At 42.5% G+C, this 49,571-nt stretch carries 50 protein-coding genes; 28 read left to right on the top strand and 22 right to left on the bottom strand.

What is annotated here, in order from left to right:
• Positions 1 to 215: 215 nt before the first annotated feature.
• The 3 genes from EXG77_RS16005 to EXG77_RS15995 form a co-directional block, all read right to left on the bottom strand.
• Positions 216 to 587: a DUF5388 domain-containing protein gene (locus tag EXG77_RS16005; protein ID WP_035399453.1), complete on the bottom strand. Its 372-nt coding sequence runs from the start codon at positions 585 to 587 to the stop codon at positions 216 to 218.
• Between the two features lie 3 nt (positions 588 to 590).
• Positions 591 to 1,445: a ParA family protein gene (locus tag EXG77_RS16000; RefSeq protein WP_052017242.1), complete on the bottom strand. Its 855-nt coding sequence runs from the start codon at positions 1,443 to 1,445 to the stop codon at positions 591 to 593.
• A 133-nt stretch (positions 1,446 to 1,578) separates the two neighbouring features.
• A complete protein-coding gene (locus EXG77_RS15995; protein ID WP_035399451.1) occupies positions 1,579 to 1,965 on the bottom strand; it encodes a hypothetical protein in 387 nt (128 codons plus the stop codon).
• Positions 1,966 to 2,252: 287 nt separating this feature from the next.
• On the opposite strand from EXG77_RS15995, the gene EXG77_RS15990 reads away from it, so the two are divergent.
• From EXG77_RS15990 to EXG77_RS15920, 15 genes are all read left to right on the top strand, one after another.
• Positions 2,253 to 2,741 carry a helix-turn-helix transcriptional regulator gene (locus EXG77_RS15990; protein ID WP_052017241.1) on the top strand — a complete coding sequence of 163 codons (489 nt, stop codon included), beginning with the start codon at positions 2,253 to 2,255 and terminating at the stop codon, positions 2,739 to 2,741.
• A 350-nt stretch (positions 2,742 to 3,091) separates the two neighbouring features.
• Positions 3,092 to 3,280 (top strand): hypothetical protein, encoded by a 189-nt coding sequence (locus tag EXG77_RS15985; protein ID WP_035399449.1) that lies wholly within the window; start codon positions 3,092 to 3,094, stop codon positions 3,278 to 3,280.
• A 14-nt stretch (positions 3,281 to 3,294) separates the two neighbouring features.
• Positions 3,295 to 3,519: a hypothetical protein gene (locus EXG77_RS15980; RefSeq protein WP_052017240.1), complete on the top strand. Its 225-nt coding sequence runs from the start codon at positions 3,295 to 3,297 to the stop codon at positions 3,517 to 3,519.
• Between the two features lie 92 nt (positions 3,520 to 3,611).
• Positions 3,612 to 4,703: a hypothetical protein gene (locus EXG77_RS15975; protein WP_035399444.1), complete on the top strand. Its 1,092-nt coding sequence runs from the start codon at positions 3,612 to 3,614 to the stop codon at positions 4,701 to 4,703.
• 124 nt (positions 4,704 to 4,827) lie between these two features.
• Positions 4,828 to 7,095 carry a VirD4-like conjugal transfer protein, CD1115 family gene (locus EXG77_RS15970; RefSeq protein ID WP_203229922.1) on the top strand — a complete coding sequence of 756 codons (2,268 nt, stop codon included), beginning with the start codon at positions 4,828 to 4,830 and terminating at the stop codon, positions 7,093 to 7,095.
• Between the two features lie 12 nt (positions 7,096 to 7,107).
• Positions 7,108 to 7,359, top strand: coding sequence for a hypothetical protein (locus EXG77_RS15965; RefSeq protein WP_035399442.1), 252 nt, complete (start codon positions 7,108 to 7,110; stop codon positions 7,357 to 7,359).
• 19 nt (positions 7,360 to 7,378) lie between these two features.
• A complete protein-coding gene (locus tag EXG77_RS15960) occupies positions 7,379 to 7,795 on the top strand; it encodes a hypothetical protein (RefSeq protein WP_035399440.1) in 417 nt (138 codons plus the stop codon).
• A 26-nt stretch (positions 7,796 to 7,821) separates the two neighbouring features.
• Positions 7,822 to 9,726: a pLS20_p028 family conjugation system transmembrane protein gene (locus EXG77_RS15955; protein WP_052017238.1), complete on the top strand. Its 1,905-nt coding sequence runs from the start codon at positions 7,822 to 7,824 to the stop codon at positions 9,724 to 9,726.
• 4 nt (positions 9,727 to 9,730) lie between these two features.
• Positions 9,731 to 10,042, top strand: a complete 312-nt coding sequence (locus EXG77_RS15950; protein ID WP_035399438.1) for a DUF5592 family protein — start codon at positions 9,731 to 9,733, stop codon at positions 10,040 to 10,042.
• Between the two features lie 4 nt (positions 10,043 to 10,046).
• Positions 10,047 to 10,682: a hypothetical protein gene (locus tag EXG77_RS15945; RefSeq protein WP_052017237.1), complete on the top strand. Its 636-nt coding sequence runs from the start codon at positions 10,047 to 10,049 to the stop codon at positions 10,680 to 10,682.
• Between the two features lie 7 nt (positions 10,683 to 10,689).
• Positions 10,690 to 12,633: a VirB4 family type IV secretion system protein gene (locus EXG77_RS15940; RefSeq protein ID WP_035399436.1), complete on the top strand. Its 1,944-nt coding sequence runs from the start codon at positions 10,690 to 10,692 to the stop codon at positions 12,631 to 12,633.
• Entirely contained in the window at positions 12,633 to 13,748 is a 1,116-nt protein-coding gene (locus tag EXG77_RS15935) for a lysozyme family protein (RefSeq protein ID WP_052017236.1), read from the top strand. The genes EXG77_RS15940 and EXG77_RS15935 overlap by 1 nt, the downstream gene beginning before the upstream one ends.
• A gap of 70 nt (positions 13,749 to 13,818) precedes the next feature.
• Positions 13,819 to 14,856, top strand: coding sequence for a serine hydrolase domain-containing protein (locus EXG77_RS15930; RefSeq protein ID WP_035399464.1), 1,038 nt, complete (start codon positions 13,819 to 13,821; stop codon positions 14,854 to 14,856).
• 80 nt (positions 14,857 to 14,936) lie between these two features.
• Positions 14,937 to 15,512: a hypothetical protein gene (locus tag EXG77_RS15925; protein ID WP_035399434.1), complete on the top strand. Its 576-nt coding sequence runs from the start codon at positions 14,937 to 14,939 to the stop codon at positions 15,510 to 15,512.
• Positions 15,513 to 16,352, top strand: a complete 840-nt coding sequence (locus EXG77_RS15920) for a hypothetical protein (protein WP_035399432.1) — start codon at positions 15,513 to 15,515, stop codon at positions 16,350 to 16,352. It abuts the gene before it with no gap.
• A gap of 221 nt (positions 16,353 to 16,573) precedes the next feature.
• On the opposite strand, the gene EXG77_RS16370 is transcribed toward EXG77_RS15920, so the two are convergent.
• The gene (locus tag EXG77_RS16370) at positions 16,574 to 16,720 is read right to left on the bottom strand and encodes a hypothetical protein (RefSeq protein ID WP_158581865.1); all 147 of its coding nucleotides are present in this window, start codon (positions 16,718 to 16,720) and stop codon (positions 16,574 to 16,576) included.
• A gap of 137 nt (positions 16,721 to 16,857) precedes the next feature.
• Between EXG77_RS16370 and EXG77_RS15915 the strand changes: the two genes are divergently transcribed.
• The 5 genes from EXG77_RS15915 to EXG77_RS15895 are packed head-to-tail and all read left to right on the top strand — an operon-like array spanning position 16,858 to position 20,473.
• Positions 16,858 to 17,109: a hypothetical protein gene (locus tag EXG77_RS15915; RefSeq protein ID WP_035399430.1), complete on the top strand. Its 252-nt coding sequence runs from the start codon at positions 16,858 to 16,860 to the stop codon at positions 17,107 to 17,109.
• Positions 17,102 to 18,262, top strand: a complete 1,161-nt coding sequence (mobP2, locus tag EXG77_RS15910) for a MobP2 family relaxase (protein ID WP_035399428.1) — start codon at positions 17,102 to 17,104, stop codon at positions 18,260 to 18,262. Before EXG77_RS15915 ends, mobP2 begins: the two co-directional genes overlap by 8 nt.
• An 11-nt stretch (positions 18,263 to 18,273) precedes the next feature.
• Positions 18,274 to 18,729 carry a hypothetical protein gene (locus EXG77_RS15905; protein ID WP_035399425.1) on the top strand — a complete coding sequence of 152 codons (456 nt, stop codon included), beginning with the start codon at positions 18,274 to 18,276 and terminating at the stop codon, positions 18,727 to 18,729.
• Positions 18,726 to 19,004: a hypothetical protein gene (locus tag EXG77_RS15900; protein ID WP_035399423.1), complete on the top strand. Its 279-nt coding sequence runs from the start codon at positions 18,726 to 18,728 to the stop codon at positions 19,002 to 19,004. The genes EXG77_RS15905 and EXG77_RS15900 overlap by 4 nt, the downstream gene beginning before the upstream one ends.
• A gap of 5 nt (positions 19,005 to 19,009) precedes the next feature.
• On the top strand, positions 19,010 to 20,473 hold the full coding sequence (locus EXG77_RS15895; protein WP_052017234.1) for an ArdC-like ssDNA-binding domain-containing protein: 1,464 nt from the start codon (positions 19,010 to 19,012) through the stop codon (positions 20,471 to 20,473).
• A 291-nt stretch (positions 20,474 to 20,764) separates the two neighbouring features.
• Here the strand turns inward: EXG77_RS15895 and EXG77_RS15890 are convergent, their stop codons facing one another.
• From EXG77_RS15890 to EXG77_RS15845, 10 genes are all read right to left on the bottom strand, one after another.
• Positions 20,765 to 21,979, bottom strand: coding sequence for a hypothetical protein (locus EXG77_RS15890; RefSeq protein ID WP_035399421.1), 1,215 nt, complete (start codon positions 21,977 to 21,979; stop codon positions 20,765 to 20,767).
• A 255-nt stretch (positions 21,980 to 22,234) separates the two neighbouring features.
• A complete protein-coding gene (locus tag EXG77_RS15885; protein ID WP_035399419.1) occupies positions 22,235 to 22,459 on the bottom strand; it encodes a DUF3006 domain-containing protein in 225 nt (74 codons plus the stop codon).
• Positions 22,456 to 23,301 carry a ComEC/Rec2 family competence protein gene (locus tag EXG77_RS15880; RefSeq protein ID WP_035399417.1) on the bottom strand — a complete coding sequence of 282 codons (846 nt, stop codon included), beginning with the start codon at positions 23,299 to 23,301 and terminating at the stop codon, positions 22,456 to 22,458. Before EXG77_RS15880 ends, EXG77_RS15885 begins: the two co-directional genes overlap by 4 nt.
• A gap of 137 nt (positions 23,302 to 23,438) precedes the next feature.
• Complete coding sequence (locus EXG77_RS15875) at positions 23,439 to 23,642, bottom strand: hypothetical protein (protein WP_035399415.1); 204 nt, start codon at positions 23,640 to 23,642, stop codon at positions 23,439 to 23,441.
• A gap of 211 nt (positions 23,643 to 23,853) precedes the next feature.
• The gene (locus tag EXG77_RS15870; RefSeq protein ID WP_035399413.1) at positions 23,854 to 24,057 is read right to left on the bottom strand and encodes a hypothetical protein; all 204 of its coding nucleotides are present in this window, start codon (positions 24,055 to 24,057) and stop codon (positions 23,854 to 23,856) included.
• 650 nt (positions 24,058 to 24,707) lie between these two features.
• Positions 24,708 to 25,160: a JAB domain-containing protein gene (locus EXG77_RS15865; protein ID WP_035399410.1), complete on the bottom strand. Its 453-nt coding sequence runs from the start codon at positions 25,158 to 25,160 to the stop codon at positions 24,708 to 24,710.
• A 421-nt stretch (positions 25,161 to 25,581) separates the two neighbouring features.
• Positions 25,582 to 27,606 carry a copper-translocating P-type ATPase gene (locus EXG77_RS15860; RefSeq protein WP_035399408.1) on the bottom strand — a complete coding sequence of 675 codons (2,025 nt, stop codon included), beginning with the start codon at positions 27,604 to 27,606 and terminating at the stop codon, positions 25,582 to 25,584.
• Between the two features lie 266 nt (positions 27,607 to 27,872).
• Positions 27,873 to 28,559 carry a response regulator transcription factor gene (locus tag EXG77_RS15855; RefSeq protein ID WP_052017233.1) on the bottom strand — a complete coding sequence of 229 codons (687 nt, stop codon included), beginning with the start codon at positions 28,557 to 28,559 and terminating at the stop codon, positions 27,873 to 27,875.
• 298 nt (positions 28,560 to 28,857) lie between these two features.
• Positions 28,858 to 29,181, bottom strand: coding sequence for a four-helix bundle copper-binding protein (locus tag EXG77_RS15850; protein ID WP_081637458.1), 324 nt, complete (start codon positions 29,179 to 29,181; stop codon positions 28,858 to 28,860).
• Between the two features lie 92 nt (positions 29,182 to 29,273).
• On the bottom strand, positions 29,274 to 30,785 hold the full coding sequence (locus EXG77_RS15845; RefSeq protein ID WP_035399406.1) for a multicopper oxidase family protein: 1,512 nt from the start codon (positions 30,783 to 30,785) through the stop codon (positions 29,274 to 29,276).
• Between the two features lie 215 nt (positions 30,786 to 31,000).
• Here EXG77_RS15845 and EXG77_RS15840 point away from each other — a divergent pair, with 215 nt between their 5' ends.
• A complete protein-coding gene (locus EXG77_RS15840; protein ID WP_035399405.1) occupies positions 31,001 to 31,573 on the top strand; it encodes a YdhK family protein in 573 nt (190 codons plus the stop codon).
• Between the two features lie 49 nt (positions 31,574 to 31,622).
• Here EXG77_RS15840 and EXG77_RS15835 read toward each other — a convergent pair whose 3' ends face one another.
• The 3 genes from EXG77_RS15835 to EXG77_RS15825 form a co-directional block, all read right to left on the bottom strand.
• On the bottom strand, positions 31,623 to 32,294 hold the full coding sequence (locus tag EXG77_RS15835) for a response regulator transcription factor (RefSeq protein WP_035399402.1): 672 nt from the start codon (positions 32,292 to 32,294) through the stop codon (positions 31,623 to 31,625).
• Positions 32,291 to 33,607 carry a HAMP domain-containing sensor histidine kinase gene (locus EXG77_RS15830; RefSeq protein WP_035399400.1) on the bottom strand — a complete coding sequence of 439 codons (1,317 nt, stop codon included), beginning with the start codon at positions 33,605 to 33,607 and terminating at the stop codon, positions 32,291 to 32,293. Before EXG77_RS15830 ends, EXG77_RS15835 begins: the two co-directional genes overlap by 4 nt.
• A 75-nt stretch (positions 33,608 to 33,682) precedes the next feature.
• Positions 33,683 to 34,486, bottom strand: a complete 804-nt coding sequence (locus EXG77_RS15825; RefSeq protein ID WP_035399398.1) for a hypothetical protein — start codon at positions 34,484 to 34,486, stop codon at positions 33,683 to 33,685.
• Between the two features lie 297 nt (positions 34,487 to 34,783).
• Here EXG77_RS15825 and EXG77_RS15820 point away from each other — a divergent pair, with 297 nt between their 5' ends.
• From EXG77_RS15820 to EXG77_RS15790, 7 genes are all read left to right on the top strand, one after another.
• On the top strand, positions 34,784 to 35,776 hold the full coding sequence (locus EXG77_RS15820; protein WP_035399397.1) for a DNA/RNA non-specific endonuclease: 993 nt from the start codon (positions 34,784 to 34,786) through the stop codon (positions 35,774 to 35,776).
• 177 nt (positions 35,777 to 35,953) lie between these two features.
• Complete coding sequence (locus EXG77_RS15815) at positions 35,954 to 36,289, top strand: YolD-like family protein (RefSeq protein WP_035399395.1); 336 nt, start codon at positions 35,954 to 35,956, stop codon at positions 36,287 to 36,289.
• A 226-nt stretch (positions 36,290 to 36,515) separates the two neighbouring features.
• Positions 36,516 to 36,740, top strand: a complete 225-nt coding sequence (relB, locus tag EXG77_RS15810; RefSeq protein WP_026829710.1) for a type II toxin-antitoxin system RelB family antitoxin — start codon at positions 36,516 to 36,518, stop codon at positions 36,738 to 36,740.
• Positions 36,737 to 37,006, top strand: coding sequence for a type II toxin-antitoxin system RelE/ParE family toxin (locus tag EXG77_RS15805; RefSeq protein ID WP_035399392.1), 270 nt, complete (start codon positions 36,737 to 36,739; stop codon positions 37,004 to 37,006). Before relB ends, EXG77_RS15805 begins: the two co-directional genes overlap by 4 nt.
• A gap of 373 nt (positions 37,007 to 37,379) precedes the next feature.
• Positions 37,380 to 38,075, top strand: coding sequence for an ABC transporter ATP-binding protein (locus EXG77_RS15800; RefSeq protein WP_035399390.1), 696 nt, complete (start codon positions 37,380 to 37,382; stop codon positions 38,073 to 38,075).
• A complete protein-coding gene (locus EXG77_RS15795) occupies positions 38,068 to 41,307 on the top strand; it encodes an ABC transporter permease (protein ID WP_035399388.1) in 3,240 nt (1,079 codons plus the stop codon). The genes EXG77_RS15800 and EXG77_RS15795 overlap by 8 nt, the downstream gene beginning before the upstream one ends.
• 271 nt (positions 41,308 to 41,578) lie before the next feature.
• Entirely contained in the window at positions 41,579 to 42,133 is a 555-nt protein-coding gene (locus EXG77_RS15790) for a recombinase family protein (RefSeq protein WP_035399386.1), read from the top strand.
• Between the two features lie 23 nt (positions 42,134 to 42,156).
• On the opposite strand, the gene EXG77_RS15785 is transcribed toward EXG77_RS15790, so the two are convergent.
• The 5 genes from EXG77_RS15785 to EXG77_RS15765 form a co-directional block, all read right to left on the bottom strand.
• Entirely contained in the window at positions 42,157 to 43,641 is a 1,485-nt protein-coding gene (locus EXG77_RS15785) for an LlaJI family restriction endonuclease (protein WP_035399384.1), read from the bottom strand.
• 2 nt (positions 43,642 to 43,643) lie between these two features.
• A complete protein-coding gene (locus EXG77_RS15780) occupies positions 43,644 to 45,791 on the bottom strand; it encodes an McrB family protein (RefSeq protein ID WP_052017231.1) in 2,148 nt (715 codons plus the stop codon).
• 15 nt (positions 45,792 to 45,806) lie between these two features.
• Positions 45,807 to 46,877, bottom strand: coding sequence for a DNA cytosine methyltransferase (locus EXG77_RS15775; protein WP_119182632.1), 1,071 nt, complete (start codon positions 46,875 to 46,877; stop codon positions 45,807 to 45,809).
• On the bottom strand, positions 46,867 to 47,607 hold the full coding sequence (locus tag EXG77_RS15770) for a site-specific DNA-methyltransferase (protein WP_081637457.1): 741 nt from the start codon (positions 47,605 to 47,607) through the stop codon (positions 46,867 to 46,869). The genes EXG77_RS15775 and EXG77_RS15770 overlap by 11 nt, the downstream gene beginning before the upstream one ends.
• A 100-nt stretch (positions 47,608 to 47,707) precedes the next feature.
• Positions 47,708 to 49,024 (bottom strand): primase C-terminal domain-containing protein, encoded by a 1,317-nt coding sequence (locus EXG77_RS15765; RefSeq protein WP_052017230.1) that lies wholly within the window; start codon positions 49,022 to 49,024, stop codon positions 47,708 to 47,710.
• Positions 49,025 to 49,571: the final 547 nt, after the last annotated feature.

Here is a 49,571-nt window from a genome sequence, read left to right as displayed (position 1 = left end):
TTACGTACCAATGGGTCTAAAAAATGTCGCGTCTACATGTAGATTTGTAGATTTGTAGATTTGTAGATGCGTCTACATGTAGATTTGTAGATTTGTAGATGCGTCTACATGTAGATTTGTAGATTTGTAGATGCGTCTACATGTAGACGTGTTTGGACTGATCAGTTTTTAGTGTTATTTTGTCCTAAAAAAAGAGACTCTCACCAGAGTCTCTTTTATGATTTGCGCGTTTTCATCATCATGATGTCTTTCAGAATTTGGTATTCTTTTTTCTGATCACTCGCCATACCTTCGACGTAGTCGTCAATGAACGTCGAAATGACTGCGTCAACTGACTCTCCCATTCCCATCGTAACCAGCGCAGCCAATTGATTTTTAGTGTTTGTGGACACACGAACGGTTGTACTTCCATTTGTCACTGCTCGTTGTGTTGTCTTTTTACGCTTGGATTGAGTTGCCTCTTCTTTTGATTCAATTGGATTACTCTCAACTACTGCGTCTTCCGGAGAATAAGTCTTCTGTGGTGTAGCCACTGATTTACGCTCAAGTAGACGCTTTCTTTGAGGTTGATTTTGATTATTCGCCATTCTTTATTCCACCTCTTGTTCTGCATAAGCTAATTCATACTCAAGTCGTGATAAAAATTCATCAGCCACTGAATCATATGTGCTCATGACACGACGATCGTGCATATCATCTTCTTTAATTCCTTCGACATCATAACGCTTTAAGCGTTCCATGTTTTTAATGACCCCTTCGAACAAGTTGTTCTCTCCGAAGATCTCTTTAGCACTCTCGAGAGTTGCAAGATCAACTGCTGCTCCGTTTTTTAGAAGGACCGGTAAGATGCCTAGAACATCAAAGTCCGTGTCATAGTCATTTAATAGGTCCTGAAGGTATTGTGTAAAGACTTCAGCCCCCTGTAGACTACGTTCTTGTGTTTGCAGTACAACGACAACAAAGTTCGATGCGTAGAGAGCGGCGTCAGTATAAATAGAGATCGTTGGCGGCACATCGATAAAGATGAAGTCAAAGTCATCTTTTAATGGCTCAAGCAATGTCGAGAGATATGTAATACGATCGACTTCATTCTCGAATTTTTTCTCAAGAAATTTAGGATATTGAGCGAAATCGCTGAAAGAAGGGAGTAGATAAAGATTACTCTTAATCTCAGTAACGATCTTGCTTAAGTCGCCTTCTTGCATTGCAGCCATTAACGTCTGTTCAAACGTAAAGACTTCATCTTCAAGCATTGATTTGGTCTTTAAAAATAGTGCTGTGGCATTTGCTTGTGGATCCTGATCGCACAGTAGGACGCTGTAACCTTTTTTGGCAAGTGCGTAAGCCAGCATCGTACTATTGGTCGTTTTACCAGTGCCGCCTTTAAAGTTTCCGAACGTGATAGTGATTGCTTTGCGTTGAGACAAATCTAGTTTTTTAACCATTAATCTTGCCCCTTTGTCAGTTAGTACAATAAGAATATCAGTCTTTTTTGCCCAAGTCTACATGTAGATACAGACAAGAAAGTAAGGATAAAGAAATAAGAGTAGCGAATACCAATTCGCTACTCTTATTTCTTTATAACAACGCTGATTTTACTACTTCTGTTCTTCTCATTTCATATTCTACAAGATTGTCGGTGTATGAAAGCCAGTTCTCAAATTCTTTTTTTAAAGATACATATAAATTATCAAGATCATCTGTACTTATATTATTTCTCCATTGTTCAACAACTTCAGATGGAAATCCATCCATTTTCATACGTTTAACGTACGCTTCGACAACAACCACATCTAGATCAGGGATTGTAGGTATATCGATTACTTCAGTAATTTCAAAAGTAGGATCACTAAACCAACCTGGCTTGAATTTACTGCAACCAGCTCTAAAAGCATCTTCCCGAGTTGCATATGACTCTTCAAAAAATGTTGATCTTTCATTTTCTCGAACTAAATAGTATGCCATCTTCTATCACTTCTCCTTTAATTATTTATAAATCAATCTTCAATAATAAATATATCCATTTTTTTTATTATTACCCTTTTATTAAACAAAAAATTACAATTTCATTACTGTACTTATTTGATAAACTAGAATTATTTTTGTTTGACAAGGATTATTGAGTAATTTTAAAAGTAATATTTTTGAAATATTAAAATTTAGATTGAACTAACTGAATATTCTGCTATATTTTAACTATCAACAGGAAGACATTGTCACACAGCGGTTCTCGAAGGAAAGGAGCATATACTATGTACCGATTCGGAGAGTGGTTACGACGTGAACGTTTAGAACATGGTTGGAGTCAGGTGGAGTTGGCTGAAAAAACATACGGGGAAGTTTCACAAGCAGCTATCAGCGCTTATGAGCGGAATCGTTCGCTTCCTTCTATCCTTGATGTCCAAATCCTTGCGACAGCCTGTAATCAAACGCTAGGATCCATCCCCTGGGATGAATTTGACTTAAGGATGGAGAAAAAACGGAATTGGTCAAACCTGAAGCAAGAACGCTTTGATTTGGCAGAACTTCCGCTTGCGGATTCTGTGCGCACGTTCGACGGTAAGACATACCTGCTACATGGTCGTATTGCCATCGAACAAGAGAGTAGGGAGAAGCGAGAAATTTCGCAGCTCTATTACCGGATCCGTACTGTCGTCGGAGAGAATCAAGTGATCGCAAAGCGAAAGCACCCAAATGACGAATTGATTCATGTCACACGTCGCAGACTGGTCCATCACTGAGACATCCATATGCAACTATCTACTTATGAAATCTACAGACGATTAAAAAATAGGAATTGATGGTCGTAGCAGCATATCGCTAAGGACAGTCCTTCCAAACATATATTGGCGTGTCCCTCACGTGTGACCGAGTGAGCGGGATATACGCAGAAAAGGTTAGGCGAGAGTCACCTAAAACTCGCCCACAGGTCACGTATCCGTTGAGGGTCAGCGAAAAACCCTAGACAGATGTCCGATACCGGATGTCGGAGTTTGTGGGGGAACGCGCTCTAAACCCACCGCCTTGCTCGACTCCGACTGTCCTTAAGGATGTGCTGCTGCGCATCGACCTCAAGGAAGGAGTGTATATCATGCCGACACGTGAACAGAAGCAGAACAAGAACTTTGCCGAGAAGTTACTCCGGATCCAAGGAAAAGATTATGAGGAGTGGCTCGATACCCAGCATCAACTCGTCATCCAGGAGAACCAGGAACTGATTTTAGAGGCACTCGATTCAAAACTGAACTTCACATCACCTGCATCCGCGTCACGGGATTGAGAGGAGGAAAACAGATGGGATTGAATGAGACAGGACTCAGCTTACTCCAGTTCTTTCAAGGGCTCGCTGTCATCGCGGCAGCCATCGCCTTCGCAGTTGGTGGCTTCTACTTCATCTTTGGGGGAGATCGTGGACGCTCAAAGGCGGTCGGTTGGCTCATCGGTGGTGCCGTCGGTCTGATCATCGTCATGGGTGCTTTCACGCTGGCGGAGATGGTCAACGACAACATCAAATTCTAATTGAACAAGTGATTGCACAGACTGTCATTCCAAATTGGATGGCTTTTTTTATTACATTCGTTACGATGTCTTGCTTCAAAGGAGGAGAATGTATGCTCTTCGTCCGTTTCACGGATATACCGAAAGAAGCCTTTCCGAACTATGAGCGTCTCCCGTATGAGGAGGCGCTTTTATTATCGACACAAGTTCATCAGGAAGCCCAGCAATCTAAAGAACGCTTCGCGAGTGAGTTCCGGATCTTCGATGATACCGATCAACTCGTCTATAAAGGATTGTTCCAGTTCGGTGACCCGACCTATTCAAATCTTTATTTGCAGCTGAAAGACCGGATCCCACGCATCCGAATCCGAAAGGAGGATGCGACGAAAAAGATCCTGTTGCTCGAGAACTTGGAACGTTTAACACCGATACCCTACAAGACGATGACGACGTCAGCGATTCAGCAACAGCCGCATGCGACATACGTCTCTCGCTTACATCGCGGACAACGTCGTCTCGTCTACGGTGTCAGTGGTGTGAGTCTGTTGCTCCTCGGTGCGTTGTCCGTTGTCCAACTCGTGCAGCCGGATCCACCGAGCGGTGTCCAAGCGGAAACTTCAGATTGGCAACCGTTGTATGAAGCAGCGTTGACGGGAGAGACGGGTCCACTCGTCGAACGACTTGAAAAACGAAAGTCGTTGAACGATGAACAACAGCAATTCCTGATTACACAGTATGTCGAAGAACAGGACTACGACCAAGCGGTCTCCGTGACGAAGGATCCAATCGATGTCGAGACGATTATCATGCAGTCGAAACGATTCGCGACCAATCGTCAGGATACGCTACAAGTCTTCCAAGCGGTTTATCCGACTGATGAAGGAACGTTCGACCTCGCCATCCTACAGAAAGACTATAGACGTGCCGTCTCGCTTACGGGCGTAGAGATGACGACAGCCCGTAAGGAAGCCAAAACACGTGCCTACATCGCATTGAAAGATGTGACGAAGGCTCAAGAAAGCGTCAAGACGATCAACGACGAGCAATTAAAGAAGCAAGTAGCAACACTCGTCCAACTGGACGAAGAGATTCAAGCACTCGAGGATCAAAAGCGCCAGTTATCAGAGAAAAAAGATAAGAAAGAACTCGAAAAGCTGAATGCGTCGCTCGAAGCGAAGCAACGACAAGCTTCTTCACTTCTTTAATGAAAGTGTGGTGACTGAAATAATGATGAACTTCTCACTTCGTTCTCTCGTTACCTCCGCTTGGCTGTGGCGATGTCTCACCTTTTTGATCGCTTTACCCATTGTATTGTTCTTAGTACTCAATGTGGCGTTTCAGTTCCTGCAGCAGACAATCCAAAATCTCTTCCAGGACGGGAAGTTGACGACCGGCTCTCCGCTTCAGTACGAATCGAGTTGGTGGACGACACTCGCTTGGTCGACCTCCATCGCTCTCGCTTTGTTCGGTGTCTGCTTCCTCTTAGGAGGATTTCTCTTATTAAAGTATTGGCTCAACTTCCGTGATCTCAAGGCTGCACAGAAAGGAAGTGCCCGCTTCACGACGTTTCAAGAGCTGAAACAGCAGTATCGGGATGTACCGGATCGTAAGGAGACCTACAGCGGATCCGGAGGTGTTCCGGTCGGGCGCTATCGTGATCGCCTCTACATCGATGACAGTGCTGTCAACAATCTTGTCATCGGGACGACTCGTTCCGGGAAAGGCGAGACGTTCGTTTTCTCGACGATCGATCTCTATAGTCGTGCCGAACGCCAAGCAAGCCTGGTCATCAATGATCCGAAGGGTGAATTGTTCGCCGCCTCCAAAGAAACACTCGAAGCACGCGGCTATCAGGTCGAGGTCCTGAATCTGATGAACCCGTCGCAATCAATGTCCTACAATCTGTTACAGCTGACGATTGACGCGTATTTAGACGAAAACTACTCCCTCGCCCAACAGTATGCCCGTTCGGTTGCTTATATGCTCTATCATGACCCGAAGGCAAAGGATCCGTTCTGGAGCAACTCTTCGACGGACCTTTGCACCGCTCTGATTCTAGGATTATGCGAACAAGCAAAACATGAACCGGAGAAGATCACGATGTATAATGTCGCTTTGATGTTATCCGATCTCGGCTCACGGACGATCATCGATGAAATGGGACAGGAACAATCGGCACTTGACGCCTTCTTCGCATCGTTTCCGGAGAATCATCCGGCACGTATGCAGTACGCGACGCTTCATTTCTCCGGTGGGCAGACGCGCGCGAGCATCCTCGCCAACACCAACGCCAAGCTCGGGATCTTTACGCTTGATGCGACGGCACGTTTGACGGCACAGAACTCCCTCGATATGAAACTGATCGGTTTCAATCGTTGGATTCGTGGGCGTACCCTTCCCTTGTCACGGTTGACGTTCCACTTCCCGAGTGGGAAACAACTCGCCTTGACGACAGACGACGACGGGAGTTTTGTACTCCATCACGAAGAAACCCTCAAAGTGGATACCGATATCACCGTAGAAAGTGACGGACAGCAGTACACCGTGACACTCACGGGGTGGACAGACGAGGCAGACGGAATCTTCAACTGGACAACGGATGCACCAATCGACATCCGGGAGATTCGTCAGCATCCGCGCCCCGTCGCCGTGTTCCTGATTGTTCCGGATTATGATCCGACGCTTAACGTCATCGCCTCGCTGTACGTCAAACAAGTCTATACCTCGCTCGCACGTGTCGCCTCACAAGCAACGAGCGGACGTTGTGAACGTCAGGTCATCTTCCTTCTCGACGAATTTGGGAACATGCCAGCGATTGAAGGGATGGCGAACATCATCACCGTCTGTCTCGGTCGGAACATCCGCTTCAACCTCGTTATCCAGTCCTACGCACAGCTCGAGAACCTTTACGGAGAAGATTGGAAGACGATCGACGGGAACTGCGGAAACACGCACTACCTACTGACAGCAGATGAGTCGACGGCAGAATTGATCTCGAAGAAACTCGGAGAGCAAACAATCGTTACGAAATCACGTTCCGGACAAACATTCTCGCTCTCAAAGTCGAAGACGGAAAGTGTCGATGGTCGCCGCTTGTTAACGGCAACGGAAGTGATGGGACTGAAGGAAGGCGAGATGTTGATTATCCGTGTCATCAAGCGGCAAGACAAACAACAGAAACGAATCCAATCCTATCCTCTCTTTTTGACCGGACGGACGGCGATGAAATACCGCTATGAATACTTGGCGGATGACTTTAATACGGACCGTTCCATCAACGATCTCGTCATTCCCTGCGCGCATGCCCATCTCGACCTGAATACGCTTCGTGTCCCGTTCCATCTCGGCGCCTCAGTTGCATCGAAAACGGTTGAGACGGAGGAGGAGACAATTGACGCAACAGAATGGCGCGTCTGCGATGTCCTGCAGCCGAAAATCTTACGCTCGATCTTCGAGACGACAGAATACGATACGTTACCGATTGATCTGTTCGAGCAAGGCATTGAGGATAGGACAATCCCTGTAACCGACAACCAGCGTCACTTTTTGAAGACGATCATCAGTAAACGACTCGAGAAACTTCGTCATGGCGTCTAAGGAGGGCATCAAATGACAGAACTGACACGCACCGAACGCGTCCAGCGCGAACTCCGCGTCATTGCGACCATTATCAAAGAGAACAAGAAACGCCTCCGTCGCGGAGAAGTCTTAAACATCCAGACCCAGGACGGATTCCTCGTTATATTTGAGGAAGAAGACCCAGACTCAGGCGACCGAAAAACTGTTACGCTTATAGACACATTCGATTTTCGGGTCCACGTCAGTAATGGTGATCTAACGGATCCGGAACAAGTGTCATAAACGGAAAAGGGGTGGAGGCATGCAAGCGAAACGAGTACTCTCCGGACTATTGATTTCCTCTGCGTTACTTTTAGTTGGTTGTAGTGAAAATAGTGAAGCAAAGTCTCTTAAACAAGTTTCTGTAAAAGAAATTGATCAACTAAAAGATAGTGATCAAAGCAATTTCTTACTTGTTGATAGCGACAGTAAAGCAGAATTTGAGCCTTATGTAGATAAAGTGAAGGACATCGCTAAGAAAGAAGACGTACAAGTAAACTTGTTTAATCCTTTTCAACCTAACGGAAAAGATTTAGAAAATCGTGCTACAGATGAACATGGAGAATTAAAGGGTGGTCGTCTGTACAAACTAGATAATGGTAAATTAGTTCGTTCTCTCGACCTTACTACGTTAGATGACAAGGCAATCGAAGATGAAGTCACCTCTTTTATTAATTAAAAGCAGACAGAGAAGGGAGGACCATCATGGCTAATGGAGATCTAGCATCCAAACTGGAGGAATTTCAAGACTTATTGAGCATCAGTGATTTAGTGAGAGATGCGCTTCGTTCTATTGGTTGGCTTCTCGTTAGAGGTCTCTCCTTCATCATCGATGGTCTTGAACAGATTACAAACGACATCCTCCTCATAAAATCATTCTTTAATAATCCTCAAGTGGTTGAATTCGTTCAGACGATTCAACCTTTTTTATATGTCATTTTAGCCGGGAGCTTTTTATTCACCGGTTACTTGATGATTTTTCAGAAAAAATTTGATCGAGAAGGGTTTCTCATCAATCTGTTTATCACTTTGTTAGTTTTAGGGTTGTTATCTCCGACAATGATAAAGACAAGTGAGTTCACAGACAAAGCCATTACAAGCATCAATCAAGATGGAGTATATGAAAATCGGGATCATACTCTATCACAATCAGTGCTCCAAAAAAATGTAAATGATTTAGTCGAATACGATAAAACTGCTTTCAAAGATACAAAAATTAAAATTCCAAACTCTATTCCAGCAAGCCAAATCAAGAATATAGACATTAATGATGTATTTGATAGCGATGAGTATCGATTGAGTAAAGAAGGTGAAGATATTTCTCAGAACAAACTTGCTTGGAATGGGAAAGAAATGACCGAAACCGAGTTAGACCAGAGCGGTGTTGAATGGAACAACCAGTACTACTATCGCTATCACCCGAACTGGTTGACGATTCTTGTCACGCTTGGTGTGATGGGCTTCACTCTTTTCTCGATTGCCTACAAGCTAGCTCGACTTTCGTTCGAGTTAGCTTTTAATTATGTTTTAGCGATTTTAGTCGCCCCCGCTGACTTGCACAGCGGACAAAAGACGAAGAATGTCATTCAAAGCATACTGAACACGTTCCTCGTCATCATCTTGATTTTTATTTCAATCAAGCTCTACACAATTGGGACAGCTTATCTTGCTGATACACTCGACGGTCTCGCCTATTTGATCGCGTTGATTGCTTTCTCCGCTGCTTTGATTGATGGACCGAACATGGTGGAACGTCTCTTCGGGATTGATGCGGGTCTGAAGCGTGGATGGGGGGTCGCACTTGGTGCGTATGCTGTCGGGAAAAGTACTGCGAAAGTCGGAGCTCGTATCGCTGGGCAGACGATGAAGAGAACATCACAACCAACTACTCCATCTGTCTCAGAAGCTGCCAGTACGAAGTTACCACCGAATCCACCATCTGGTGGTGGTACACCGACGGGTCGTCCTGATCGTTCGTCCGATAGTGTGCCAGTTCGTTCGCGAGCACAAGAGCGCACTTCACGATCAACCGGACAAGAGAACCAGCGCATTGAATCCACTGATTTATCGACGCACGACACGAATTCGGAGAGTCCGACTGCAACAACATCAAAAGAGTCCATGCCACGCCGTTCGGACTCCGTCTCACCACAATCACCTGCTACTACTCCGTCATCATCGCTAACACCTGTTTCACAATCGAAGATGCCCGATGGATCGATAAAGGAACAACCAACTACTTCACCTGATGCATTCAATACCTCTGAAACAACTGTCGCGTCGCAACCTACTTCACCATCGGAACAACCCATTGGAACACATGCACCTAATCCATCTTCTATTCACTCAGGATCAACACCTGACACGACACTTAAAGAGACAGCACATACTCTACCCTCTTCAGGTGCGAGCAATTCTTCATCTTCTATCAATGAGTCGCAAGAGACATCATCCGGAACACATCGACAACGAAAGTCGATCTATCAAACACTGGAGACAACGACACAAAAAGAACTCAAGCACATCGAACGAACGCAGACACGTGTGACGTCAGAGTCGTCCCGGATGTACTCGACCGATGCCCCGCGGCTAGATCCGAAAAAGGAGTGAGACCATGCAACAGCGCCAGTACCGGATTCCGAACGAAGTCACGACCGAGCTGAAGATCAATAAGATGCTCTATCTCTATGATTTACTCTTTCTCGTCGCTTTGATCATCGTCCGGTTGATTGCCCTTCCGTTCATCCCGGACGTCTTGCATCTTCCGTTCACATTCTTCCTGGTCGCGTTCGGACTTTTCCTCGTCATCCGCCCGACGACGAATCCAGAGAAACGGATGGTTCACGTTCTCTATTACGCGCTGATGAAGAAGAAAGACACCTATATCGCATTGACAGACGGTAAAGATGGATCGAAAGGAGCGTGATGGCATGAGTTTATCGGAAGAGAAACAATCTAAAACAATTCCGACGACAGACATTACTTGGCTCGATGAGATGCAACTGACGAAACCACCAGCACGGAAGGAAAAACGCATCCGGATTCCACCATCCGTCGCCTCGCTATTACCGATTGTCGATTCGACAGCATTCGACATATTCGAGATGCAGGACGGGACGTTCTGCGACATCATTCAGCTGACTTCAAAGGATATCTACGGGTTGTCCGAGACGGAGAAGGACCATGACATCTTCTCCCTCGCCTATCTGTTTCAGGCGTACACTCATCCGTTGAAGGTGATTCCGCTCAATACACCGCTTAATTTAGAGAAACAGAAACAGCGCATCGAACGACAGATTCGGCAAAATCAAAATGCCGCCTATCGTCCGTTCCTGCAAAAGAAGAAACAAGAACTGATCTACCTTGAGGAGCATCGCACCAATCGCGATTATCTCCTCTTTTTTTATGCGCCGGACGAGGCGATGTTGCGGGAACGGAAACACCAATTGATGAAACTGCTTCGACGCAGCAACCCGATGGTCGAACTGACGCTCGAGCAGAAAATCCATGTATTGTTTCAACTACACAACCCGAATACGAAACCGACTCAGGACGGAAAGGAGTGATGACGTCATGTGGCGTACGCGTTTTCTACGGAAGCAGGACCCCGAAACAATCAAACGACAGAATGGCTACAATCCGACATTCGTCCAAACCATCCAACCGCAAGGCGGACTCCGCTTCGAACCGAACTATGTCCGGACCGGTGACGGTTATCTTGCCTGCCTCCATGTCTACAAATATCAATCGACCGTCTACGACTTCTGGCTCGAACCGATTCTCAATCTCCCCGGCGTCCTGACGACGCTCGACATCGGGACGGCGGACAAACGGGAAATGATCCGAACGATTAACAAGTCGATGGCCGAGCAGAATACGCGCTTCGAGAATGCGAAGGATAACGTCGACCGGATTGATGCACGCGAGACCTACAAGGAACTGAATGAACTCTATGAACAGATCACGCAGGGCGAGACGATGAAGTATCTGCATCTCCGTCTCTACGTTAAAGCGAAGACACTAGACGTACTCGAACACCAAGTTCAGGACGTAATGGAAGAACTCGAAGCACGGAATTTCCGCGCAACCGTCTACCTGAACGAACAGGAATGGGAATGGGAGAGCCTGTTCCTCAGCTACGAGCAACAGCAAAAACTACCGAACCGACGTCGCGGGAAAGAGATTCCGTCGCTCTCAATTGCAGGGGGTTATCCGTTCCATTTCACGTCGCTACAGGACCCGACGGGGACTTACTACGGGACGACCGATACGAACGGGAGCGTCATCTTCGATTTATTCCACAAGGACAAGCAGCGGAAGTTCTACAACGCATTGATGATCGGCAAGATGGGCTCCGGGAAATCGACCTTACTCAAGAAGACGGTTCTCGATCAAGCGATTAAAGGGAATCACGTCCGCATCTTGGACGTGACGGGTGAGTTCTCCGATCTTGTCCGACAGCTCGGTGGAAAGGAGATTGCGCTCGACGGTTCCGCCGGACGGATCAATCCGCTCCATGTCTATAAGACAGTGACGCACGTCGACGGCTCGGCAGATGAGGCGCTCTCGTTCATGCAACACCTGTCGAAGATTGCCGTCTTCTATCACTACATCAATCCCGCAGCTACGCAGGAAGAAGCAAACGAGTTCGAGATTCTCTTACGGCAACTCTACCTTGAGAAGGGACTCTGGAACGAGGACGGCGACGCGCCTATCACGACGCATCCAGCGAACACTTATCCAATCTTCTCTGACTTCTTGGCGCTCGTCCGCTCCGAATTATATGCGGACGATTCGCGGACGACGATTCGCGAGACGATCAGTACGAACCGTATCCGCCGTCTTGAGAACATCGAGCTCGCGATTACGAACCTCGTCCACAACTACGGCAACATCTTCGACGGACATTCCTCGATCGAGCGATTTGACGAGGAAGCGATCGTCTCGTTCCCGCTACGCAACCTGACCAATCTGAAAGATGAAATCTTTCAAGCACAGGTCTTCAACCTGATGAACATGCTTTGGGACGGAATGATCCTCAACGGTGCCGGACAACTCCGTAGCTACAATCAAGGTGAGCTGTTGATTGAGGATGCCTTCAAATATCTGATTGTCATTGATGAGGCGCATCACCTGATCAACACACGCGATATCGCACAACCCGCCATCCTGTACCTGCAGCAGTTCATGCGGGAAGCACGGAAATACTTCGGTGGTATCTTCTTCGCTTCCCATTTGATCACGGACTTTGTTCCGATCGGTTCGAAGTCGGAGAACGCGGAAAACGTCAAGACGTTGTTCCAGCTGACGCAGTATAAGTTCATCGGCGAACAAGACGCCGAGAGTATTCCGACGATCCAGACCGTCTTCGACGGGCAGTTGACGGAGAGTGAGACGCGGTTGATTCCGTCACTCGAGACAGGACGGATCGTCCTCAGTATCTCCGGTGTGAAGACGCTGATCTTTGATGTCGATGTCTCACCTGAGGAGCTGACCTTGTTCGGAGGTGGTGCCTGATGTGGAGTACGGTCCGGCAGTCGGCACGCGTCGCCGTCCGGATGAAATGGCGACTCCTGACCTTAAAGTACCGTTTGATTGCTCTCGGAATCGCGCTTCTGCTTCTCCTACTGATCATCCTCGTCGCAGAGATTCTCGATACATTGACCGGGATCGAGAATGAACAGGCGACGGAGACACCGATCGCTTATTCGGACGCGAGCCTGCAAGTCAGTGATGATGTCCTACAATACCGCGAAGCGATCGCACGTGAATTAAAGAAAGAACAGCTCGAGGGACAGACGAACGTCGTCCTTGCGTTGATGATGCAGGAAAGTGGTGGACGCGGGAACGATCCGATGCAAGCGAGTGAATCGAAGTGCGGACGGATTGGTTGCATCACCTCACCTGATGAGAGCATTCGTTACGGCGTGAAACACTTCGCGTCGGTCTTCCGGGAAGCGAACGAGGATGTTAAGCTGACGCTCCAAAGTTACAACTTCGGAGGTGGCTTCATTAATTACGTTCAAGAAAATGGCGGACGCTATACGAAACAACTCGCGATTTCTTTTTCACAGATGATGTACCAACGCGTCAAGAAGAGTGGTATTTATCAGTGCCATCGCCCAAGCGCGATTGAGCATCAAGCCTGCTACGGTGACATCGAATATGTCGATGCCGTCCTCCGTTATCTGACGCCGACGGTACTGACAGAAGGCAAGACGGGACCGATTAAAGGCAACCTCCATACTCCGCTCGACATCCCACTGCAGATGACGTCGGGATTTGGATCACGGATCGTTTTCGGAAAGACGGACGTCCATACGGGCATCGATTTCAGCTGTCACGATACCGATACCGTCCACGCTGTCCGTTCCGGTACCGTCACCTATAGTGGCTTACGCGGACCATATGGGCAGCTGATTCATATCAAACAAGGCGACTGGATTACCGCTTACGCCCACCTTTCTGCACGCCAGGTTAAGGCGGGGCAAAAGATTGAAGCTGGACAAGCGATCGGAATGTGCGGGTCGACTGGACGCTCGACCGGGAATCATCTGCACATCGAATTCAAGACGAGTGATTGGTCCGGACACATCGACCCGGCACCTCTGTTTCGCTCAAGAGTAAAGTAAGTATTCGTACAGGAGGTTCGAAAGAAACGAAGAACAAACTAGTATGGTAGCTTTTAAGGAGGTTAAACATTTGTCATCTCGTCATCAGAAATTGATTGATTACGTCAGCGATATCAGGCGTCGCAATCATGCTAGTGCCTCAGCGCTAGTCATCATGCAAAATAGTAAGATTGTTCTTGAACATTATGAAGGTACTCACTCTAACGAGCCTTCAAAAAAGATTGATATGAACTCGATGTTCAATGTCGCTTCGGCACGAAAGAGTTATCTTGCACTGGCAATCAGTTTCGCATTATACGAGAAAAAAATTCACAGTCTTGATGATCCAATCGAGAAATACTTGATCGACTATGACAAAAAACCGTTTCGAGGCACGACGATTCGACACCTCGCGACTCACTCACATGGTCTGGATGAGCAAGCAGATGGAATGATTATTCGTGAATTTAATGCTGGCGAAAACTGGGCATATCGTGGTATCAACGTCCGGATACTGACCGAACTTTTTCGGCATCTCTACGGTCTAGACTTCACACGTTTTCTGAAGGAGCGTGTTTTTATACCTTTAGGGATGGAACATACGATTTGGGCAACCAGCCCGTCTCCATCGCTCGTCAAAGTCATCGACAGTCCAGAACTTCACGGAGATTTTAAATTGGATTCAAGTGATGATGGAATGGGCTCTAACCTCCACACGACTGCTAGAGAACTCGCCATGTGGGGAGACCTTCATTTACAGATGGGGTGTCATGAAGGGATTCAAGTCGTACCAGAAGCAGTAATCCAAACCTCCACTACAATTCAAAATTCAGAGTACGATGATAATCGATTACCCGATAATGGATTGTTCTGGTACGTACAGAATAAACCACGAGCATTTTCTGAAATCGGAGAACATGTCCCTAAAGGCGCCTATCAAATACTTGGAAATACAGGACCATTATTACTCGTAGTTCCCGAAAACAATCTTGTAGTGGTCAGGATGTCCAATAAACGATACAACTACGGGGGAGACAACTATCTTCATTACATTCGAGAGTTTAGCGACCTAGCATACCAGACGATTGCAACGAGGAAGGTGATGCCTACACCTTCTCGTGTTCTTTAATTATCAATCAATCTACTTCTAGCACATGACGTTTTTCGTCACGTGCTTTTTTGTTTCTGATTCAAAAAGGAGCGATATGAATGCGCTGGAAACACCATCATCTAGCCTATCTATTCGGTGTATTACTCTCGATTTCTCTTATGGCAAATATATATTTTTATACTACTCAACTAGAAAAGCTGAAGAAAGAAATTGAAATTTCTTCAGAATCAAGTGAAAAACAAGCGGTTCACCTTAGAACAAAAGACGATAGACACTCAGAAGATGAACAGCGTTCAGATGTTAAAGATACCTCTGAATCACAACTAGAATTTGCAGCGAATCAATTCATCACGTTCGCCTTTACATGGGAGGACGGAACCTATCCGACGCGCAAACGACAAGCCAATCAGTATATGTCAGAGTCACTCAAACGGATGTTGTTCGCAAGTAGCGGAAGCGATGACAAGTTTTCCGCTACCGTCTCTGGGATCGAAGTCTTTCCGCGTCACGACGATCCAGAACATTGTATCGTCCGCTTCCAACGGACGTTGACGATCAATGCCAATGGTTATGAAGAGACGTCTGAAGAATTAGTTGAACTGACCTTTACGCATCAAAATAAACGTTACGTCGTCGATCAGATGAAAAGCCTTCAAACGTCAGGAGGTGTCTAAATGCAGAAAGGAAAACGAAAGACGCTGACCCATGACTGGTCGCGACTGTACCTCGGAACAGGTCTGTTCTTCTTGATTGGTTTTCTGTTTTTCGGTTTCTCCTCCCTCTTCTTTGCTGAGGAACAACCGATCAATGCGACACCCATCGGCGAAGAACAACGGTTGACGAATGGACAGACCGTCACGCTTCTCGATTGGTCCCATGATGTGCAGCGGAAACAAATGCGCGTCCGTCTTCAGTTCGAGCAACCTCAAGACTACGCGTCAAAGCTTGTGGCACGAATCGCATATAAGGAACGACCAACAGATGAGCAGCGCGTCCGTGTCGTCTATCAGCAGGACGAGCACTACGTCTTCGAAATCGAAGATGTACCGCGCGACTTTGACCAACTAGCACTACGCTTGTATGTCATTAAGCCTGAACGGTCACTCGAAAAATTGACGACTTCAAAGCGAGAAGATGCGCTCGTCGAATCACTCTATATGGATCAACGGCGTGTCTTAAAGACGTCACTTTCTAAGCAACAAGCGGATGACTACACGCAACTTTTTCTCGATGACGAGCACCTGCAAAGTCAAAAACGGATCAAGAACATGAAACGTGAACTAACGGAACAAGCTTCTCTCATCCAACAGATTGAACAAGACATCAAGGCAAAACAAGCCACCTTACCCGACCTGACACTCGATGAACAAGTCGAACGTGAGGATGAAATCTTCAATCTGAAGCAGGACAAAGAAGACGCACTGTTACGACAAACGGAATTGAAAAAACAACTCACGCAAGAAGAAAAAAGACAAAATCAGCTGCGCATTAAAGCACGTGAACTGAAATGGTAAGGTGGCAAACACCGTGCCAAAATGCGGTTTTTAGTGGCACGCGGTGTGACCTTTTGGCGATTTTGATGATATCAGGGAAACACTAGGCTCCGCCTAGGCTAGCACGCTGAGTGATAGCAGTTTCCCCTTATGCTCTTTTTCACGATTTTGAACTGTTCTTGTGTTTTAACCTTTTAAAAATCTAGCATACTTTTCGCAATTCTATTGATCTTTATCAACGCTTAGATTGATTCTGTTACGTCACTTTTTTCGACTCTTTTCATCTCATGATGTTGTATCTTCGACCAGATACTTTTCAAAAGTTCGACGATCAAGGAGACGCTCACGGCTTCTCCAAGGGTGTAACTCTGTTCGATGATCGATTGCATGTTGTTTCCTCCGTTCTTCGTCTAAGTAGGATCATCTCTCTCACTTCTAATGACAGGAGGAACGAAGGACTTGTTCGAAAATCTTTTTATTTTTTAGATCGCGGAGATGTATTTCTCTTAAGAAAGGATGAAGATGGATGGACCTCTTGATTCGTGACATCGACCCCCGATTCGTCAAACAACTCGACGAACAGGCAGAGAAACAGATGTGTTCCCGACAAGAATTATTGAAAGGTTTGCTGACGACCTGGTGCGTGGACAGTGTCCAGTCGACACAGGTCGCACGCCTCGAACGACAGCTCGAAGCGAACACGTTACACCTGAAGCGGAGCGCAACAGAACTCGAAGTATTGACTAATCTTTTCCGTGAGGTGATGCAGGATGAGTAACGTTCCCGGCGTCATCATCAAGTCGAAGTTCAAATTGCCGCAAGCAACCCGACGGGCACGTCGTTATACGACCTACCTCAGCTACATCGATCGTCCGGAGACGAAAGCACGGTCGCATCAATTCGAAAACTATCACGATTATATGGAAGATGAACTGAAATCAAGCGGTCTCTTCACGGCGACGCAAGACCGATTAAATGCGACTGAACGAGAGCAGCTACGCGATATCTTCCGACGGGCACAAGAGAACGGCAGCATCCTTTGGCAAGACGTCATCTCGTTCGATGGAGCGTGGTTACAGGAAGTCGGTGTCAAAGAAAATCGTTACATCGATGAACAGCGGTTGATGCAGGCGACACGGAACGCGACCGCGCTGATGATCGAAAGAGAACAGATGTTGCACGCAACATGGACCGCCGCCATCCACTACAACACGGATAACATCCACGTCCATGTCGCGACAGTTGAGACAGTTCATCCCCGTGAACGGGGCAAACGCAAACCGAAAACAATCGAGAAGATGAAGGCGCAAGTCGTCCATACGCTTACCGACCGAACACGTGAACAAGAAAAACTGAATGCCTTCATCCGTGATGAAGTTCTGGCTCACAAACGAAATCACGCAACACTATCCGCTTCGAATCGCGTGCTACATCCGGAACTCGTACGTCAGTACAAAGCGATTCAGAAACAACTACCGGACGATAAACGGCAGTGGTATTACAAAATGAACGGCATGCAAAATCTGCGTCCTTCACTCAATCAATTGACTGACGCGTATCTAGCGACCTACTTCGAGAAAGAACACGCCGCGTTCAAGCAACAACTCGATACGGAGGTCGCATTCTACGAACAGAGTTACGGATCGGCATCTCAAGCATCGGCTTATCGGAAGACGAAAGAACAGGATCTCTACACGCGGATAGGAAACGCCATCCTGTCCGAGATGCGTGAATCAGATAAGTCATCCCCGAAGCTTACGAAGGGGGATACATCCTCACCCAAACAAAAAATCCGATCAGCGTTTCGACGTAAACGGATCATGCAAGAGACACTCTATCGAATCGGACGACACATGAATGATGAATGGGACCACATCAAGAATCAGCGTGCGTTTGAACAACTTGAACAGGAAGTCCAACACGAAAGGTAAGGTGACGGGCAGTGGAAGAAACGAAACAAGTCCGGATCAAGATGAGTGCCGTGACCGCTGAATTTTTAGAAGAATACCGGGAGAGAGAACGGTTGTCCGGGATTGGTCCGACAATCGATCACATCATCCGCGACTATCAGGAGATGATCAAAAAGCAATGGGACTTGAACTATGTCAGTCGTTCCGTCTCGAAACAGATCGAGCAAGAGTTAACGTCGTTCTGGGAAGAACAGATCACGAAAAGTCTTTCTCCGTTACAAAAGAGCATACAACAAACAGACCTTCAAACACAGGTATTGATCGAGCTCGTACAAGCCTTGATGCAGACGGAGAGCATCGAGGACATCATCCCGACGACCGAATACCGTCCCTCCTTCCTCGAGACGGCAGAGACGGCTGTTAAACAGCGAATCGACCAGCGAAAGCAACATAAGCATTCGGATAAAGAAAGGATGACTCACAAATGAGACGACTCGAAGCCTTCACACTCGCGACATTTATCGAATTGCATCCGACCCACGTCACCGTCATGATTCATCAAGCACATTATGATATTCCGGTTTCTCAGGATGAACGAGCGTTCCTTCAACTCTTGCAGGAAGAACCCTTGGTATTACTCCCGGTATCACGTGATCGCCGTCAGTTATTACTCAATCGACTGGCTACCGACCCGATGGTATTAGAAGAGTTGAACGATTTTGAAGGTGCTACTGATTCATCCGTTTCGTCGGAAGGAGCGTGAGTGGTATGGCATACAAGAAGAAAACACGTGAGGATTACCAGAAGGAAGTCCAAGCGTTGACCGATAAAATGGAGACGCAGCTCGCCTCCCACTTCGTCAGTCAGGAGAGCATCAAGGAACACCTCGACTTCATGAGCCGGTTCCATCGCTATTCGACACGGAACATGCTGTTGATCGAAGAGCAGTTCCAAGGTGCCCGTGCCGTCGGTTCCTATGCCTACTGGGAGAAGCAAGGTGTCCAAGTCCAAAAAGGAGAAAAAGGCATTAAAATCTTCGTTCCCTCCCCCGTTACGTTCATCAAACGAGAGACGGAGTGGGTGGCGTGGAAAGACGCCACGAAGACGGAGCAAAAACGCGCCAAGGAAGGGGCTCTTCCGACAAGGAAAGCGATGTATTATAAGATCGGTCACGTCTTCGAGTACACACAGACTGATGCTCGGGAAAAGGGACTCGAAGTCTCTGAGTTATTCGCTTTCTATCATCGAAATGGTTCGATTCGTGAGGCGGAAACGTTTCACCGCGCGTTGAACGGAATTGCTGAGACACAAGACGTAAAAATACTCGATCAGCCGTTAAGCGAGCTTGGTACGGCGAAAGGATGCTTCTATCCAGAACTGAACGCGATCGCCTTGAATCCGCGAAATTCGGATATTGAGAACGTGACCGTTTTGATTCACGAACTTGCGCATGCCAATCTGCATAATGTGGAACGTAATGAAGAGCGCAGAATTGAGTTGAATCCACATGAGAAGGAATTCCAAGCGGAGATGGTCGCCTACACGGTCGCGGCGCACTTTGGTTTTCCGACGGATGATTTTTCATTATCCTATCTCGCTAACTGGACAAAAGGAAGAGACTTGCGGAACAAGGAAGATCTGTTGCACGAAGTCCATCAGACATCCGGTCACTTCATCCGTGAGATTCATGCTTCACTCGAGCAGGAGCAAATCTTGGAACGCGAAGCATCACCCCTTAAGATGATTGAGCACATCGAACAGACTGCACAAATCACAGAACACGGATTACCATTAGCTGAACGGTTAGAACGAATCATGCAACATTCACCGGAGGACGTCGGTGCTTACCTGACGAGCATCGCTAAGCAAGATACGCAACAAGACCTGTCATCGTTCAACGAACCAATGATGCTGGTCCATGGAGCAGCAGACTTCTTTGAACCGTTCGCGAAAGCCAACGACCGTGACTTCGACGAACACGAGACCGTTGCCTATACGCTCGTCATCCCGGGCGAAGAACCAATCAGCCAACACTTCCGCATCCTCGACGATGTGATGGGACCATACCATCACATCCTGAACACAGAAGTCGTCAGTAAGGAGACCGAACAAGTACTCGAAAAGGCATGGTACGATGAGATGATTTCGACGGAAGATCGCGACTTAGAAAAGGTCCGACAAATCGTGACGCGTCACTTCAATGTACCGGAACAAGATTTCCGAAGTCGCTAATTTTTTTAACATTTTTTCAAAACCAAAAAAAATACTATAATTAACAAATTTAATATTATGTCACATCACTTAGTTACTCAAAATAAATTAAGGATTAAAATCTACCTATAATAGCATTTAAGTTTAAACTTTCTATAAAAATAAATCATTATATCTTTTCAAATCTTAAATAACTATAGCATCCAGTAGTGCTAATCTAATTATCTGCATAGCCAATAAATCCTCATTTCAAGATTGAAATGAGGATTTATTGGCTATGCATAATTGTAATAATTTATTTAACTTTTGAATTTAAAATCTATCAGTAATTCTATAAATAAAACCAATTATTACTGATTTTAAAGTTTCTAATTTTTCTAATGCTTCATCGATAGTATTTAAATCATAATCTTCTTTTATCATTAACTCTAATTCGTTGCCTCTGTCTTCAAATTTAGTAATAATTCTATCTAATTCTTGATTATTTTTTTCGTTTTTTGCTGAAAACATTAATGTCACAAAAATCATACTAATAACCATTGCAATAGATACTTCAAACATATATAAAGTTTTAGATATCATGTTTTGAGGTTTTATTTCGTCTATTCCATTTATAACGATATTGTTGAAACTATAATAAAAAAAAGTGAAAAAAGACGATGATCCAGTTAATTTAAACGCGTTTTTGTCTATTTTATAAACCCCTAAATTTATAATCGAAAAAGTAACAATCACTAAAAAAATTAATGATATGATTGAAAAGGCATAGTAAGCATAACTTAATTTACTTTCTTGATAATTCTTTAATTTTTTGCTCATAAAAATGTATAGTCGATTATATAGGACAGTTGTTTGCAGTTTTTCAACCCATTTAGATTTTTGATTTTCATCTAAATTTTCAAACGGTATATTTTTAATTGTATGATCTAATGCAATTTGCTTGCGTAAATTATCGGTAAAAGGCTGTAAAATAATATTTCTATAAAAATCATTTATTTTTGAACTTTTAAATATCATAATAATTCTTTTAGAAATAGCATATAAAAAGAAACAACATAAAGTAATTAATACAACAAGAATTGCATATTTGTTATTTGTATTTATGACAATAAATACTGAAATTAAATACACTGATAACATTACTATTAATTGTTTTAATGAAATTATTATTGTAATGAACGAGTTAATACAAGCTATTGCTAAAACCCAACTCTTCTGTTTGAAAATAAAATATGGAATTTCCCAAGTAACAAGAATTAAAGGAAAAAAAGCAATGTATAACAAAATTATAAACGCTTTATTTTTTTTGAATATAAACAATAATGCAACAAGTGAAATTATAAATAAGAATTTGTAATTAATATAATTTATTTTTTCAGGAGCGAATTTTTTTATAATATATACATCTATATCAAAAAAAAATAATTTAATAATTACATAAATCCATATCATAATAGCAGTGCATTTAATAAGTTTGTTGATTAAAATTTTACTCCCTCTACCATATGACAATTCATTACTCTTCATTTTTAATTCCTTTCTAAACTTAACTTTAATTATAACGATATAAAAAGAAACAATTTATTTTGACTTTTTTTTTACTTCATAAATACATTATTATGGTCTATTTTCTTTATACCCTTTAAAAGAATTTATAGTATTATTAGCTTTGATGAAGAGTATTTACTTTTCATTTTTTATTTAACTTTTTAAAATTTACGCATTATAATTTTAACGAATCAAAACTACTTTTAATCACCTTTTAGAAGATTCAACTCATTTTTAATCTTCCCATAGTTCTTTCATCAATTCATCGATTTCGTCTGACAGTCGCTGCCGTTCTTGATCATCCTTCTCGATATGACCATACTCATCCATCCAGATGACATCGCCGGACAACACTGTCATCGGGAAACGGGAAATCAAGATGTCGCGCATCCCATCGTCGAACTCGACGACGACCCACTTCCCCTCAATCCGGTCGATGATTCCTTTACGTTTCGTCATTTCGACTTCTTGATCGTGTAGGACGATCCATTCCCTTCGAAGACGATTGTGCCACTCTTATCCGTCCGTAGCATCGTCGCCTTCGCACGCTTCAAGTTCGTCACGACTTCCTTCGTCGGATGTCCATAAGCATTCTTCCCGACACTGATGACGGCGTACTTCGGTTTAACGTACTTGAGGAACGTCGCGCTTGTTGAGGTCTTCGCCCCATGATGCCCGACCTTGAGGACGTCCGCACGCAGCGCCTTCTTCTTCGCGATCATGTCTTGCTCCGACTTCAATTCCGCGTCTCCCGTGAACAGAAACGTGTTCTTCTTGTAGGCGACGTGTAAGACCGCGCTCCAGTTGTTCAGATCACTCTTCGCATAGTCTTTGACCGGTCCGACGAACTGCGCCTTCACTCCTTTGACCGGAAGCGAGACGCCAGCCTTTGCCGTCTTGATCGTCAGCTTCTCGCGCTTAACCGCCAACAAGAAATCCTTGTAGGCTTGCGTCGTGTGCTTGACCTTCGGTGCATAGACGCTCTTGACCTTAAATGAGTCGAGGACTTCATCAAGCCCCCCGATATGATCGGCATCCGGATGCGTCGAGATCAACATTTCGATGTCACCGACCTTCTGCTTCTTCAGATAGGCAACGAGTTCATCGCCCTTCCCCTTGTTGCCGCCATCGATGACGATGTCCTCACCACTCGGCATCTTGATGTAGATCGCATCGCCCTGACCAACATCGATATAGTGAACCTTGATTTTTGGTGTCGCTGCCTCTGCACCTTGTTGTGGTCCAATGAGTAACCCAACACTTGCGAGCGCTAAGCTGGCACCCATCCATTTTCGTTTCATCTTTCATCGCTCCATTCCTGATTTGTAAGTTATCTTCAGTATACAGTGAATACCAGGAGAAAGTTGGTTATATTTCCCATCCTTCTATTTTTATTGATAGGTTAGTTTATATGTAAGTCCATACAAAAAAACAGACCTTAACGGGTCTGCTTGTTAAAGTGTGTCTGCATGAAGTCTGTCAATCGATCGACATCGATGAACCATGTCACATGCTCAATCGATCCTTCTACTTCTCGCACGAATCGAAGCTGGGCATCGATCAATGTCACCTTATCTGGTATCTGTTGTATCTGTTTCCCCTTCGCTTGCTCCATGACCTCAAACATCTCTACTATATTCATGTACTCCACCCCTAACCGATTTGTTAAGCACAGCATAGAATGATTTAAGCGTCTGTACGAACTACCTTAGATAAGATAAGCGAAGTGATACGTAAGATAACTGAGTCGTTACGAAACAATGCACGATTGATTTTTCACGCATAAAAAAAGAAACGACCTTTTTAAAATCTTTTCTGTCATAAAAATGATCATTCTTATTACGCATATCGAATCAATAGAGATAAATAAGTACACCTACGATCAGAATGAGCGGAACCAAAAGCATTTTACCTGTCCTGCTCAAAAAGTTCTTCTTTTCTTTTGTAAACAAGAAATCGATCAATAAGAAAAGTCCGAATGCAATCGGAACGAGGTAGAGTAGAGGGACATTTGTAAGTGCTGCACCTAATACATTGGTCGATCCGTCAAATTTCATATGTAGTTTCTCCTTTTTAGATATCCTCGCATACGACATATCATTCACGACCGAAGCATTAACAACGATCTCATACGCGGACAATAATCTTTCCTTCAGTATGCCATTCCTTCCTCTACATCCTAACCTTTTATTTTCCTTTTTATAATTCTATGGAACGCTCCGTGTCCTCCGTCGCAAGGAACAGGAACGTAGAGATGCCTCGCGCAGGCGAGACGCAGCTCTCGTTATCGGTCCGGCAGGAGGGTAGCGGTGCGATGAGGATGTTGCTGCGTGCAGCCTACAGCCTCACGCATGAGCCCGAAAATTCTTCTTGTGTTGTACATCCAGTAGAAAGAGCATCACTACCTATCTACAGGAGGAATAATTCACTTCAATCAGCTATCTCTTCTTGAACCTTCGTACACTCCACTACTGTCTCACTACTGCATCCTCCATAACACCCTTCTATCTATACAGAAAAGAACAAATATACTTTCTCACCCGCAGTGGATCCATCCACTGCGGGTCTCTCATTGCCCTTGGATTCGGGACGAATCCATTCCTTACTTGCTTGCGCTCTCTCAAAAGAAAAACGACGTCGTTTTTCGTCCATGCTCTTGCGCGCGGACAGGACGGGGTTATCCCGTCCTTCTACGCTTATTGTTCCTTTACAAAACACCTTGTGCCTTCAAGCTGACGTATTCTTCTCCGGCACCGACGATGATGTGGTCGAGCAACTGAATACCGACGATGCGTCCGACCTCGACGAGCCGTTCCGTCACCTCGATGTCTTCCCGTGATGGATGCGGGTCACCGCTCGGATGCTGATGACTGACGATGAGTGATGTCGCATTGTTGAGGATGGCGGACTTGAAGATTTCTCTGGGGTGGACGACGCTCGAGTTGATGCTTCCGACGTGTGCCCGGTGGACGGCAATGACCCGGTTCTTCGTATTGAGCAGGATGACGAGGAATACCTCACGGTCATCGTCCTGGATGAAACGTTTGGCGACACAGAACGCGTCCTCGGGGGACGTGATGTGCGTCGTCTCGAGCGCAACGTCTGGGTCTCGGACCTCTTGGCGGATACGAGTGATTTCAACGAGTGTAGTCAGTTTCATGGAAAAGCTCCTTTCGTGAGTGGGATGCAGTCCGACACGGTGCCGTCCTGTTGACGGGAACGCAGCGAGCGTCGCGAGACGGCGCAAGGGTGACCGCAGGGAAAGATCAAAAAAAGCGGACAGCGCACCGGGACGAAGGCTTCCGGAGCCCGCGAGCGAAAAGCTTTGCTTTGAGCCAAAACGCGGAGGAAGACGAGGAACGGCAGCGGCTTTTTTTGATGGCCCTTGCGCCGACGAGGAGCGAGCTAGAGTACGGAAACAGGACGGCTTGCAGTCCCTTCCCATCAAACAGAGCGGTACCGCTCTGTTCCATGCTTTTATCTATGGGATCCTATCTGATTGAAAAAAAGAACACACCCTAACTCATGAAGTGAGATAGGGTATGTTCATACACAAAAAGGTAAAATATACCAAACTTCTATTAAATTCTTAATGTTTTCGCATTGATAGCGACGATGACCGTACTCAAACTCATCAAAACCGCTCCAATCGCTGGTGAAAGAATAATGCCGTATGGTGCTAAAATACCTGCAGCTAAAGGAATCGTGATGATATTGTAACCAGCTGCCCACCATAGATTCTGAATCATTTTATTATATGTTTTTTGCGATAGTTCGATGACAGATAAGACGTCCTTTGGATTACTTTTGACAAGGACAATATCAGCCGTTTCTACAGCTACATCTGTTCCACTACCAATCGCAATCCCTACATCCGCTTGTGCGAGAGCTGGTGCATCGTTAATTCCATCCCCTACCATCCCTACTTTTTTTCCTTCTGCTTGCACTTGTTTCACTTGACGTGACTTATCATCCGGTAATACTTCTGCGTACACTTGATCGATCTCAAGTTGGGAAGCGACCCACGAAGCGACTTTTTGATTATCCCCAGTCAGCATGATGGATTGAATCCCTTTCTCCTTTAATTCCTGTACAGTCTTCTTAGCTTCCTCGCGAACGAGGTCGGCAAGGGCGATCATACCGATTAATTCTGTGTCCTTTAAGACAAAGACGACCGTTTTCCCTTCTTCAGACAAATCTTCGAATGTCACTTCGTCGATTTCGAGTTGTTTGTCCCGTACGTATCGCGGACTAACGACGCGGACTTGCTTTCCTTCGACTGTTCCTTCCAATCCGATGCCTGTCATCGATCCAAATCCTGCGACCGATGGTAAATCAAGCTTTCGTCTTTGAACTTCAGTCAAGATCCCGCGAGCAAGTGGATGTTGCGACGACTGTTCGATGGCTCCTGCGAGTCGTAATACTTCTTCCTCACTTATACCTGTACTTGCCATCACATCCGTCACTCCAAAATTACCTTGCGTTAAAGTACCAGTCTTATCAAAGATAACCGCATCTAGTTTTCGTGCCTCTTCGAATTGTGTTCGATTTCGAATCAAAAGACCTCTTTTAGCGGAAAGTGCTGTAGAAACGGATACGACAAGAGGGGCTGCTAAACCAAGAGCGTGTGGACAAGAGATAACCATAACCGTTACCATGCGCTCGATTGCTGTACTAACCGAATATCCAAGTACAATCCAAATCACGAAAGTCAGAACACCCGCTCCCACCGCGAGATAAAAAAGAATTTTTGCTGCTCGATCAGCTAAGTTTTGAGTCCGTGATTTGGAAGATTGCGCTTCACTTACTAAGCCGATGACTTTTGAAAGGTAGGTGCCTTCACCAGTACCTGTCGTCTCGACTGTTAGACCACCTTCTTGATTGATAGAGCCAGCAATCACGGTGTCATTCTCCTGTTTATCTACCGGAAGTGATTCACCGGTAAGCATTGATTCGTCAATCGTTGTTGTTCCTTCGACGATTTTTCCGTCTACCGGTACCTGTTCTCCCGGCTTGATCCGAATGAGATCTCCTGCCTCTAGTTCATTGACCGGTACCTCTTCAACCTTCCCATCCTTCACTCGATGCGCCACACTCGGAAGTAACTTCACTAATTCCTGCAACGCATTTGAGGCACCCATGATTGATTTCATTTCAATCCAATGCCCTAATAACATGATGTCGATCAAGGTCGCTAACTCCCAAAAGAAATCATGTCCTTGCCCGAAACCGAATATGATAGCGACACTATAGAAATAGGCTACACTAATCGCTAATGCAATCAACATCATCATTCCAGGATTTTTTTGGCGTATTTCATTAATACTACCTTTTAGGAAGGGCCATCCCCCATAAAAGTAAACTGCAGAAGATAAGAGCAGTAAAACGAGATCGTCGTAGAGAAAATGAATATTTAATCCGGACCACTCTTGAATCATTCGTGAAAGTAATAGTATTGGTATAGTTAAAATCAAGGAAACGAAAAACCTCTTTTTGAAGTCATCAATCATATGCTCATGCCCTGCGTGGTCATGATGCGTATGCGCCGTATGATGCTGCCGCAGGTGTTTTTCCTCTTTATGATGACCAACGTGATGATGTTCCATTACTAATACCTCCTTTCGATACTGTATACCCGTATACGGTATGTATTAACGTTGAAGTTAATGAACTTAGTTTAAGGATACAAAGGCTTTTTTCTATAAAAAATATGGGGGTACAGATATTTTCAGGAAGATTAGACAGTGTACATCTGGCTTTTGTGTGTATCGCCTCTTTTAGTCTTAAAAATAAAATGACAGCACTAACCTGTAGTATGTCTGTTATTTAGCACATCTGTATATGCAGTATATTCTTTTAGCGATTCCTTATGTCATGTCGCTTCCTCGTCGGTCTCATTCCAACGATATCCTCGACCCCAAATGGTTTTTAAATGACGATCAATCGGATAATTGAGCTCTCTCAATTTTTCTCGAATCATCTTAATATGGGAATCGACTGTACGCGGATCCGATTCCGACGTGTAGGACCAAACGAATTCATAAAGTTCTAATCGATTAAACAATCGTCCGGGATGTTGTAAGAATAAGCGCATCAAAGCATGTGCCTTCGGTGTGAAGTCGATTGCTCTCCCGTCCAACAAAATCAAATCATTCATTTCATCGAACGCAAGCCCTTCATACACGACGGCATGTTTTGGTTTTCTTCTCAGTACCGAGCGAACTCTTGCTAACAGCACATCCCCATTGAATGGCTTAGTTACGTAGTCCGTCGCACCTGCATCGAGCCCTTTTATGATAGATTCCGCATCATTTAGCGCTGTAATCATAATGATCGGGATGTCTGGATGAGCATCTGTAATCTTTTTGCACACTTCGAATCCATCAAATAATGGCATCATCACATCCAATAAGATTAAATCGAAGTTCTCCTTCTTCACTTTTTCCAAAGCTTCGACGCCATCACTTGCCATATTACATACATATCCGATTGGCTCAAGATAGAGTTTCAATAACTGCCTCATTCTCACCTCATCATCTACAATCAGAATTTTAGCCACGCTTTCCACCACCTCTATACGAATTTACAATTTTTTCGATATTCCATAATGTTTTCATCTTTTTCTTCTATAATTGCTCAATAAATTATAGAAAGAAAGGGAAGTGGATTCTTGATGTCCAAAATAAAAAAGATAATTTTTACCATCGTCTATGTATCTTTTTTTGTAACGACCGTACTCCTCGTATACAGCGGATATATATTTTTCCATCCGTAACGAGATGAATTAAAGGATTGCGAACATCTACTCTTATCGTTTAATTCTTGGATAGGAGTAGATGTTCCTCCTTATATATGATTTAGACGAGGTGTTGACAGTGTTTCGCGCAGGCTAGACATGCCTCTGCACATTTTTGACAATGTTGATGGTCATGTTTTGCGCATTCACGGGCACAATTCTCACAAATTTCAATACAACTTTTAGCAAGAGTCTGAACCTGATTACTATTTCGAGAGATCGCTTGTACTAATAGACTACATACGTCTGCACAATCTCGATCTAATCGAATACAATCGGACATGGCTGCGACGTGTTCCTCCTTTAAACAAGCATCGAAACACTCATTACATGTTACAATACAATGCTGCAATACATTCAAGATTTCATTTTGTCCTACACTCATGATAAAAGTCCCCATTTCGGATTGAATTGAAGTTACATTCAAACCTTTTCCTTGAATTGTGAAGAAAAGATGAAAAAAAGACAGCTATTTTCTTAATTTACTTCTAGTTGCCCCATCATACCGTTATCTTCATGTTCAAGAATGTGACAATGGTACATGAAAAGACCTTTTTCTTTAAAAGTCATCTGAATTTTCACATGTTCTCCTGGACGTACAGCGATCGTATCCTTTAATCCATCCTTTTGATGATTGACTCTCTTCCCGTCCCGTTCAAGTACTTTGAACTGTACTCCATGGATATGGAATGGGTGTATCATGCCTCCCATCATGTCTTTTTTATTATAGATTTCCCACGTCTCTATCGCATTTTGTTTCACACGAACATCGACTCGTTTCTCATCAAACTTTTTACCATTGATTTCAACATGCTTCCCCATTCCAAATAATACGAATTTCCGATCTGCTTTCGTATCCGTGGTTTGTTCGTTCTCCCTCGTTTTCTTTAGTTGAACGTTGTTTACTCCAGTTTTCTGCTTCTCTTTTACTCTGAATGTCAAAATGTCTATATTCCCTTGTTTGAGCGAAAGCGACTCGCCAGGCTTCTTGTGGGAGAAATCAATTAAGACCTCTGCCCGCTCTCCTGGACTTAACGCAAGGTTGGTTTTCTTTTGCGCCTTTGAAACATAGCCTCCATCACCTGCAATTTGTGTGAAGGTAGAACCATCTGATAGTTTGATAGAGTAGTTCCGCGCATTCGAACCATTCACGAATCGGAGTCTTATTTGATCATACTTTACATCAAAATAAGGATGAATCGTGCCATTTACAACAAGTGTCTTCCCGAGCGTCCCGTCCGGATTCTCAGACTCTTTGTATTTCAATTGATGATCCTTTTGAAATGTACGGTCTTGAAGAATCACGGGAATGTCATTTTTCCCATAAGCCTTAGGGACAGAGAATGTGGATGAGCTGTCCGTCACGTACATAAGACCAGCTAGCCCTTTGTAGACTTGTGCTGCAGTCTCTCCCATAGGATGCGGGTGGAACCAAAGAGTTGCCTCATCCTGTTGCACTTTGAAGGTAACCTCTTTCTGCTCCCCTGCCTGTACTAATTGATGAGGACCACCATCTACTGATGACGGAACAACTAGACCGTGCCAATGGAAAGTCGTCGGCTCTGAAAGACGATTGACTGTCCGAATGGTTACCGTTTTTCCTTTCTCTAATTGGATGACCGGACCTAAATAGTTTCCGTTATATCCGAACGTCTTTGTTTGACTACCTTTTGAAAAAAATGATGTCTCTCCCTCTTGCGCTAAGACCGTATAGTGGACATTCTGCTGATCTTGATGATCCGGTTTTAACATCTGAGGTATCTTAAGTGGTTTTGTCACTTCATTGGACTGCTCCAAGTCAACTGCTGTTCCGTGTCCCATTTCCCCTTTCCCCATATCCATCATCGAGTGATTTTTTGAATCCATCATGGAACCCATTGAACGATTCCCTGTCATTGGATTACGTGTCATGAAAAAGTAAGCGCTAATTCCTCCTATTAGTAAAATAACAATCATACTTAAAGCGATGAGTAGACTCATTTTCTTCATATCGTCCATCCCTTTCCCGAACGCGCTTTTTATATTTTTAATGTAGAGAATGATTGTGAAAAATCTATTGATTTTCTATAGATAAATCAATAGATTTTTTAGAAAGTACGACAGGACTGAACTCAATGTGCAATTCAACGGTCCTCTGCAAAGTTTCTGCACATTTATATGCTACAGTCTAAAAAAGTAACACTATTTTGAAGGAGGTCTTTCACATGAAATTTCAGAAAAAGATTTTGATGACAACAATGGCAGCATCGCTCTCCCTTGCACTTGCGGCATGCGGAGGTAGTTCAGATGATTCTAAATCCGGCGGAAGTATGGATAAAAGCATGGAAGGTATGGACCATTCGACGATGGACATGTCAGGCTCTAAAGAGGTGCCCAAAGGATTGCAAGAAGCAAAAGATCCTAAGTTCAAGGTCGGTGATATGGCTATGATCAAAGAAGCGCATATGGAGGGCATGAAAGGGGCTGAAGCTAAAATTGTCGGTGCTTATGATACGACAGCTTATAGTATCTCTTATGATCCAACCGATGGCGGAAAACGTGTCACGGACCATAAGTGGATCATTCAAGAAGAAATCGTAGACGCTAAATCTTCTCCTTACAGCGTTGGTGACGAGGTCAAGGTTAATGCCAATCACATGAAAGGCATGAAGGACGCGACTGCAAAAATTGACTCGATGAAGCAGACAACTGTTTATATGATTGATTTTGAATCAACGTCAGGAGAAAAAGTCACGAATCATAAATGGGTCACAGAAGATGAATTAGCTGCAGAATAAGATTTAGGACGCATAAAAGACGCGGTCACAGCCGCGTCTTTTCTCTCTTTTATGGTATCCATTTATATCCGACGCCCCAGACCGTCTGAAAATGTTCTTCAACCGGAAAATCAAATCGCCTTAACTTGTCTCTTAGATTTCTGACATGAGAGTCGACGGTCCTTTCATCTGTCCATTCATTAGTGGACCAAATACTAGTCAACAATTCTTCGCGTGAGTAGACACGCTCTGGATTTTTTAATAGTTTGGTGAGCAAGTAAAACTCTTTCGGTGTAATCTTCACTAACTGATTGTGATAATACAGTTCATGCGAATCTTCTTTCAGAACTAACCCTGCCGATTCGATTTTTTCGCCGGACGACGCCAGTGAGCGCCTGAACAATGATTGAATCCGCGCCTTCAATTCTTCTCCATCAAATGGTTTTACGATGTAGTCATCTGCTCCCAACTGTAAGCCTCTTACGATTTCCTCTTTTCCATCTAGCGCAGTCAAGAGAATGATAGGGATGGTCGAAATCTGTCGGATGCGTTCACAGGTCTCAAATCCATCCATCTTAGGCATCATCACATCTAAGATGATTAGATCAGGCTTTTCATTTTCGAGTACGTTTAGTATTTCTCGTCCACTGTTTAACTTGATGCAACGATAATCTGCTTGAAGATAAAGCTCAAGTAACTCGAGCATTCGATTTTCATCATCCACCAGTGCAATCGTTCTCATCCTGAAATCCCCCTCAAGTCGATGACTACTTTTAAGCCATTTTCCGCATTCGTAGCTGTGATGTTTCCGTTATGTGCCTCAACAATTTCTTTCGTAATGGCAAGCCCAAGACCCGCTCCACCTGTCTCACGATTTCTTGATGAATCGACACGATAAAAACGGTCGAACAGGTACGGAAGAGTTTCTTCTTGCACGCCTCCCCCTTCATCCATGACCTCGATTCGCTGGTCATCCAATGATAAGAATACGGATTTCTGCGCAGGTGTGTATTTTAACGCATTATCTAACAAGTTAAGTAACACTTGATCGAACCTTGCGTGATCGATGTCCTTAACAATATTTTTCTTATCGGTTCTGAGTACTAACCTCACTTGTTTTTCTTCAAACTTTAACCGAACCCGTTCACTAATCTGTTTTAAAAACTGATTCAACTCGGTCGGTTCAGGATCAATTTGAAAGTGAGGTTCCTCCATGCGAGCAAGTTCGAATAAGTCTTCGATTAACACCTGTAATCTTTCGGATTCTTCGTAGATAATATCTCCAAAGCGCGACTCATCTTTCTTTAGCAATCCCGCATATCCTTTGATATAAGTGATCGGTGTTCGTAGTTCATGCGTGATGGATGTCAAAAACTGCTTCCGTGTATTTTGAATATGTTGGAGATCGACAGACAGTTTCGTGATGGCACGTGCCAAGTCGCCGACTTCATCTTTCCGGTCCGATTCCTTGATTTTCAACATCTCACCTTTACTCAATTTGACGGTCGCTTCTTTCATCGATAAAAGTGGTTTTATAATCATATAACTCAAAAAATAGACACTCCCCAACAAAAAAAGCATCAAGAGAAATAGGGAAAAAGCAACCTGTTGCTTTAGTTCTCCCATTAAATGATGGATGTATTTCGTCGGTTCTAACATGATGACTTTATTACCATTACTCGCATGACTGATTGTGACTAGAAATTTTCCGGCTCGCCAGTCTCCTTCTACAATCCCGTCTTTTTGCTGAATCCAGTTTTTTTGAAGAAAACGTCCCGCATCATTAGAGGATTCAATGATTTGATTGTTTTTCCCTACGATAATGACATCTGTCATTGCCTTTTCCTCCATCAACACCACATGGTTGATAGTTTGTTGATCAAAGTTATTGGAAAGAACATCTCGGTGGCTATTTCCCCTCTCCTGAAGGCTTTCTAATTCACTTTCTACTTGTTGATGCTCCAAAATATTGTAGACGACAGCCGAGGATAGGATAAAAATCACTAGAATACCTAAGAAATAAAAGAGTGTAATTTTAAATGATAGTTTACTCATATCGGTCCTTTCTTCTACTTTTTTCTTAAATGGAGTACAGATAGATACTCTCTTACGTACGATGAACTATCCTTTTTAAAACAAAGAATAGTCTTCACTCAATTGATACAAATAGTCCACTTTTTCTCGTCGCTCTCTTAGTAGAACCATTCCTTGAATGTTATTCCATAGATATTGTATAAAATCATAATCGGATAAGATTGCCTCTCGATTCGAATCCTTCACAAAGCCATTTAGCTCTGTGAATGTATACGTCCCATCAGACTTACGCATGTAGACGAGAGAAATCGGTCCCCGAATTTGAAATAGATGTACAATCTCCTTGATTGCTTCTTTTATAGGTGGGCTTGAGAGTACTTGGTAGGACAAAACCTTTTCTCCATAGCGTTCGAATTCTTGTCTCACGAAACAACAAATTAATTCCCCTGATCGATAATCAACATATGCATCGATCAACCCCATTTTTTCTTGTTCACCCTGTACTCGAATTGAATCAAAATCGTAAAAAAAATCGATTGATTGTACGCTAAAAAAACCTTTCTGTGGGCTTTTTTCTGCATCATAGGAAGGAATAATCGATAGATTATATTTTTTTGCATTTTCTTGATAACGGTTTAATAATTGTGACTCTTGCTTATTCATCGGAATAATCCAGCCAATATTATTTATAGCACAATAGGTAAACAAGTCATTTGCATATTCGTCGCTCGAACTTTTTAGCGTTGGCGCGAAAAATCTAAACTCAGGGAATAGTCTTTGAATCCATTTTTCTTCAGCGTATACATGAATCTGTACTTCTTCAGGCTTTTGTTGCTTAAGGTGTTCTAACACTTTCCAATTATCTTTTACACCAATAATTAGTAGATGTTTCGGAATCAAAGGTAGTCCATCTCCTTTAGAAAACATTAATGCAACTTTGTATGCGATTTTCAGACCATTTCAATTAACTTACTACTGGAACCAAATACAGGCGATTTGTACTGAAAAATTAACATCCTGGATTTTTAGAGAAACCTTAAAAAGAAACAGATGCAATATATTCATTTTATACTACCGTTTATTTGTGTAAGAAAGATGTATTTTCATCTTTGTATTCTTTTTGTATTTCGAAATCAGATGGTATAAAACAGATATAATAAAGAAAGCAATCATAAATTTATCAAAAGGAGTACACTCATGAAGATTTCTTACATAGCGATTCCCCTTGCCGTGCTATTGATGGCAGGATGTACAGATATGGAGACGACCTCATCTCCATCAGATCAAACAGAGCAAGTGACGCAACAGGACGACGCGACTACACAAAAGACTGATGCGAAGAAGGCTTCCGATCAACCTCCTGAAAAAGAGGCTGATACGAGTACAACCAAGCAACCAAAGGAGACGAAGGCATCAACGGAATCAAAAACGACGAGTCCGCAGGATTCTTTCACAGGATATAAGAAAATTGCGGTCGATGGCGGAGATCTGTCCGGTAGTCGTCAGGCGAACGTCGTCGTCGATATCGGCTTTGGTGACCGGAAATACTGGGCGTTCACGAATGAGCACGGTCAGCTGGTCCGCGTCATCGCGAAGAAGATTGTCCTCCAAGATGATGCAACGGAAGACGTCACACGTGACGGACGCTACTACTCGGACGAGGCGAAAGTGCCTGGCGTCGAACGTGCGGATCTCGATGAAGGACATATCATCGCCGATTCGCTCGGTGGTGTCTCAAACGCCTACAACATCACACCACAGAACAGCACCTTGAACCGTCATGGTGATCAGGCGTACATGGAAGACGTCATCCGCAAGGCAGGTGGCGCGACGAACTTCGAGGCGCAAATCACTTATCCGGATACGTCGACGATGATTCCATCCGCGTATCAGTATACCTACACGGTCCGTGGGAACACCGTCGTCGACCGGTTCAAGAACGGTAACCCGGACGAGACGAATGCGGCACTCGGTCTGACGAAGAAAAAGGATAAAAAAACAGAATCGTCAGCGAAGCCCTCTGCCGATACCACAGCGACCGAGGATGTCTCGCTCGTCGATACTGACGGCAATGGTCAAGTGACGATCCAGGAAGCGAAGGACGCAGGCTTTGCGATGCCAATCACGGAGAAGCACTGGCTGTATCAATATATGCGGGACAACGATCATGACGGCATGGTCGGAGAATGAATCTTAGTCCAATCGAATAGTCGAAACATATTAGGGCAGTGACGAGATACTCGTCGCGCCTTTTTTCGTTCCCAGAAACGTAGGCATTGATGAGACGTCGAAAAAGCGGATTGAAAACAAGAGAAACGAGGAACATAATAAGAACAAATGTTCTTATTATGAAAAGGAGTGATTTTGATGAGTTATGAAGATCGAGGCAATAAGAAGTGGATTCCGTTCCTCATGCCCGAACACAAAGGATTGCTGAAACGCTATTACCAAGAGGTCCATCATCTCAAATTCGAGGATACGGAGGGACCGATCGATGGGACGATCGAGAACGCCTTGAACGATGCCATCTTTAGCGGAGACATTGTCACGGTGACAGCAATGAATGGTCCGTTGACGCATCGTTTCGATGCCTTCGTCGAGAAGCTCGACTATTTGCAGGAGGAGGTCCATCTCGTTAAACGAAATCTAGACGTCGAAATCGTCCCGTTCAAGCAAATATTGAGTGTCACCCTAACGGAGTGAAGAAAAAATCATGGTCATCGATTGCTTAAACATGGTCAAAATAAGGACGAATGACTATGTTTAATTTGAACATGATCTAATCCACTTTGGGCATCCCATCGTACTTATTCATGATATTCAGCAGCGGGTTTTCCTCTCGCAGAGAATGTTCATTCTGAATCATCCTCGATTCTATGTACTAAATGACCAATTTGTATTACAATGTATTACAAAGGAGCTGATAATCATGAGTACCATTTCCGTACGTCTAGATGATCAAGATACACGACTCATCAAGGAATATGCGAAAGCGAAGAACATCACGATTTCTACACTCGTTCGCGATGCCGTCCTCGACCGTATCGAAGATGAAATCGATTTACAACTCTATCATGATTCGATGGCAGCACACCGTAAAAAATCAGAAGCGATCTCTTTCGACGATATGATGAAAGAACTTGATTTAGAATGACAGCATATACGGTAGAGTTTGAGCGCGGAGCTCAAAAGTCTCTCAAGAAGATGGACCCTCAACAAGCGCGGATCATCATGTCCTGGATCAAGAAGAATCTGGTCGGGACGGATGATCCGCGTCGTCATGGTAAAGGGCTTGTCTCGAACAGATCGGGTGAATGGCGTTATCGCATCGGTGATTATCGTCTGATTGCTGACATCCAGGATGAAAAAGTCGTGATCTTAATTCTCGAAATAGGACACCGTCGAGATATTTACAAATGATCGTCGTGAAGAATATTTAAATACTTAACCTTTCAAATAGCATCGTTATTATAGAAGAAAGTCCACATCATTTCTCAGATATGGACTTCTTTTGTTTTCATTTTGCTTGTCTTGACACGATAGTTATCTGTATCCGCATGTAATATTAACTGATACCTACTTGATGAGCAGGAACAAAGATATTCATTATTCAAAGAGTAGAACGAATATGTTTACTAGAATAGATTCATTACTTCGATAATTGACTTATTTTTCAGATATTTCTGTATTTTAACGGTTTAATAACAATACTATTATGATTATAATAGGAAAGTAATGGATTTTATTACTTACATATGGGATTAAACAACTATGCTTTTAGGAGGTAAGGTACATGGCTTATTCGTTTACGTGCAAAAATATAACGAAATCGTTCCAGACAGGTGAAAACGAGACGTTCGCATTACAGGACATCCAGCTCGACTTCGCCGAAGGTGACTTCATTTCGATCATCGGACCGTCCGGTTCTGGTAAGTCGACGTTGCTCAGTATTCTCGGGACACTCGATACTCCGACTTCAGGCGAATTATTGTTCGACGGAAAAGACATCTCTAAATTGAATGCGAAGCAACTCTCGGACTTCCGGTTCGAGAATATCGGTTTCATCTTTCAGCAGTTTCACCTCATCCCGACGCTGACGGCACTCGAGAACGTGCTCGCGCCGCTCTTCGGACGCAAGGTTGACTATGATAAGGAAAAACGGGCACTTGAGCTTCTGGAGGAGGTCGGACTCGCAGAAAAGATTCACTCTCTCCCTTCGCAACTTTCTGGTGGACAACAGCAGCGTGTTGCTGTCGCTCGCGCACTCATCCATCGCCCGAAGTGGTTGCTCGCGGATGAACCGACTGGGAATCTCGATACAGCGACTGGTGAGGTCATCTTCAGTCTATTAACGAAACTGAACCGTGAGAACGCCTGTGGCGTCTTCTTCGTCACGCATGATCCTGAACTCGCCGCACGCGCGAACCGGACGATCACGATGAAAGATGGTCGGGTTGTCGATCCATCGGAGGTTCCTGCCTATGCTTAAGTTCATCTGGAATTCGTGGTGGCGTAATAAAGAACGATTCATTCTCCTTCTCGTCGGTGTCCTAATCGTCAGTACCGGACTGAGTTACCTAATTGGGACGACGCAAGCCAATAACGGAACAGTCGTCGACGAGCTTCAAAAGCGTTGGGGTTCTTCTTACGACATCGTCGTTCGACCAGAAGGTAGCCGTAGCGTAACGGAAGACTTGAAGTTGCTCGAACCAAACTATACAAGCGGTCTTGACGGCGGCATCACGCGCAAACAATATGAGACGATCAAAAAAATTACAGACGTCGAAGTCGCAGCACCGATTGCGATGATCGGAAATAGTTATGTAGATGCGAATGTCGGTACCCATACGATCACCGATCCCGGCATCTATAAACTGACGATCACCGATTCCCAAAATACCGGATTGAAGATGGAAAAAGATACGACAACTTCCTTCCTTGCTGCCGGTTGGGAACCTCCAAGCGGGACACGTGTGAAAGGCGTGTCTTTATTAGAACTCGGAGAACAACCATTATTCGCTTATGGTAGTGCGACGATGCTCGCTGGGATTGATCCGGAAGCCGAGGCGAAAATGGTCGGACTGGACCAATCGACTAAATCAGCTACACACAGCCGCTATTTTAAAACAGATGACAGTCCCGTCGACATGGGGAATGATGTCTATCAAATCCCCATCTTATTAAATCAGCGCGAGTACGTTGATGCCTTCCGGACATATAAATATGAAAAAGTCGATCTTCCATTACAGGACGATTCGATCAATACGACGATGGAGCAAGTTATTCAAAAAGGTGGCTACAAGTACCTGAATACGTTATCTTTATCGGATAAAAAAACATACAAAGTCACGACTTCGGATACGCAGAAGACATTAGTGAATGACATTCTAAAAAATACGGTTCCAGAAGAGCCACCCGGAAGCTTTAATTGGCTAGCACTCAAACCATCACCGATTTCCTATCAGAGTGTCGCTAGTCCCTATCCATCGCGGTGGCCATTCAGCTACCAGGTCAAACCATATGAAGTCACAAAAGATAGCCTACTAGCCAAACGAACGATGTACCGTGAAGCACGTCTATTTGGAACGGACATCAACAACATGCCTAAAATGCGATTCAATTATATTGGCATCTTTGATCCAAAAAAGCTAGACATTTCAAAAGATCCGTTGACAGAACTACCAATGGAGACCTACTTCCCAGCGAAGGCTCAGTGGGTCATGGATAAGAAGGATCGTCCAGTTAATCCACCACGTGATGTCAAACCGACAAATGATGCCTATGACTTCCTGACAAAACCGCCTTCGATGCTGACAACACTGGATGCTGCCTTCAAGTTACGAGGCAAAAAAGCAATCTCTGTCATTCGCGTCAATGTCAAAGGTGTCGAGACGATGAATGCAGAGAGCGAAAAGAAACTCCAAGCGGTCGCGCAAGAAATCGAAGATAAAACAGGACTAATCACAGATGTGACGCTCGGTTCCTCGCCGCAACTCGCTTTGACCTACTTACCCGGTTTAAAAGGAGAATCGGCACTCGGCTGGGTGCAACAGCCGTGGATCAAGCTCGGCTCTTCGATGGCGATTTTCCAAGAAGCCAAGGTTGGGATGAGTGGAGTCATCTTAAGCGTCATCGCGGTTGCCTTAGTCTATGTCTTTAGTTCGAATATCATTTTATTGTTTGCTCGGAAAAAGGAATTCGCGATTTTACTGTCGCTCGGTTGGCGCCCGCGTCAACTCTCGAAGTTATTATTCTTTGAAGCAACCCTTTTAGGAAGTTTCGTCACCTTGATTTCTTGGGCGATTCTCGGCTCATTCTGGTTGACGACGAACCATGCGACTTCAGTCGGACGTATCATCCTGATTGGTCTTGTGGGTCTTCTCATCTACTGGGGCGGCACACTGGTTCCGATGGCACTCATTCGGAAAATTCGTCCTTATGAGAGCATGAAGTCGGGGGAAGTTTCAAAAGGACGCCGGATTGTCCGTGCTCGGGGTATCGTCGGCATGAGCATCAACCAGCTCGCGACCTATTGGCAACGCACCCTTCTTTCAATCGTTGCGATTGCCTTACCTACAAGCCTGTTCATCTTCTTCCTGTTCGTCACGTTCCGCTTAAAAGGTGTCTTATATGCGACGTGGCTCGGTGAATTCGTCGCCCTTGAAGTTGGAACGATGCATTATGTCGCGATGGGCGTCGCACTCATGATTGCCATTCTAACGACGACAGAAATCATGTGGCAGAACGTCAATGAACGAAAAACACAACTTGCCGTCTTAAAAGCCACCGGTTGGCGAGATGGGTACATCCGCTCGCTTGTCCTGATTGAAGGGATGATGACCGGACTCTTTGCCGGCATACTCGGTCTACTCGTCGCTCTCGGGATGATTGGCTTTGTCTACAATCAGTTCCCGGTCAGCGAACTCGGCTTCTTAAGTACGATGTTATTGATCCCGATGTTAACTGGTGTCCTTGGTGCATTGCTTCCTGCACAACGCGCCGTACGAATTACACCAAATGCTGCCATCGGGAGTGTTGTCATCAACTCGAAAGCAACAGAACGTCGCTTTAAAATCGCCCTTGGAACGACTGGCGGAGTGTTACTCGCTGCCGTCGTCACCCTCTTCTTCTTCGCCTCGTCCGAAGACGTTGACACGTCGACAGCTCCGGTAACATCAAAAGCACCAACTGTCCAAACGACGGGAAGTAAGTTACGCGATATGAAAGGCGATTCAAAGTCAACTGAAAAAGCACCGTCTAAGACAACTGCAACGTCCATCGACAAACTGATGGAACAAGGTTTAGTTCAAACCTATCCGGGTGATCCTGTCAGCAAAAAAAGTACCTTCCACGTAGACCGTTTAATTCAGACACCACCCGCGTCGCTCGATTTACCGACATTAAAGAATGAACGATATGTAACGGTACCGGTAATTCTCCATGATGCCGCTTCAGAAGGTGATATAGGATACGCTACCTATCGACCAAATTTATTTGTAATGAGTGATTCTAAAGGTAATAAATATGAACCAATAGATTACGTCAATCATAATGAAAAAGCTTGGTCTTCAGGATACCAATATTATCCGCCTTATCGCTCTAAGGTAGATCTTGTGTATAAAGTACCAAATCAAAAAAATAGTTATGTGTTATTAGCAGAAGGTGATGCAGTCGGCAAAAAGATTACAGTTAAAATTGATGTAGATAAGACTTCAAACTAAGTACGTAAATCTACAGGTTACAATTGATAGTATCTATAACTCAGTAGTTACCATAAACTGCTGAGTTATTTTTTATAGTCTACTAAGATTAACATTTCGATAATGTGTGTAAAACGACCGTTTTTCATACATTATTGAAATTTGTTTCACAAAAATTCTAAAAGGCTATAAGCAGTCCTTTTATTTTTAATTATTTGTCTTTTTTCTTATCTTTTTATCAATGTATGTTTTTTGTTATTATTAATGAGAAAACATACAACAGAGGTGTCTTATGACTAGAATTGGATATGCTCGTGTTTCAACATTAGATCAAAATCTAGAAATGCAATTAGACGAGTTACAAAAAGTCGGTTGTTCGAAAATTTTTAAAGAAAAGGCGTCTAGTGTAAAGAAAAGACCAGAATTCGAAAAGTGTCTTGAGTATTTGAGAGCAGGAGATACGTTAGTTGTTTGGAAATTAGATCGACTTGGGCGTACAACAAAGAAGTTACTAGAATTGATTGATGATTTAAAAGAGCGCAATATCAACTTGCAGATTGTTACGTTAGGAGTTGATACCTCAACTGCAGCGGGAAGACTCTTTTTTACAATGATGGCGGGTCTAGCGGAAATGGAACGAGAATTAATTCGTGAACGTACTAACGCTGGTCTTAAGGCTGCTCGGTCTAGAGGACGTTTGGGAGGACGTAAAAAAATTGACTTAGATATTTTAAATCGTGCATACATGATGTACGAAGCAAAGATGACTGTAGAGGACATCACAAAAACTTTGAATATATCAAGATCAACTTTTTATAAATATAAAAATTCCGGGAAACTAATATGATTTCCCGGAATTTTTATTTAAGTTCAATTTATCAACGTTTCTAAATTTAATTTTTTTTCATTAAGATATAGGTCAAACATATGATTTGCCGGTAATAATATTACTTGTATGTTATCTAATCCAAGTTCATTTAAAATATTTAACTCAGCGATAGCTTTATAAGTAATTTTAGTATTTTCTGAAGGCATCAAAAAATAATTCGCAATTTTTTTAAACTGATGTTTATCTATAAATTTTTTATAGGCAAGTTGATATAGATACTGCTTGGTAATGTCTTCAATTCCTGGCTGTCCAGCTAAAGTAACCTTGTTTTCTTGAACCTCGAATTTTATATCATAATATTTAGCATCAAATATCAGAAAATGAAATTCCCCTCCATCATTCCATATCGTTACTATATCTGGAGTTAACGATCTTTTAGCATAGCTTTCATACTTTTTTTGTGAGCTGTCTAAAGGATGACTCTTCCATAAAGGCTTATCTATAAGTTCAATTAGTTTAGATTTCGAATTAAACTCTGAAGATAGATTTACAGGTAATGTTAAATATTGTAATCTTGTATGTAATTTGTTTTCTAAGACCGTAGAACACACTTTTTCCCAGACGAGATTAAAATGATTTGTTCCATATAGGTCTATAATAGATTCATCATTATGTACGTTTCTATTTTCTATATATGCATACATAGTACTTAATAAAATTTGTTTTCTGGTATTAAACTGCATTTTCATCTCTGAAGATAGCTGATTTAGTAAGTACTCTTCATCACCAAAATCGTCTAATTCTTCATCGGATAAATGAATTAATTCAACATCAAATAAAGAAGCAATTTGTGATAGTTCTAACTGTTGAGAACATTTCGTTAATATACAAGCGTGAAGTCTTCTAAAAAAGTCTGTCTCATCATCTATTGTTTTATAAGTGTATAATTCTAAGTAGTAGGGAGAATTACCACTCATGTATGCAATACTTTCGTTAATTGTCCTATTCCAGTTAATTTCTCCCTCTCCATTTAACTCATTAATAATTTCTTCATTGTTATATAAGCCATAGTTAAAATAGTCATTTAACAAAAAAAGATGAGTTCCTATTGTATTTGACATATGAGACTGATCACCATTACTATATGATGAATAATATTCATGACTTTCTACGTTATATTTATGAAGTATTTTTAGGATTTTTTTCATATTGCTAATAATATTACTTTCACTATGAAAGTATTTTGGGAAAATCACTAATACACGCGTTTCAATGATGATAACTCCTACATAGTCAAAAAAATAAAGAACATCATCTTCTTTATTTGGAACCACATAACTACCACTTAGTAATTGATAAGCATTCTTTTCTTTTGAATTTTTTTTAGAAGTTTTTACTATTCCTAAACTTTGTAGCTTAAGAAAGAAAGAATCCCGATCATCGGAATTCTTAAAATTAAAAATTGTATTCAAATCTGTTATGGAGTATTTCTTAAGCTCTTTAATAAAAGCTGGACCCGTTAGCATACTTAGTTTTCCTCCACTTGTTGACTATCTTCTTGATCGCTACTTTCTTGGTTGCTATCTTCTTGATCGCTACTTTCTTGGTTGCTATCTTCTTGATCGCTACTTTCTTGGTTGCTATCTTCTTGATCGCTACTTTCTTGGCTGCTATCTTCTTGATCGATACTTTCTTGGTTGCTATCTTCTTGATCGATACTTTCTTGGTTGCTATCTTCTTGATCGATACTTTCTTGGTTGCTATCTTCTTGATCGATACTTTCTTGGCGATTTTGTTGTTCTCTTTCCCATTCATCTTTTATACGAGTATAAATTTCGAGTACGTCAGAACCAAAGATTTCGATTCCCATTTTATCAAATGATTCACAAATGTTAGAGTATAGCATTGTTTTGCAACCTTCGAACATTTTTTTTCTATGTTGTCTTGCTGCATCATCAAATAAATACATTATCACTTTATTTTTAAATGCCTTTTTAAAATTTTCTTGATCAATAATCGAATCGTTAGCAGACTTGAGTATATTTTTTGATAAGAAATAAGGTCCCATTAATTTATCTTCGTTAACTTTGCAATCCTTTAATAGTTTTTCGTTTATACTTCTTCTTAATAAGTTCCAGTTTATTTCTTTTTGAAGAGTGCCCTCTCCTAAAAAAACATTGACATTTACTTCTTCATCCATTTCATTGATTCCTAAATATTCGAAACTCCATCTTCTTTTAAAGGCGGTATCTAAAGGGAATACCCCCTGGTCAGCACTATTCATAGTGGACCATATAAACATATTATTCGGAATTTTAATTTCTTCACACTCATCAATTGTTAACTCAAGCTTTTCCGCTAGATATTTTTTTACATCTTCAGTTGTATGAATCGCATATTCGCTTTCCCCAAATTCATTTCGATCCAATAATTGAAACATGTCTCCAAAAACAGAAGCAACCTTGGCTCTATTGATTTCTTCTATCAATAAAATATATGGTTTATTTTCCTCACATTTTTTAGCTTTAACGAATGTTCGAAGAAATGGTCCCGGTACAAATTTATATCTGATTTCCGTACCATCATCACTTGTAACAGGTTTATATGTACCAACAAAGTTTGAATATGTATAGTCAGGATAAAATGTTACACGTTCAAAAGCTCCACCGTTCATTGAAATTAGTTTTTCACAGTCATTATTGAGAAGATAACTTTTTCCAGTTCCAGGTGCTCCAAAGACTATTCTATTTAATTCAAATGAACCTTCAAATTGTTCAGGATGTTCATTAATACTAGTCACTAAACTGACATTAATTTGTTTAGCATTTAAATCATTATAAATACTCACTCTTTTGTAATAACTCGAAAAATCATAATAAGAAGGTTTAGTTGAAAGGTTGTTATTTTTTCTAGATTGAGAAGACAAATAAGGATGCATATCTTCATAAACCATGCTCTTATAAATTCGTAAAGGTCCTGTTATTTCGGAACTATTTCCTAGTATATTCACCTGTTGCCCTGGATTCTCAATCAGAGTTTTATAAATACCCTCTTGATTGAAGTGGAACTCTATATTACTTAAATCCTTCATTTTAAAAACAGTAGGTTCAGACAATGCTGTTAATAACTGATTAAGTAAGTCTTGAGAATGTGATACGGGTAGAGTGATATCGAAACCTAACCATTTTAGAAAAATCACTTTAAATCCTTCTTCGTCAGAGCAAAATAAGCTGTCAATGATATCGATATTGCTTGAGTATTTAATTTTTTTACTAAATCTTATATTTTTACTTCTTTCAGCACTTAAAGATATATTTTCATCTAGAAAATCAATCTTACCAATTTTCAAAACAAGTTCTAACAATACATTTAAATGCTCTTTCAAACCTTTTAAAAGGGGGGTTTCATTTAACTTACTTTCAAAGTCAGCATCACTTATATTATATCCATCATACACAGGTTTTAAATAATTAGTTAGATTATCTACAACTTCATCAGTTAAAATTATTTTTTTTGGATCATATTGAAGTGAATAATCAACTTCACTCGGATGTCCTTGTGTTTTCCAAATAAGAAAACACAAGGACAATGTTGCTTTTACGTTCTTAATAGAGGATTTAATACCTAATCTTTGATCAATTACAGATCTTTCTAGATTAGCCGCAGGAATTAACAAAATGCGTACCTTCTTTCAAACTAAATTTTTTAATTTTAAATCATCTAAAATTGCAGATGCAATACATTGTGCCATTAATGGTGGAACAGCATTACCAACTTGTTTCATTTGAGAGCTCTTAGATCCAATAAATCTAAAGAAATCAGGGAATGATTGAATTCTAGCAGCTTCTCGGACAGTAATCGCTCTATTTAAAAATGGATGTGTAAATTTACCTGAGGATGGTGTATCGAAACGTGTTGTAATAGTAACAGACATCTCGTCTTTTACCATTCTGGACCACGTCCCACTGTAAATTGATTTAGTCAAATGCTCTTTAGGTAAAAATTCCTTACCTCCATTAGGAGGTATTAAAGCTAATCTTTCTAAAGCCAATGATGAATGATTAGTAGCGATATGATTATAAAGAATATCAGAATATCTTCTCATCAATTCTTGATAGCTACTTTGAATTGAAAAAAGATATTCTTGCTGTTCAGCACCTTCACCAGAAGAAAGATATGCTAAATCACTAATGGCATCCCATATTGTAACACTTTTCCCTAATTTAGGGGGTAATAAAGGAGGTTTTCCGTGTTTTTTCCCAATAACTATAGCTCTTCGTCTGTGCTGTGGAACACCGTAATCTGATGCATTCATCACACCCATACTTAAATCATATCCAAGTTCATTAAATAAATTTTCAAGTTCATTTTTGAAAAATCCTTTTTCGGAAGTAAATAAGTTAGGTACGTTTTCCATAACAAAATACTTGGGTTGAATATAACTAACAGCTTTCACAAAATATTGAAAAAGAAAATTTCTTTCATCTAATATTGTTTTTCTTTGACCTTTTTGAGAAAAACCTTGGCAAGGAGGCCCGCCTACAATTACGTCAATTCCACCAACATAATCTGAAAACTCGTGTTCATAATCTAAATCTGTAATATCTCCAATAATCATCTTTGTTGAAGGATGATTAAACATATACGACTTTGCAATTTCAGCATCATACTCATTAGCTAAAACAATATCAAATCCTGCTTTCTCAAACCCTAGAGAAAAACCTCCTACTCCAGAAAATAAATCTATTACCTTAGGTTTCAATTGACACATTCTCCTCTTCAGCGATACGCATAGAAGCAATATCAAAATATGTTTTATCTAACTCAATACCTATAAAATTTCTGCTTAACCTTTTACTTACAACACCAGATGTCCCACTACCCATAAATGGATCTAAAACCGTATCATCTTTGTTAGACAAAATTTTTATAAAATGACTAAGCAATTCTTCTGGTTTTTGAGTAGGATGCTTTCCAAATCGCTTTTCCTTAGATGTAGTTAGTGATGTTTCAATAAAATCATGAAGAACCATACCTTCGTTATTAAATGTTCCCGTTCTCGTTTTATACGTAAAGTAAATCCATGATTCAGTAGAATTAACAAAATGTAAATTCATATTTCTTGGCATTGGATTTTTTTTGTGCCATGTCCCCGTAGTTTTATAATAAAAATCATATTTTTCAGCAATTTTTATTATAGTTTCTACCTTAATGACTGCCATAAAAACGATCATAGATGAACCTTTTTTTGCTAACCTAGAAGATTCCATAAAAAATTGATGCATAGAATATTCCCAAGAGTCGGAGTCTAAATTATCCCAACCTGCAGCTCCAAAGAAATTCTCTCTCATTTTCACCAAATTAGTTGCTCTATTTTTCATAAAATTACCTAAGTTATAAGGGGGATCTGTAATAATAAAATCAATAGAATCCGAAGGTAATTCTTTCATCGATTCAACACAATCATTATTAAATAGACGTACAGTTGTCATTAAAATCTTCCTTCCAAAGTTCAAAAAAACGACTAGAACAAAAAAATAAAAGTCTAATCAATCAAATATAACATGTATAAAGAGGGCACGCAGAAAACAACTATAGATATTTATTTCTACTACCATAGTGAGAACCCCAACCAGCCACCCTATCCATAAATGTATTCGAGTTGAGCCCATTAATTTTTATTGGTTTTCTATTAAATTGTATGACTTTGCTTTGTTTGATAAGTTTAATTATGGTACATGCTGCACGACCTTTTCCTTCTACTTTCTTTTCGATCAAACGTTCTTGGATCAAAATCTCAATTACTCGTTTAAATGTCGCGTATGAGAGCGTTTTAGATTTGTCTACTGAAGAACAGATCATCTTGGCAATGTCACGCTGTGCACCACAAAGAACTCCTCCATTTTCTCTTAGAATGAATAAGACGTCTTCTTTCCACTCGTCTAAATGACTATATGTACGCTCTTCTCGCGGCTTTGCCCCTTCCCAGATTCGATATTTAAACTCCATTCCAGACAATGTTTCAATCCAGTACGCAGAAGGACCGAGTGGTGCGCCTTCTTTAAAGGCACTCTTAACCTTTCGCTTAACATCAAGCTGACGCATAGCCGGTGTATTCCGTTCATTCCAAGCATACAAATAGATTTGCGTATCTTCTTCTGAGTATCCTGTCGCTTTGAATGCTAATGCCAAGGTATAGCACGTATTATCGCGTCGTCCTTGCTCAACACCTCGAAGAAGCGACTGAATCGCAGGATGTTGCATCATGTCTTGCTTACGTACCATGACTTTTTGTTGATGTAATAGCTCTTCACTGCGCTCCGAATACCAATCACAAAACGCGTCAAAAGAAACACGCTCTGGAGACCGATGTACAGTGTTTTGAGGCGTCGGTAAACGGAACCATCGTTCAGCACCTACAGCTTGTAAATCACCTGACAGCTCTTCAGCAATCGCTTGTTGAATCCGTTTATAATGTTCTACGACTTTTGGAAATGCACGACGTGGCTCCGCCAGGTACCAGTATACGTGGAAGCCACCTGATGGCGTTTGAACAATCAAAGAAGGAGTCGGAAGACCGGCTGTTGTGATCATCTCCATCACATCCGGATAGATCATGCCAGCGTTCTTGGCAATCTTGACGTCAATATCAATGACAAGTGCATTTAACCAGCGCAACGTTCCCGCATTCCGTTGATCGTTACGATAGAATGTATTCGGTGTGAAGTACGTTGTCGAAGTTTGTGCTTTAAACAATGAGCTGTATGTACGGACTGCTTTTGGCTGCGCGAAATCGTTGCAGACAAAGACCCAACCTAAATGGTTGCTTGGACCGCTTTGTTCTTTTTGAGATGCGCGCTTTGGTGCTTCCGTTAACTGATCACGATACAATTGACGTAAAGACTCCATTCGTCTTCCTCCTCTCTGATTGATCTATGTATTAGTTTTATGTCGAAAAAGAATTGTCTCTATAATTGCGTCATGCTACACTGAAGTTAATTTCAGTGCATAAGAAAGAGCCCTCAACGGAGCGTGAATTTTTTTCACGTCGGAAAGAGTTGTAACGAGTTACTTTAAAAAGTTTTTTTGAAGCTTGTCTTAAAGACTTTTTAAGAGCTTGTTGAATCTTTTTTCTGTACTGCTCGCGATGTTTAATCGATGCACTCCTGACTGGCGGGTCAGTTGCATCAAGGATCTGATAACCTTTGTTATCAGATTTTTTTGCGTGAAGAGATGCTTTCTGTTTACAACTATCTGTATCATTTCATAAAAAAAACGGCTTCACAACAGGTTTTTTTATAAGATCAGGTTTGAAATCTACATGTAGATTTGTAGATGCGTCTACATGTAGATTTGTAGATTTGTAGATGCGTCTACATGTAGATTTGTAGATTTGTAGATTTGTAGATTTGTAGATGCGTCTACATGTAGATGTCATCAGATATCGTCTAATCCC

Origin of the sequence: Exiguobacterium sp. OS-77 (assembly GCF_000414195.2) — a bacterium.
Lineage (GTDB): Bacteria > Bacillota > Bacilli > Exiguobacteriales > Exiguobacteriaceae > Exiguobacterium_A > Exiguobacterium_A indicum.
This window is presented reverse-complemented; position numbering and strand designations above follow the sequence as displayed.

What these genes read in the sequence shown, in the direction of transcription:
- EXG77_RS16005 (WP_035399453.1), bottom strand. Translation starts at nt 587, where the DNA reads ATGGCGAATAATCAAAATCAACCTCAAAGAAAGCGTCTACTTGAGCGT.
- EXG77_RS16000 (WP_052017242.1), bottom strand. Translation starts at nt 1,445, where the DNA reads ATGGTTAAAAAACTAGATTTGTCTCAACGCAAAGCAATCACTATCACG.
- EXG77_RS15995 (WP_035399451.1), bottom strand. Translation starts at nt 1,965, where the DNA reads ATGGCATACTATTTAGTTCGAGAAAATGAAAGATCAACATTTTTTGAA.
- EXG77_RS15990 (WP_052017241.1), top strand. Translation starts at nt 2,253, where the DNA reads ATGTACCGATTCGGAGAGTGGTTACGACGTGAACGTTTAGAACATGGT.
- EXG77_RS15985 (WP_035399449.1), top strand. Translation starts at nt 3,092, where the DNA reads ATGCCGACACGTGAACAGAAGCAGAACAAGAACTTTGCCGAGAAGTTA.
- EXG77_RS15980 (WP_052017240.1), top strand. Translation starts at nt 3,295, where the DNA reads ATGGGATTGAATGAGACAGGACTCAGCTTACTCCAGTTCTTTCAAGGG.
- EXG77_RS15975 (WP_035399444.1), top strand. Translation starts at nt 3,612, where the DNA reads ATGCTCTTCGTCCGTTTCACGGATATACCGAAAGAAGCCTTTCCGAAC.
- EXG77_RS15965 (WP_035399442.1), top strand. Translation starts at nt 7,108, where the DNA reads ATGACAGAACTGACACGCACCGAACGCGTCCAGCGCGAACTCCGCGTC.
- EXG77_RS15960 (WP_035399440.1), top strand. Translation starts at nt 7,379, where the DNA reads ATGCAAGCGAAACGAGTACTCTCCGGACTATTGATTTCCTCTGCGTTA.
- EXG77_RS15955 (WP_052017238.1), top strand. Translation starts at nt 7,822, where the DNA reads ATGGCTAATGGAGATCTAGCATCCAAACTGGAGGAATTTCAAGACTTA.
- EXG77_RS15950 (WP_035399438.1), top strand. Translation starts at nt 9,731, where the DNA reads ATGCAACAGCGCCAGTACCGGATTCCGAACGAAGTCACGACCGAGCTG.
- EXG77_RS15945 (WP_052017237.1), top strand. Translation starts at nt 10,047, where the DNA reads ATGAGTTTATCGGAAGAGAAACAATCTAAAACAATTCCGACGACAGAC.
- EXG77_RS15940 (WP_035399436.1), top strand. Translation starts at nt 10,690, where the DNA reads ATGTGGCGTACGCGTTTTCTACGGAAGCAGGACCCCGAAACAATCAAA.
- EXG77_RS15935 (WP_052017236.1), top strand. Translation starts at nt 12,633, where the DNA reads ATGTGGAGTACGGTCCGGCAGTCGGCACGCGTCGCCGTCCGGATGAAA.
- EXG77_RS15925 (WP_035399434.1), top strand. Translation starts at nt 14,937, where the DNA reads ATGCGCTGGAAACACCATCATCTAGCCTATCTATTCGGTGTATTACTC.
- EXG77_RS15920 (WP_035399432.1), top strand. Translation starts at nt 15,513, where the DNA reads ATGCAGAAAGGAAAACGAAAGACGCTGACCCATGACTGGTCGCGACTG.
- EXG77_RS16370 (WP_158581865.1), bottom strand. Translation starts at nt 16,720, where the DNA reads ATGCAATCGATCATCGAACAGAGTTACACCCTTGGAGAAGCCGTGAGC.
- EXG77_RS15915 (WP_035399430.1), top strand. Translation starts at nt 16,858, where the DNA reads ATGGACCTCTTGATTCGTGACATCGACCCCCGATTCGTCAAACAACTC.
- mobP2 (WP_035399428.1), top strand. Translation starts at nt 17,102, where the DNA reads ATGAGTAACGTTCCCGGCGTCATCATCAAGTCGAAGTTCAAATTGCCG.
- EXG77_RS15900 (WP_035399423.1), top strand. Translation starts at nt 18,726, where the DNA reads ATGAGACGACTCGAAGCCTTCACACTCGCGACATTTATCGAATTGCAT.
- EXG77_RS15895 (WP_052017234.1), top strand. Translation starts at nt 19,010, where the DNA reads ATGGCATACAAGAAGAAAACACGTGAGGATTACCAGAAGGAAGTCCAA.
- EXG77_RS15890 (WP_035399421.1), bottom strand. Translation starts at nt 21,979, where the DNA reads ATGAAGAGTAATGAATTGTCATATGGTAGAGGGAGTAAAATTTTAATC.
- EXG77_RS15885 (WP_035399419.1), bottom strand. Translation starts at nt 22,459, where the DNA reads ATGACGAAACGTAAAGGAATCATCGACCGGATTGAGGGGAAGTGGGTC.
- EXG77_RS15880 (WP_035399417.1), bottom strand. Translation starts at nt 23,301, where the DNA reads ATGAAACGAAAATGGATGGGTGCCAGCTTAGCGCTCGCAAGTGTTGGG.
- EXG77_RS15875 (WP_035399415.1), bottom strand. Translation starts at nt 23,642, where the DNA reads ATGAATATAGTAGAGATGTTTGAGGTCATGGAGCAAGCGAAGGGGAAA.
- EXG77_RS15870 (WP_035399413.1), bottom strand. Translation starts at nt 24,057, where the DNA reads ATGAAATTTGACGGATCGACCAATGTATTAGGTGCAGCACTTACAAAT.
- EXG77_RS15865 (WP_035399410.1), bottom strand. Translation starts at nt 25,160, where the DNA reads ATGAAACTGACTACACTCGTTGAAATCACTCGTATCCGCCAAGAGGTC.
- EXG77_RS15860 (WP_035399408.1), bottom strand. Translation starts at nt 27,606, where the DNA reads ATGGAACATCATCACGTTGGTCATCATAAAGAGGAAAAACACCTGCGG.
- EXG77_RS15850 (WP_081637458.1), bottom strand. Translation starts at nt 29,181, where the DNA reads ATGAGTGTAGGACAAAATGAAATCTTGAATGTATTGCAGCATTGTATT.
- EXG77_RS15845 (WP_035399406.1), bottom strand. Translation starts at nt 30,785, where the DNA reads ATGAAGAAAATGAGTCTACTCATCGCTTTAAGTATGATTGTTATTTTA.
- EXG77_RS15840 (WP_035399405.1), top strand. Translation starts at nt 31,001, where the DNA reads ATGAAATTTCAGAAAAAGATTTTGATGACAACAATGGCAGCATCGCTC.
- EXG77_RS15835 (WP_035399402.1), bottom strand. Translation starts at nt 32,294, where the DNA reads ATGAGAACGATTGCACTGGTGGATGATGAAAATCGAATGCTCGAGTTA.
- EXG77_RS15830 (WP_035399400.1), bottom strand. Translation starts at nt 33,607, where the DNA reads ATGAGTAAACTATCATTTAAAATTACACTCTTTTATTTCTTAGGTATT.
- EXG77_RS15820 (WP_035399397.1), top strand. Translation starts at nt 34,784, where the DNA reads ATGAAGATTTCTTACATAGCGATTCCCCTTGCCGTGCTATTGATGGCA.
- EXG77_RS15815 (WP_035399395.1), top strand. Translation starts at nt 35,954, where the DNA reads ATGAGTTATGAAGATCGAGGCAATAAGAAGTGGATTCCGTTCCTCATG.
- relB (WP_026829710.1), top strand. Translation starts at nt 36,516, where the DNA reads ATGAGTACCATTTCCGTACGTCTAGATGATCAAGATACACGACTCATC.
- EXG77_RS15805 (WP_035399392.1), top strand. Translation starts at nt 36,737, where the DNA reads ATGACAGCATATACGGTAGAGTTTGAGCGCGGAGCTCAAAAGTCTCTC.
- EXG77_RS15800 (WP_035399390.1), top strand. Translation starts at nt 37,380, where the DNA reads ATGGCTTATTCGTTTACGTGCAAAAATATAACGAAATCGTTCCAGACA.
- EXG77_RS15795 (WP_035399388.1), top strand. Translation starts at nt 38,068, where the DNA reads ATGCTTAAGTTCATCTGGAATTCGTGGTGGCGTAATAAAGAACGATTC.
- EXG77_RS15790 (WP_035399386.1), top strand. Translation starts at nt 41,579, where the DNA reads ATGACTAGAATTGGATATGCTCGTGTTTCAACATTAGATCAAAATCTA.
- EXG77_RS15785 (WP_035399384.1), bottom strand. Translation starts at nt 43,641, where the DNA reads ATGCTAACGGGTCCAGCTTTTATTAAAGAGCTTAAGAAATACTCCATA.
- EXG77_RS15770 (WP_081637457.1), bottom strand. Translation starts at nt 47,607, where the DNA reads ATGACAACTGTACGTCTATTTAATAATGATTGTGTTGAATCGATGAAA.
- EXG77_RS15765 (WP_052017230.1), bottom strand. Translation starts at nt 49,024, where the DNA reads ATGGAGTCTTTACGTCAATTGTATCGTGATCAGTTAACGGAAGCACCA.